The following is a 57,671-nucleotide window of genomic DNA, read 5'->3' as shown; positions in this document are numbered from 1 at the left end:
TGTACCATGGCCTGCTGCCGAAACTGTCCGAACTGGGCCTGCAAATCGCGCCGTCGAAACTCGACGTGCCGCCGCAAAAGCATTCGAGCGGCAAGAACGTGATCGTGCCGCCAGCCCGTGCGCGCTATCTCGCCGAGATCGCGGACACCGTGCGCGGCTACCACAAGAACACGGCGAAACAAGTCAAACTCGCGCGCGAGCGCCAGCAGCTGGTTGAGACCAAGCGCATGCTGGCTGCCGCCAACCGTGAAGTGGTGCTCGACGACCTGATCACCGAGCGTGACAACGCGATGGACCTGGGGGCCAAAAAGCTGCTGGCCATGTGGCCCGACATGCAGGCGGCCTACGCCGGCGACGATTACGTGGTCAAAATCCGCGACAAGGAAATTCGCACCAGATTGGTGCAAAAAACCCTGTCCGGCACCACCATTCGCAAGGTGGCGCTGCCGCGCTTCGAGGACCACGGCGAAGTGCTGCGCTTCCTGATGCTGGAAAACGTGCCGGGCTCCTTCCCGTTCACGGCCGGCGTGTTCGCCTTTAAACGCGAGGGCGAAGACCCGACCCGCATGTTCGCCGGCGAAGGCGATGCCTTCCGTACGAATAAACGTTTTAAATTGGTCTCGACCGGCATGGATGCCAAACGGCTGTCGACCGCATTCGATTCGGTCACGCTGTACGGCGCCGACCCGGCCCTGCGTCCCGACATCTACGGTAAAGTCGGCAACTCGGGCGTCTCCATCGCCACGCTCGACGACATGAAGGTGCTGTACGACGGCTTCGATTTGTGCAGCCCGAGCACCTCGGTCTCGATGACGATCAATGGCCCGGCGCCGACGATCCTGGCGATGTTCATGAACACCGCCATCGACCAGCAGATCGACAAGTTCGTGCAAGACAACGGTCGCCAACCGACCGCCGACGAAGCGCAGAAAATCAAGGAATGGGTGCTCGCCAACGTGCGCGGCACCGTGCAGGCCGACATCCTGAAAGAAGACCAGGGTCAGAACACCTGCATCTTCTCGACCGAGTTCTCGCTGAAAGTCATGGGGGACATCCAGGAGTATTTCGTCCACCACCAGGTGCGCAATTTTTACTCCGTGTCGATCTCGGGCTACCACATCGCCGAAGCCGGCGCGAACCCGATCTCGCAGCTGGCCTTCACGCTCTCGAACGGTTTTACGTTTGTCGAAGCCTACCTCGCGCGCGGCATGCACATCGACGACTTCGCGCCAAATCTCTCCTTCTTCTTCTCGAACGGCATGGACCCGGAATACACGGTGCTGGGCCGCGTCGCGCGCCGCATCTGGGCGGTGGCGATGCGCGACAAGTACGGCGCCAACGACCGCTCGCAGAAACTGAAATACCACGTCCAGACCTCGGGCCGTTCGCTGCACGCGCAGGAAATCGATTTCAACGACATCCGCACCACGCTGCAGGCGCTGATCGCGATCTACGACAACTGCAACTCGCTGCACACCAACGCGTATGACGAAGCGATCACCACGCCGACCGACGAATCCGTGCGGCGCGCGCTGGCGATCCAGCTGATCATCAACCGCGAATGGGGTCTCGCCAAGAACGAAAACCCGAACCAGGGCTCGTTCATCATGGACGAACTGACGGACATGGTCGAAGAAGCCGTGCTGCAGGAATTCGAGCGCATCGCCGAGCGCGGCGGGGTGCTGGGCGCGATGGAAACCGGCTACCAGCGCGGCAAGATCCAGGAAGAGTCGATGCTGTACGAGCACAAGAAGCACGACGGCTCGCTGCCGATCATCGGCGTCAACACTTTCCGCAACCCGAAAGGCGCGGAAGCACCGGCGACGATCGAACTGGCCCGTTCCACCGACGACGAAAAGCAGTCGCAACTGACGCGCCTGGAAGCCTTCCACCGGCAGCACGCAAACGAGGCACCAGCCGCGCTGGCAGCACTGCAGCAAGCCGCGATCGACAACCAGAACGTGTTCGAAAAACTGATGGATGCGGTGCGCGTCTGCTCGCTCGGGCAGATCACCACGGCCTTGTTCGAAGTGGGTGGGCAGTACCGCCGGAATATGTAAACAGGACGACCACAAACAAAAACGGCACCGGTGGCGCAAGCCCCGATGCCGTTTTTTTACGCGCCTGTACGTGGATCAGGCCGGCTGCGCCACCGCTTCCCCGGTCCGCTCCACATGGCGCCGGAAGAAGAACAGGGTAATCAACACCAGCGTAATCGGCACCAGCGTCAAATAAAACGCGAAGTGGCCGCTGAAGTTGCCGAACACGTAACCGGTGATGAAGGAACCGGTGGTGCCGCCCAGCGCCGAGAAGATCACCAATAAACCGGTCATGCAGGAATGCTGGTTCTTCGGCAGGGAGCTGAGCATGACCGAGTTGATGCCCGGGTAGATCGGCGCCATGAACAGGCCGATCAGCGGAAACAGGAAGGTCGCCAGCGGCGCGTTGGCCCAGGTGACGTTGGCGTCGAGCGCCAGGTCGCGCGTTAGCGGCAGGGCCAGCAGCACCATCGCCGCCATGCCGATCACGCAGCCGTTCATCACCGTGTACCAGTGCACCTTGCGCATCACGACACCGGCCGACAGGCGCCCGATCGCGAGGCAGGCCGCAAAAATGCTGGCTACCTGCACGCTCATCGCCGCCGGCAGCCTTAATATTTCGTTGTTAAAGGTCGGCAGCCAGGTGCCGACGCTTTGCTCGATCAGCACGTACAGGAAAGCCGTCAGCACGAACACGCACACCAGCGGCTTCGCGAACAGCTTGAACATCGCCGTAAAATCTTCCCAGCGGCTGCGCCCCGCCGGCAGCTGGGCATCGCTCTCATCAAAACGCGTCGTCGCCAGCAGCACGAAGGTGAAGACGCACAGGCCGCCCAGCACCCAGTACACCTGCAGCCAGCTCTGCGACTTCGGATTGCTTGAGTCGATGAAGTGCGCGAACACCCAGTAGGCGCTCAGCACGCCCACCATGAACACGCCCTCCAATGTATTCATGATGCTCGCGTGGTGGCGCCGGTCGGTGGCGATCAGGCCCAGCGTCGAATACACCGACACTTTGACTAGTGCAAACGACACGCCCACGCACAGGAACAGCAGCTTGGCGGTGGCAAAACCCGGCAGCAGCGGCATCGCGGCGCAGGCGGCGGTGACAATCGCGAGGGCGACCAGCATCGCATTCTTGTAGCCCAGGCGCGGCAAAAACGAAGCGACCAGGAAGGACACGACCGCAATCGGCAGGTCTTTAAAAGCCTCGAGGATGCTCGCGCCCGATTTACTCACGTCGTAGTTGTTGATGACTTGCAGGATCACCGTACCCACGCTGTTGAGCAGGATCGCGAAGACGAAGTAGATCAGGAACAAGGCCAATAAAATACGCTGGTTTTTCACGCTGTCTCCCGGTTTTTATAGTGTGCGCGTGTGTCAGTAGTCGCCGAGGCGGAACGCGAGCAGGCTCGGAATCACCCGGTCGGCCTGGGTCAGCACGTCCGGGCTGCCCACGCCTAGCGCGAACATGCCCGCCGACTTGATCGAGGCCACGCCCGCCACCGCGTCTTCCACGCCCAGGCAATCTGCCGGCGCCACGCCCAGCGCCGCCGCCGCATTCAGGAAAATCTCCGGATGCGGCTTGCTGTTGGCGATCAGCGCCGCATCGACCACGTAATCGAAACGGTCGCGGATGCCGAGGCGATCGAGCACCGTAAAGGCGTTCTTGCTGACCGAGGCGAGGCCGATCTTCAGGCCGGCGGCGCGCACCGAGGCCAGCGCGTCGATTGCGCCCGGCAGCAGGTCCGCCTCGCTCATGGTCGCGATCAGTTCGACGTACTGCCTGTTCTTGCGGTCGGCCAGCGCCAGCTTCTGTTCCATCGAGTAGGACTTCGAGGAACCGGCCAGGATCAGGTTGAGGGACCCCATGCGGTCCACGCCTTTCAGATTTTCGTTGAAGGCGTGATCGAAATGCACGCCTTCCGATTCGGCCAGCGCCTTCCAGGCCAGGTAGTGGTAATGGGCGGTGTCGGTGATGACGCCGTCGAGATCGAAAATGACTGCCTTGAACTGGTGCGAGTGGCTCATGCCTGCGTCTCCATCGAAATGCGCGCCGAAGGTGCCGCGCCGGTCAGGGCCACTGGCTGGCCCAGGTGGGTGAAATCGAGCGCGTCGCCGGCGAGCAGCGTGTACTCGGCCGAGTCACCGGTGACGCGTACCTGCAGCTGGGCGCCGCGCAGCTGGATCTTGAACTGGTAGTGCTGCCACTGTTTCGGCAGCGTCGGTGCGAAGCGCAGCGCGCCGTCGGACACGCGCATGCCGGCAAAGCCGTAGGCCACGCCCATCCAGGTGCCGGCCATCGCCGCCGTATGCACGCCGTAGTGGGTATTGCCGTGGGTGTCGTCCAGGTCCAGGCGCGCCGTCTCCATGAAGTAGTCGTAGGCCTTGTCGTGGTAGCCGACCTCGGACGCGATGATGCTGAAGATGCAGGACGAGAGCGAGGAGTCGTGCGTCGTGACGGCTTCGTAGTAATCGAAGTCGCGGCGCTTGTCCTCGAGCGTGAACTCGTTCGACAGGAGCATCAGCGCCAGCACCACGTCGGCCTGCTTGCAGACCTGGTGGCGGTAGATCACCATCGGGTGGTAGTTCAGCAGCAGCGGATAGTTTTCCTTCGGCGTGTTCGCGAAGTCCCAGGCCTTTTTCGACAGGAAGCTGTCGTCCTGCTCGTGGATGCCGAGCTTGCCGTCGTACGGCAGGTGCATGCGCGCGGCGGCGTCGCGCCAGACGGCGACTTCCTCGAGGGTGACACCGGTCGCCGCAGCCACGCGCGCGAATTCGCCGGCGCGTTCGCGGCGCAGCAGGTCGGCCATGTCGGCGGCGAAGCGCAGGTGCATGCGCGCCATCGCGTTCGTATAGTAATTGTTGTTCACCAGCGCCGTGTATTCGTCGGGGCCGGTGACTTCGTTGATGCAGAAGCGCCCTTCGCGGTCATCGCTGCCGATGCCGATCCAGATGCGCGCCGTCTCCAGCACGATCTCGAGGCCCGCCTGCGCCATGTAATCGAGGTCGCCCGTCGCTTCGAAATACGCCTTGATCGAATAGGCGATGTCGGCGTTGATGTGGTACTGCGCGGTCCCGGCCGGGAAGTATGCCGAGCACTCGCCGCCGGCGATCGTGCGCCACGGGTACAGAGCTCCTTTGTCATGCGCCATCTGGCGCGCGCGCTCGCGTGCCTGCGGCAAGCCCGCGTAGCGATACTCCAGCAGCTTGCGCGCGATTTCCGGCTTCGAATACAGGAAGAACGGGAAAATGTAGATTTCGGTATCCCAGAAGTAGTGGCCTTCGTAGCCCTCTCCGGTCACGCCCTTGGCCGCGATGTTGGTGCGGCCGTCGCGTCCGACCGATTGCAGCAGGTGGTATTCGTTGAAGCGAATACCCTGCTGGAGGGCGTCGTCGCCCGCAATCTCGACGTCGGCGCTGGCCCAGAAATCGGCGAGGAAGGCCGCCTGCGAAGTGCACAGCGCCTCGAAGCCGGCCGCCTGCGCAGTGGCGAGCGTCTCGCGGGCACGGGCCAGCAATTCGCCTTCCGGATAATCGCGCGAAGAGTGATAGCTGCCGTATTTGGTCAGGCGCAGCGGCTTGCCCTCAAGCGCTCCACAAACAAAGCGCTGGCCTGCACGCTGGCCCTCTTCCCAGGCGCTCGCCTCAACGCCTTCGACGACGGTCCGGATCGCGCTCACCAGGCTGAAACCGCTGTTGTGGGTGCGCTGCACGAGCGCCGAGAAAGCGCCATCCTGTTCGGTCGAGACGGTTTTCAGGGCAGGCCCCGACACTGCGGAACCGACGCGCGGATCGTCGCCCGCTTCCTGGTTCTTCACGGCGCCGTCGACGAACGATGTCACGGTCACCGTGCCCGAGAAATTCAGCGGCGTGAGTTCGACCTCGATCGCAAACAGGTGTTTATTTGCGAACGACACCACGCGGCGGCTGCGCAAGGCGATGCGTTTGCCGCCGGGCGCGGTCCACTCGAGGGAGCGCACCAGCACGCCGCTGCGCAGGTCGAGCGCGCGCTCGTAGCTGCCGAGGGTGCCGGTCAGGGGATCGAAGCGTTCGCCGTCGATCTCGATCTCGACGCCCTTCGCGTTCGGGACGTTGAGCATGAACTGGTTCGTTTTCGCCAGCGCGAAGGCGGCTTCCGGATACACGATCGGCTCGGACTCATAAAAACCGTTCAGGTAGGTGCCGTCGAGCGAAGTGCCGGCGGGGCCGGTATAGCCCTCTTCCCCGGTGCCGCGCAGGCCGATGTAGCCGTTACCGAGTGCGAACAGGGTCTCGCGCAGGAAGTGGGATGCGGTGTCGAAACCGGTCTCGCGGATGCACCACGGATCGAGCGGAAGGGAATAGGTTGGGCTGTCGGATGGCTGCACGGCGAGTCCTCAAAAACGGTAACGGTGGATCGAAGTCGAAACAAGTCAGGCGTCCGCGCGGGCGGATACCGATGAAACGGGATGAATCGGAGTAAAAATCAGGTTTGGCGCACGATTAATCTCGTGGGAAGCACTTCCGAGGCGACCGGCTCGTCGTTCAACAGCGCCAGCATCTTGCGGCCCAGCAGGACGCCGCCGTCACGCAGATCCTGGTGCACGCTGCTCAGGGGCGGCACGAAACTGGCCGCGCCCGGCGTATCGTCGTAGCCGATGACCGACACCTCGTCCGGCACGCGCAGGCCGTGTTCGGCCAGGGCCCGGATCGCGCCCATGGCCAGTAGATCGCTGGCGGCGAACACGCCGTCGACCGCGCCGGCGCCCTTTTTCTTCAGCAGCGTCGTCATGCTGTCGAAACCGGCTTCGAAGGTGAACGCTTTCGGGCGCACGATGTGGACGACGCCCTGGCCGCGCATGGCTTCGATGAAACCGGCGCAGCGGCCCTGCACTTCGGCGTGGTCGACGTCGCCCAGGAACACCAGTTTGCGCCGGCGCTGCTCGATGAAGCGCGCCGCGGCGCTGGCGCCGCCGGCGTGGTTGTCGCTGCCGACGACCACGTACGATTCAGACGCTTCGGGCGCGCCCCAGACGATCAGGGGCAGGCCAACTTTTTGCAACACCTTGACGGCTTCGCCGTGCGAGCCCTGGCCGAGCAGGATCATGCCGTCGGCGCCGCGCACGGGCGCGCTGTCGAGAAGCTGGCGTGACGTTAATACAACAGTGTAGCCGGCACTTGTTAATTCTTCGGTAATCCCGCCCAGCAGGGCCAGCGGATACGGGTCCGACATCGGCCGGCCTTTAACGGGCGTCATTTCCACGACGACCGCCACCGAATTGCTGCGTCCCATGCGCAGGTTGCGCGCGCTGATGTTCAGGCGATAGCCCTGCTCTTCGGCGATGCGGCGCACCTTGTCCCGCGTCTTCTCGGTCACGAGCGGGCTGTTGCGCAGCGCGCGCGACACCGTGATCGTGGAGACGCCGGCGAGACGCGCCAGGTCTTCCATCGTCATGCCGGCTTCGCTGTTGCGCTTTACGTTTTTGTTGATCGCCATGGGATTCGGGTGAAGGAAACGACTCTACGGCAAATTATGACAGATTTAAATGACAGCGGAATCACAAATGACATCGATAACAATCTTATTGACATCGATATCATTCCTTGTTTCAATGACACGCATTGACAGGCGTTTGCACCAATCGGGCCCGCCAATGCACCAAACATGATCACTGTGCGTTCGACGGCCGCCAAGGCCTCGCATGTCCTGGAGACGGATTTTGAACCATAAAAAAGAGAGCAATCAGATGAACCAATCCAAGCAGTTCGTGCTGTCCACGGTCGCACTGGCCGTGCTGACCCTGGTCAGCCAGGCCCAGGCCGCAGGCCAGACCGCCCCACAAGAGGGCACCAGTGCGGCAGTCACCCGGGAAATCCAGCAGGTCGTCGTTACCGGTACCGCATCGGCTTCCGGCACCCGCAAGATCGACACCTCGTTTTCGATCACCACCGCCAATGAAGAACAGCTGAAGGCCGCGTCGCCCAGCAGCACGGCCGACGTCCTGAAACTGGTACCGGGCGTCTACGCCGAAGCGACCGGCGGCCAGTCGGGCGCCAACGTCGAAGTGCGCGGCTTCCCGTCGGGTTCCGACTCGCCTTTCGTCTCGGTTCAGCTGAACGGTAACCCGGTCTATCCGGTGCCGGTGCTGTCCTTCTTCGAAGGCACCTCGGCTTTCCGCCTGGATGACACGATCGAGCGCGTCGAAGTGCTGCGCGGCGGCCCGAGCACGATTTATTCCGTCGGCCAGCCGGGCGCGACGATGAACTTCATCCTGAAAAAGGGCGACGACGTGCCTGAGCGCACGGTTCGCCTGACCACCGGCACCGGCAACCTGCGCCGTGGCGACGTTTTTGTGGGCGGCAAGATCGCGGACGGCTGGTACGGCACGGTCGGCGGCTTCTACCGCGAAGGCCACGGCGTGCGCGATCCGCAGTTCAAGGCGGACAAGGGCGGGCAGCTGACCGGCACCCTGACCCGCAAGCTCGACGGCGGCGAACTGACGATGTACGTACGCGCCACCAACGAGAAGAACGCGTTCTACACCGGCGTGCCGCTCATTTCGAGCAACAACGGCCGCACCATTTCCGAATTCCCAGGCTTCGATCCGCTCACCGGCACCCTGATGAGCAACGAAATGCGCCACTTCACGATCGACGCGGCGCCTGGTAAAACACTCGAGCGCGACCTGGCCGACGGGCGCGGCATGAAGGCCGCCGTCTGGGGCGCCGATTACGAGCAGAAGCTCGCCGGCTGGGACGTGTCGAACAAGGCGAATTATTTCAACGGCGACCTGAACACGATCTCGATGTTCACTGGCGACAATCCACAGACAGCGGCCGCCTACCTGGCCGCCGCCAACGCCAGCTACAACCCGACCGCTGCCAGCACCACGGGCAGCATGACCTATGTGAACGGCGGTGGCACCGTCGCTCCGAACCAGCAAGTGGTGCAGGCCGGCCTCTGGTCGGTCGAAAAGCAGCTGACCTCGTTCACCGACGAACTGCGCGTCAGCCGCGAAGTCTTCCCTGGCCACACGCTCACCGTCGGCGGCTATTACGCCAATTACAAGTCGGATGACGAGTGGTACCTGGGCAATGCGCACCTGATGACGGCCACCCCGAACGCGCGCCTGATCAACGCCAGCCTGACGAACGGCACCATCGTGTCGCAGGGCGGCAAGTCAGGCAATGTCTTCTACGCACCGGTCGCCAATTACAAGGGCAACAACGTCGCCCTGTTCCTGGCCGACGAGTGGAAGATCAGCGACAAGCTGCGCGTCGACGCCGGCCTGCGCCGCGAGCGCCAGAGCCTGGAAGGATCGGTCTCGAACCTGGCCGCGGGCGACACCGACAACAACCCGCTGACCGTGTACAACAACGGCACCTCGATCCCGACCGGCAGCTTCACCCGCCTGGAACGCGACGACAGCGCCACCTCCTTTACCGTCGGCGGCCTGTACAAGCTGACCAGGGATGCCAGCGTGTTCGTGCGCGCCAACACCGGCCACACCTTCATCGCCTTCGACGACATGCGCAACGCCGGCAGCCAGGCCGCGCTGAACGACCGCAACGGCGTGCCGAACCCGAAAGTGACGCAGTACGAAGTCGGCTTCAAGACCGCCAATTCCCTGTACAGCGCCTACGTCAACGCGTTCTACACCGACTTCACCGGCATTTCGTTCCAGCAGATCACGACCACCGCGGTCCTGAACTCGGTGAGCGGCTCGCGCGGCCATGGCGTCGAATTCGAACTGGCGCTGCGTCCAATCAAGAACCTGCAGCTGAGCCTGACCGGCGACTACCAGAAGTCGAAGTACCGCGACAATCCTGCGATCGTCGGCAACGAAGTCCAGCGCCAGCCGAACCTGCAGTTCCGCTTCTCGCCAAGCTACCGCATCCCGGTCGGCGACAACGCAGTCAAGCTGTACGGCACCTACACCTATGTCGGCGACCGCTTTGCCGACCAGGCGAACCTGTCCTACCTGCCGTCGTACAAGACGCTGGACATCGGCGCGCTGGCATCGATCGGCGCGAACTGGGAAGTGCGCGTGGCGGCAACCAACCTGACCAATGAACTGGGCCTCACCGAAGGCAATTCGCGCCTGACCGGCGCCCAGGCCAGCGGTCCGATCAACGCCCGTCCGATCTTCGGCCGCGCGGTGGAAGCCTCGCTGCTGTATCGCTTTTAATTAAGCCAGCGTTTTCCCGTCAGACTTTGGGAGCGGTTCGCCGCTCCCTTTTTTATGGGCGCGGGGCCTACAATGGACGCACGACCCATCCCCGGAGCCATGCATGCCGATCAAACCGGAAGAACTCGCCGCCCTGATGCGCGAAGTCGAACTCGAAGACCCGATCGATTTCGCCGACCTGCCCTTTCCGGAAGACGAGCTGCGCGCGCTGGTGGCGAACCACCTGTGCGAGATGGCTGCGGCGATGGAAAATTTCAGTACCGAGGACCGCCTGCTGACCCTGCTTGCGGTATCGGCCAAACTCGTCCTCGAAAACCTGGTCCTGCACGTCCAGCTGCTGCGCCGCCACGGCTTGCCCGTCAGCGAAGACGTCGCCGCCCTCCTCGGCCGCCTGCGCAAGAGCGGAAATGAATAGTCGGCCGGACAGCGCGACGCGCCCCGAACGGCTGCAAAACGGCCGCCGCCAGGCCGCATCTACGCCCGGCGCGCCGCCACTTTCCCGCTTAGTTCCGACCGGAAATCGTTTGTCTACAACGCCGGCCCGATTGTGCGGTAATTAATCTGTTCCTTGAGGTATTATTGTTGACTAGGAAACTTGCCGTCCGGTGTTTTCCCGGTCGGCATCAGCAAGTCACACTGAGGAAGCCATGTCCCGTAACAAGATGAAATTCACCACCGCAGTCGTCTCCGGCGCGCTCCTGCTTGGCGGCCTGACTGCCTGCAACCGTGACCAGTCGACGGCGAGCCTGCTGGCCGAAGCCAAGCAATACCAACAGAAGGGCGACCAGAAGGCGGCCCTGATCCAGCTGAAAAATGCGGTGGCGAAGAGCCCCGAGGATGGCGAGGCGCGCCTGCAGCTCGGCAGCCTGTACCTGGACTCGGGCGACGCCGTGTCGGCCGAGAAGGAATTGCGCAAGGCAGCCAGCCTCGGACTGGCACCTGCGCGCACGCTGCCGTTGCTGGCCCAGGCCCTGCTCGCCGAAGGCAAGTTCAAGGAACTGCTGGCCGACATCAAGCCGGAGCTGGCCGCGAAGTCGGCGCCCCTGATGACTGCACGCGGCGACGCCCTGCTCGCCAGCGGCGACGCCGCCGGCGCCAAGGCAGCCTACGATGCCGCGCTGGCGCTGGACCCGGCCGCCGGTACCGCCCTGGTCGGCCTGGCGCGCCATGCGCTCACCACGAACGATACGGCGACGGCCCAGCGTTACGGAGCCGAGGCGATCGCCAAGGACGGCAAGAATCCGGAGGTCTGGATGTTCCAGGGCGGCATGCTGCGCGGCCTGGGCAAGACCGACGAGGCACTCGCCGCCTTCGACAAGGTCATCGCACTGCGTCCGCACGACCGCAACGCCAACCTGGAAAAGGCCTATATCCGCATCGGCCAGAAAAAATATGCCGAAGCCCGCACCGAGGTCGAGGCTGCGAAAAAGGCCGCGCCGGGCAGCCTGCTCGTCACCTACGGCGAGGCCCTGCTCGACTACAGCGAAGGCAAGAACAAGGAAGCGCGCGATGCGCTGCAGCGCATCCTCAAAAGCGCCCCGAACCACATGCCGAGCGTCCTGCTGGCCGGCGCGGTCGACCTGAACCTCGACTCGCCCCAGACGGCGCAAATGCACCTGCGCAAATACCTGGAAATCGATCCGACCAACGTCTACGCACGCAAGCTGATGGCGCAGGCCCTGCTGAAGGATGCGCAGCCGGCCGATGCCGCCGCCACGCTGGCGCCGGCCGTGAAAGAATCGCGCGACCCGCAGCTGCTGGCGCTGGCCGGCGAGGCGGCCATGCAGGCACGCGATTTCGGCAAGGCCACGTCCTACCTCGAACAGGCGGTCGCGCTGGCCCCGGACGTCGCGGTGCTGCACACCTCGCTCGGCATGTCGCGCCTGCAGCAAGGCGATACCGCCAAGGGCATCGCCGAACTGGAACGCGCAACCGAGCTCGATCCGAAGTCCGACCGTGCGCTGACGGCGCTGGCCCAGGCCGAAATCGGCCTGAAGCATTACGACAAGGCGCTGGCCACCGTGTCGAAAATCGAGACGCTCAAGCCGGACGATCCGCAAACCTACAACCTGAAGGCCACCGTGCTGCTGACCAAGGGCGACCTGCCCGCGGCCCGCGCCGCCTTCGAGAAGGCGCTGCAAGTAAAACCGACCTTCTTCCCGGCCGCCGCCAACCTGGCCAAGCTCGACGTGATGGAGAAGAAGCCGGAGGCCGCGCGCAAGCGTTTCGAGGCGATCCTGGAGAAGGACAAGAAGAATTTCGGCGCAATGGGTGCGCTGGCCGAACTGGCGATGCTCGAGAAACATCCCGAGGAAGCGACGACCTGGCTGGAGAAGGCGCAGGCCGAAAATCCGGATACGATCGCGCCGGTGCTCAGGCTGGGCAGCCACTACCTGGCGACCAAGCAGGAAAAGAAGGCGCTGACGCTGGCGCGCAAGTTCCAGCCCTCGTATCCGTCGAACCCCGAAATGATGGACTTGCTGGGGCAGGCGCAACTGGCCAACGATGATGCCCAGGGCGCGCTCGACAGCTACAGCAAGCTGGTCAACATGGTGCCGAAATCGGCGCTGGCGCAAATGCGCCTGGCAACGGTGCAGGGCAAGCTGAAAAACGATGCCGGCGCCGCCGAGTCCCTCAAGCGCGCCATCGCCCTGCAGCCGAACCTGCTGCAGGCACGGGTTGCCCAGGTCGAGGTGGCGATGCGCCGCGGGCGCACCGACGAGGCGCTGGCCATGGTGCGCCAGCTGCAGCAGGACCTGCCGGGCTCCCCGGTCGGCTTCCTGATGGAGGGCGACCTCCAGCAGGCGCAGAAGAAACCGGCACTGGCGGTGGCGGCCTACGACAAGGCCTTCGCCATCACCAAGTCGAGCGCGGTCCTGCTGCGCAGCGCCCAGGCGATGGCGCAGATGGGCAAGGAAAGCGAAGCGCGGCAGCGCGTGGCCCAGTGGGCGAAGACGCATCCTGACGACATGCAGCTGGCCATGTACCAGGCCGAATCGCACCTGGCGGCGAAGGAATACAAGCCGGCCGCGGCCCTGCTCGAAGAGATCGTCAAGCGCGCGCCCGGCAATGGCGTGGCACTGAACAACCTGGCCTATGCCTACCAGCAGCAAAAGGATCCGCGCGCGCTGGCCACGGCCGAACAGGCGTATAAAGTCGCCGGCGACAACGCCTCGGTGATGGATACGCTGGGCTGGATGCTGGTCGAGCAAGGCAATACCCAACGCGGCCTGCCGCTGCTGCAAAAGGCGGCGGCCGGCGCGGCGGCTCTGCCGGAAGTGCGTTATCACCTGGCGGTCGCCCTGAACAAGTCGGGCGATAAGGCGGGCGCGCGCAAGGAACTCGAAGCCCTGATCGCGCAAAACAAATCGTTCGCCCAACTGGAGGAAGCCCGTTCGTTGCTAAAAACCTTATAACGGTCTACTATTTCAGCTAAATAAAAACCAACTGAACCGCACTTTTCCTGCTTGTCCGGCAAACTGCGGTATCGCATAAAAAGGCGCCGTCCGCAGCGGACGGCGCACCAAAAACCGAGGTGTCCCGCGATGACGAATCCCGACGAGGTGCACGAACTTGACGAGCGTACTGTCGAATTTCTATCGAACGCTCATGTGTCAGAGGATCGCGATAATATAGCGAACTCAGAATTAGAGGATGTTATCGTGAACCAAGATTCATATGGAATCCGGCTTACCGATACGGCAAAAGGACGAAATTCGGCCAGCATGCTGGTCAACAAGATGTATGCTTGGCGCGGCTATGCTGGCACGCACCAGTTCAGCGACGATCCCAATCGCATCACGCTCACCGCCACCGATAAAGGTGAAGTGGTGGGCACCCTGACGCTCGGTATCGATTCGCCTATCGGCCTGATGGCCGACCAGATCTTCAAGGAGGAACTCGACGCGCACCGTGCCCGCGGCGCCAAGCTCTGTGAATTCACCAAGCTGGCCTTCGACCCGACGGTACGTTCGAAAACCTCGCTCGCCAACCTGTTCCACCTGGCTGTCATTTACGCCCGCGATATCCACGATTGCACCGATATCGTTATCGAAGTCAATCCGCGCCATCGCCGCTTTTACGAGCATATGCTGGGATTCAAACGCGAAGGCGATTTGAAGGACAATCCGCGCGTGAACGCGCCGGCCTACCTGCTGCGCATCGAGCTGGCGTATGTCACCGAGCAGATTCAAAAACACGGCGGCACCTTCAGCGAAGCGGGTACCGAAACGGCCACCGAACGTTCGTTCTATCCTTATTTCTTCTCCCCGCGCGAAGAGCAGGGTATCATCAACCGCCTGCGCCGCATCGACGAACACCAGGTAGCATAAACCCACTGTCTTGTTCCGGCCTGCCTGGACAAGGCAGCGCCGCCGGACGCGCCGCCATGGCGCTTCCTGTCATCGGCCATTCGACATCCATTCGTTCACCGTTTTACCCTCCCACACATGACCAATCCTTTCCGCTATGAGCAGGCTTTTTCCCGAAACATTGGCTGGGTAACGCGTGAGGAGCAGGCACTGCTGCGCAAGAAGCGGGTCGCGATCGCCGGCGGCGGCGGCGTCGGCGGCGTCCATGCCCTGACCCTGGCGCGCCTGGGCGTGACCAAATTCCGCATTGCCGATTTCGATACCTTCGACGTCCCGAACTTCAATCGCCAGGTCGGCGCGATGGTCTCGACGCTGGACCAGCCGAAGGTCGATGTGATCCGCCGCATGCTGCTCGACATCAATCCCGAATGCGAGGTCGATGTCTTTGCGGAGGGCATCAACGATACCAACCTGAATGCTTTCCTCGAAGGTGCCGACATGTATGTCGACGCACTCGACTTCTTTGCCTTCGATATCCGCCAGAAAACCTTTGCCTTGTGCGCCCGCCTCGGCATTCCCGCCAGCACCGTGGCGCCGCTGGGCATGGGCGCGGCCCTGCTCAACTTCCTGCCGGGACAGATGACCTTCGAGGAATATTTCCAGTGGGGCGATCTGCCGGAAACGGACAAGGCTGTCCACTTCGTCGTCGGCCTGGCGCCGGCCGGCCTGCACCGCCCATATCTGGTGGTACCGGAGGCGGTCAATTTCGTCGAGCGCCGCGGTCCCTCGACCATCATGGCCTGCCAGCTGTGCGCCGGCGTGATGGGCACCGAAGCCCTGAAAATCCTGCTGGGACGCGGCCGCGTGCTGGCGGCGCCCTGGGGCATCCAGTTCGACGCCTACCGCAACAAGCTGGTGCGTACCTGGCGTCCGGGCGGCAATAAAAATCCGCTGCACCGCCTGATGATCAAGATCGGCAAGAAACAGCTGGCCAAGGACCTGGCGGCCGCGGCAGCGGGAACGAAAGCGGAGACAAAAGAGGGGGCGACAGCATGAACACCCCCGTCAAGCCGGGCACGATCGAACAGATCCTCGACCTGGCGCGCTGGGCGCCCAGCGGCGACAACATGCAGACCTGGCGCTTCGAGATTGCGGCGCCCGATCACCTGGTCGTGCACGCCTACGATACGCGCGACCACTGCGTCTACGACCTCGACGGCCACCCGAGCCAGATCGCCTTCGGCACACTGCTGGAAACGATTGCCATCGCCGCCAGCGGCCACAGCTTGCGCGCCGATATCAACCGCCGCCCCGAAGGACGCGAAACCCACCCGCTGTTCGACGTGCGCCTTGTTGCGGACCCGGCCGTCGTGCGCGACCCGCTGATCGACGTGATCAGCGCGCGTACCGTGCAGCGCCGGCCGATGAAGACCACCCCGCTCACCGACGAACACAAGCGCATCCTGGCCGCCACCGTGGCGCCCGGATACGAACTGACCTGGCTCGAGGGCCGGTCGCAGAAATGGCAGGCCGCCAAGCTGATGTACAACAACGCCCGGCTGCGCCTGACGATGCCGGAAGCGTTCGAGACCCACCGCAGCATCATCGACTGGGACAACCGCACCCACAGCCCGGACAAGGTGCCGGCAGGCGCGCTCGGCGTCGACGCCATGACCCTGCACCTGATGAAGTGGGCGATGGTCAGCTGGCGCCGCATGGCCACCGTCAACACGCTGATGGGCACCTGGGCGCCACGCCTGCAGATGGACCTGGCGCCCGGCATGGCCTGCGCCGCCCACTTCGTGCTCAAGGCCAAAAGCGCACCGCAGTCGATCGACGACTACGTGGCCGCCGGACGCGCGCTGCAGCGCTTCTGGCTGACCATGACCACGCTCGGCCTGTACATGCAGCCGGAAATGACGCCGCTGATCTTTTCGAAATACGCGCGCGAAGGCACGCGTTTCACGGCTAAGGCGAAACTGGCCGGCGCCGCGCAAGCCCTGCAGCGCGAGACCGAAGCGCTGATCTTCAACGACAGCCTGTTCCCGGTCTACATGGGACGCCTCGGCTACGGCCCGGCGCCCACCGCGCGCTCGGTACGCCGTCCGCTGGCCGAGCTCATGAAACACTGAGGGCCGGCACCGCCCCGGTGCAAAAAAAAGCGGCGTCGACTTGAAGGTCGACGCCGCTTTTTGCTTTCATTTCCCTGCCTGGTAGAGCTTGTTTTTGTTATCGCCAGCGCTTGCCCAGCAACTCGCGTCTTGCTATCTGGAACGGGAAAAGAGCGGGCGCGCCCGCTCTCTCCTTTTACTACCTGACGCTCAGAGGCTGATTAAGCCTTCTTTGCGCGCTTGCGGCTCACGACGCCAGCGCCCAGCATGGCGATGCCGAACAGGGCCAGCGAACCTGGCTCTGGAACTTCAGCCAGCTTGAACTGACCGTTGTTGCCGACGAAGAAGTAGCCTGGGGTGTTGGCGTACGCGGTGCCATCGCAGCCGGCGCCGGTGAAGCCAGCGTAGTCGCAAGCGACTTCGCTGACCAGGGTGCTGGTTGGCGAGCCAATGGTGTTCGCGTTGGTGAAGGCGAAGGCCATGATCGACTCGGTCGACAGGTCCGTGCCGTTTTCGCGGAAGAAGTAGCCCGAATCCAGCGAACCGGCTTCAGCTTTGGCGAACACGGTGACCTGACCATTGTTGACTGGGGAGCCGCTTGCATCGACGTTGCCGCCGCCGCCTGCCATCACGGTGAACTGGGCGATCTGGTTGCCCAGGTCAGCACCGTAGGTACCAGCCGTCGTGCCGTACTGGCCTGCGGTTGGGTTCTGGTACATGGTGATGGTGCCGCCGGCGAAGGTGAAGGCGCCGCTGAAGTTACCGGTGCCGTTCGCCTGGAAGGTCGCGGTGATGTTGCCACCTGGGAAGGTCACTGGGAACAGCTGGCCGTTGCTGTCAGCCTGCGAGATGTTGAACACCGCGTGCTCGGCGAACGAGAAGCTGGAACCACCGGTCGGGTTGATCTGGATGAAGGCATTGCCGTTCACGTCCAGGTATTCGTTGACGTTCTGGGCGCCAGCGAAGCCACCGCCGGTTGGGTTGAAGCGCCAGTCGTTCAGCACGGTCGCTGCGTTAGCGGCACCGGCGAAGGACATTGCAACAGCTGCGGCGCAGGCCAGTTTCTTCATGAATTTCATAATTTCAATCCTCGCTTAAGTTGATGGTGTGGGCAAACACACTCCACTATAAGCAATCACCGTGCCAGCTTATTAAATCCTCGCATAATCAATCACTTAGCATAACGGCCTGAAGCACTATCACCCCATGTGTAAAAAATGCCGACAGCATTAATTCACAAAAAATTCTTGTAGGAATTATAATACTTTTCAGCACTTAAACTTGATCAGATTTAACATTTCTAGAGGTCAAAAAAGCTTTCCTGAAGAGATGCCTCGACAGCATCAGCGGCGGCATGCGCAACCAGTTGCCGCGGATATACAACATGAGATCCGAAAAAGGCGTCAGGACGCCGGCGCAACTCGGGTGGGCCGGGCGCAGGGCGCGCGTGAACAGCGCATCCATCAACCGCAGCAAGGCGGCATTCGGGCACCCCGCCCCGGCGTCGGCCACGGTCGCGGCCACCGGCGTGCCGAGCAACTTCATACAGTAGCGCAGCGCATAGAGCAGGGGCCTTTCCAGCGCGAGTTCGCGTGCGCGCGCCGGCAGCGCCTCCCAGAAACCGGGTTCGGCCGCGCCGAAGTGGCAGAGCAGCCGGTGCAGGTCGAACAGGTCGCGCAGGCCGTGGTGGTACTCGCCCTCATAAAACAGGTGCGTGGCGCTGTGCAGCACCATGTCGCAGGGCGCGAGCACGGACAGGCCGGCGGCGCCGGGAATGGCGCGGGCGGCGGCGCGCAGGCGCGCCGGGTCAGGCCGCACCGCCGCCGTCTGCGGCAGGATCGCATGGCGCACGTCGATCACGGTCGAGCGGCGCAGGTGCTGCATCGGCGGCAGTTCATGCATCCACTCGCGGTAATAGCGCTGGTCGTAGGCATCGTGGTGGTTCGACGCCCAGCCATGCACCATCAGCAGGTGCTCGACATCGCCCAGCGCCGCCTTCGGCACCAGGATGTCGATATCGGAAAACAGCCGGCCCGCCGCCGCCGGCAGCCCGGCCGCGACATACGCGGTTCCCTTGAGCAGGATCAGCGGCAAGCCCGTATGCGCAGCGCGCGCTCCACCTGCCCGAGCTCGAAGCGCACGGCCTGCGTGTGGCGCTCCCAGACCGTGCGCGCCCAGCCCAGGCGGCGCCGCACCCGCGGCGGCAGGCTGTCCGCCAGACCGTGTTCGTCGGCCAGCAAGTCCAGCGTGGCGCCGAGGTCGGCGGCGCCGGCCTGGCGCAGCAGCATCTCCCATCCGGGCGCATCGAGCGCGGCCATGGAGGAGGGAGTCCGCAGCACCCGGGTCAGCAGGGGCAAAGCCTTCATGGCCGCCCCGTCGGCAAGCGCTCGAACACGGCCATGGCGTCTTCCAGCGCGCCGTAGCTGAAATCGAAGGTACGGGTGCGGTCGACGAGGTCGGCGGCGGCCGTAAATCCGGCAGCGCCCAGCAGGCTGTAATTAAACGCGTTCTCCGCGAGGCGCAAGTGGGCACGCGCCTGCGGCACCGGCACCAGTTCGGCAGGCGCGCCGGCGCGCCATGTCGGAAACACGATCCAGGCCGCCACCGCCGGCTCGTGCGCGCGCGCGATGCTCTCTTGCGGCGCGCGCATGTGGGCCACGGTTCCCTTTATCGTGTCGGCCACCGGCGGCGACAGCTGCGCCCCCGGAGCCCAGGCGCGGATCACGTCGATCGAGCCGTTCTTCAGGCTGACCGGGCGCGGTACCGGGTCGATCCGGCCATCATCGAGGCGCACCAGGGTCAGTTCGTCCGACAGCAGGCGCCAGCCGCGCGCCACCAGCGCCGCGCACAGGGTGCTCTTGCCCGAGCCCGGCGGCGCCGGCAGGATCACGGCCCTGCCCTCCTTCTCAACGACCGCCGCGTGGATCACCAGCCAGGAATGGGCGTGACCGGCGACGCACCAGTTCATCGCCCACTCGAACATCGGATAAGCCTGGGCCAGCGGCAGCGGCTGGAAAGGCGGCCGACCGTCGTAATGGAAATACACTTGTGGCTTGAACAGGCGCCGCAGCCCGCGCGGCGCACGCAGCAGCACGTCGAAATCGGCAGGCGTGTCCTCGGCGAGCACCGGATAGTCGGCATACATGCGTCCCAGCGCCACGGCCATCGCCGGCAAGGGGCTGCGTACGCGGGCAACGAACGGACCGGTGCGCAGGCGCAGCCCGGGGCCGCGCAGGCGCGCCGCCAGCGCTTGCGGACCGAGTGCGGCAACGGTCAGCATGCAGGGGCGTCGACCAGGTGGAGCGCAGCCAGGTCGGCCAGCACGGTGTCCACCAGTTCGCGGCTGGACAGCGCGTCGTCACAGGACGGCAGGGGCGTAGCGGCCGCTTCATCGGGATGGGGCGGCAAGTCGAGGAGGGCCGCCAGCTGCGCGGCCGACTGGCCAGCCGCCTGCAGCTGCTCGAGCAATGCGATCGCGAATTCGTCGAGCAAATGGGTATCGCCCGACAAATCATTGTAGAGCAGGCATTCGCCGTCCCAGCAGCGGTAGTCCAGGCGCTGGCCGGGCGCCACGCGCCAGATCGGCAAAATTGTCATTCGGTCAAGGGCGAGCGGCCTCCTAGCGGAAGGTGCTTTCCAAATAACTGGCGATCTGGGCACCGGTCCACGGTGGGGTGCTGCTCCCGCCCGGCCGGTAACCCGTGGTCACGAAATCGTTCCACATATCGATCACCTGGCGTTCGGTCAGGACGCTTGCATTACCGGCAAACTGCGACATCCGCGCATTGAGCAGGGCCGTCACGCACTGCATGGCGACGTTGTTACGGTCGATCCTCTTGACGTCCTTGTTCGGGTTAATCACCTGCATCAGCGTGACCGTGCTCAGGTTCGCGTAACTGCCGCCACACGTAAAGATGCTGCCGAAGAGGGCAGTCGTCTTGATATTGGCCGAGCTCTCCCAGGCATTCGCGTGGTTTTTCCAGTAGCCGTGCGAACGGTTGGCTTCGCATGAAAACTGCGGCTTGGCGCTGGCACCCGTCGTCACCGACGTGAAGCCGGACGGCGAGTTGCACCGCGCCGCGGCGGTCCCCGCCATGCCGCTCTGGCTGTACAAGGTCAAAATCACACCGGTGGCGCCAGCGCCGGCGCGCGTAAAGCGGCGCCGCGCAATGCCTTTCGCATCGAGCAGCGGTGGCGGCACGGCCAGCGTGTCGGGCGACAATAGGTGGTTTTTTTCTTGATCGTCCATAAACACGGTTCCTGAGGTGTCGAAAGTATGCCACACAGGTGTTGGCCCGGAAACGACAACGGCGCCCCAAGGGCGCCGTTGTAAGAAAACCCGACAATGAATTCAGGTCAGAAGAAGCTTTCCGGAATGACCAGAATGTCGCCCGGACGCATCGGCATGTTCGCGGAAATGTCGCCGTCCTTGATCAGGTCGTCGAGGCGGACGTTCAGTTTTTCCTGTTTGCCATCGACGTTGCGGATGATGCTGGCACGGTTGCCGGACGCGAATTCGGTGACGCCACCGACAGCGATCAGGACATCCATCAGCGACATGTCGCGGCGGTATGGCAGGGCTTGCGGCTTGGCGGCCTGGCCGATCACGCGGATCTGTTCGCCGTAATTGCCGATGAAGCCGGTGACGACGACGGTGACGACCGGCTGCTGGATGAACTTGGCCAGGGCCTTTTCGATATCGCGCGCCAGTTCAGTCGAGGTTTTGCCCGCGGCCGGCAAGTCTTCGACCAGCGGGGTCGTGATCTTGCCGTCCGGACGGACCGGCACCGACATCGACACTTCCGGATTGCGCCAGACGATGATGTTGACGGCGTCGCCCGGCCCGATCAGGTAATCGGCCGGCGCGGCGCCCGCCATCGCGGCCGCCGAAGGGGCCGCCGGCTTCTTCCACAGCGCGCAGCCGGTTACCGCCAGGGCGCAGGTGGCCGCCAGGGCCAGTTTCATCAAATTCGTCACGATCTTGCTCACGTCATTCCCCTTCACGACAGCAGCGACCGGCAAAGCCAGGCTGTTGTTATTAGCAACACAAAATTGTTATTTAGCCATCAAACTGGGCATATTGTATCGTAATCGTGCTCCCGCGAAAGGGTGCACGATTGAAATACTTGTGTTTCATTTTTGCTGCAACAGTTCCTGCACGTACTGGACCGGCACCGCATAGGTAATGCCGCTCGGGCTGGTGATCGCCGTCTCCTTCAGCCCCTTGACGAACACCATATTAATAACACCGAGCACGGCGCCATTGTCGGGATCGTAGACCGGGCTGCCGCTGTTGCCCGGATAGGCCGTGCCGTCGAGCTGGAAGATTTTCAGGGGGTCGTGCTGCAGCTGGGTGATCGCACGGGCGTCGAGACGGCGGGAACTCAGGGACGGCATGACGATCGGAGTAATAGCGGACAGCGTGGCGCGGTGGGTCACGTGGTTCAGCCCCAGCACCATCCCGAGCGGGAAGCCCGTGAAGGCCAGCCCCTGCCCTTCGGCCGCGGCGCGCGAGTCGCCCAGCGTCAGCGCCGCCAGCGGTGGGCCCTCGGTCAGGCGCAGGTGGGCCAGGTCGTGTGCGCGGTCGAGCGCCACCAGGCGCACCGGGCGGAAACGGAAATCCAGGCCCGCGCCGACCACGACGCCGAGCTGCTCCATTTTGGCGGCATCCAGGTTGTTCGGCACCACATGGGCGTTCGTGATGATGCTCAGGCCATCGCCGACGGCGAAGCCGGTGCCCGAAAACACGACCGCCGGGCTGCGCGTCCTGAGGAAGCTGCCGACCCCGACGATGGAGGGCTTGACGCTGGCAATCGTGCGCACCAGGCTGTCTGCGCGGGCCGGCATGGGCGCGGCGACGGCCGCCAGGGCGGCGCAGAGGGCCAACATATGGCGTCTTGACAAGCTCTTGACGACCTTGCATTCATTATTTCGGATGGGAATCAATCGTGCAGGCCCTTTTGCAAATTAAACACTACAATACAACGGCTTGATGTTACGCAAAGGCGTTATCCGGACTCGACGATGACGATTTGCTCCTCACCTCATTCTTGACGGTGTGCAACATTTTCCACTGTGGTTGTTTGTCGGTTGGCAATAATAACGCTGATGGCGGCATGTGGCAGGGAAATTCGGCATTGCAGTGTGGAATTTGTGTTGTAACGGGTGCCACGGCGGACCTTTTATTAGCACGATTTTCCGACACGCAATTGCAATTGCACAAACTACAAGCGATGATGCGTGTTCTTTTGTGTTTATTTTGTAGCCCGGCTGCGCGCCGGGCGTTCATGGCGAGACTGAGATGGCAGAAATAACAGCCCTAATCCTGAATTTCCTCAAGGCCCTCGGTAAATACCGTTGGCATGCAGTGTCCATCGCCTGGCTGGTGGCACTGATCGGCTGGGCAATCGTGCTCAGGCTGCCGAACCAGTACGAGACCTCGGCCCGCGTCTACGTCGATACCCAGAGCATCCTCAAACCCCTGCTGTCGGGCATGACCACGCTGCCGAATCTCGACCAGCAGGTGATGTTCATGCGCCAGACCCTGATCAGCCGTCCGAACATCGAAAAAGTGATGCGCGATACGGACCTCGACGTCAAGGCGACCAGCAGCCGCGAGAAGGAAAAGATGGTCGACGACCTGATGTCCAAGATCAAGATCGCCGGCACCGAGCGCGACGACATCTATACCATCAGCTATACCTCGACCGATGCCAAGCTGGGTAAGGATGTGGTCCAGTCGCTGCTGTCCATCTTCGTCGAGGGCAGCTTCGGCAACAAGAAGCAGGACTCCGACAAGGCGGTCCAGTTCATCGACGACCAGATCAAGGGCTATGAAGCGAAGCTGGCCGCGGCCGAGAACGCGCTGAAGGAATTCAAGCTCAAGAACATGGGCCTGCTGCCGCGCGAAGGCGGCGACTGGAGCGCCCGCGTCGCAGCCGCCAACGACGCGCTGAGCCAGGCGCGCCTCGAACTGGCCGAAGCCGAACAGTCGCGCAACGCCATTCGCCGCCGCATGAGCGGTGGCGGCGTCGCGGAAGGCGGCAGCGGCGGCGGCATGGTCGATCCGGAAACCGAAAGCCGCCTCGCCGCGGCCCAGAAGAACCTGGACACCCTGCGCCTGCAATACACCGAGCAGCATCCCGACATCATCGCCACCAAGCGCCTGGTCGAGCAGCTGCAGGCGCGCAAGAAGGAAGAGGCGAAGAAGGGCCGTCCCGATCCGGGTATCGCCGCCAGCCCGATGATGCAGCAGCTGAGCGTCTCGCTGTCCGATGCCGAATCGCGCGTCGCCGCCCTGCGTGCCCGCGTCAGCGAATACAGCACCCGCGTGACGACCTTGCGCAGCCAGAGCCAGACGGCGCCTGAAGTCGAAGCCCAGCTGGTGCAGCTGAACCGCGATTACGAAGTCAACCGCGAGAATTACCAGAAACTGGCCGAACGCCGCGAGCAGGCGAAATTGTCCGGCGACCTGTCCTCGGCCACCGACATGCTGACCTTCCGCGTGGTCGAGCCGCCGCTGGAAGCGACCAAGCCGAGCGGCCCGAACCGCCTGGCGCTGTTCTCGGGCGTGTTCATCTTCGCCCTCGCCGCAGGCCTGGGCGGTGCATTCATGATGAGCCAGGTGCGCCCGACCTTCCTCAGCCACGCCACGCTGCGTGAAGTGACCGGCGTGCCGGTGCTGGGAACGATCAACATGCACTGGACCGACAGCCAGAAAGTGCTGCGCAAGCGCCGCCTGCTCGGCGTCGGCGCCGCGGTGCTGATCCTGTTTGGCGCCTACATCATCGGCGTCGCCGTCATGCTGGCGCGCGCCAGCGTGTAAGCCGCGCAACGGACCCTATTAGGAGCGAATGTGAGCATTATCGAAAAAGCGGCCAGCCGCATTGACCACACCCGCGCAGCGGCACCGGCCCCTGCGGTCGTGGAACACGACGGACAGACCATCGTCCTCGAACCGCACGCCCAAGCGCCCGTCGCCGAAGCCCCTGCGCCCGTTATCCAGCCTGTAACTGCTGCGGCACCTGCCACTGCAGCTGCTGCCGCGCCGGCGGCGCGCGCCGAAGCACCCACCGTTGCGGCGCCGCGGGTAGAAACGCCGGGCGTCGCTACGCCGGGCGTCGCCGCGCCGCGCAAGGTGGCACCGAAGCCGGGCGTGCGCAAGGTCGACCTCGACCTGGTGCGCATGCGCGAGGCCGGCATGGTCACCGCCGCCAGCGGCCGTACCAGCCTGCTGGAAGACTTCCGCGTCATCAAGCGCCCGCTGCTCAAGCAGGCCTTCAGCCAAAGCACGACCGGCCGCCCGAACAACCTGATCATGATCACCAGTTCGCTGCCGGGGGAAGGCAAGACCTATTGCGCGATCAACCTGGCGATGAGCATCGCGATGGAACTCGACCACACGGTGCTGCTGGTCGATGCCGACGTCGCCCGTCCGTCGGTGCTGCGCACGCTCGGCCTGCCGGCCCAGCGCGGCCTGATGGACATCCTGGTCGACGACAAGCTCGACCTGTCGGACGTGATGCTGCGTACCAATGTCGACACCCTGAGCATCCTGCCGGCCGGCACCAGCACGCCGCGCGCCACCGAACTGCTGGCCAGTTCGACGATGAGCAACCTGGTCAACGAAATCGCGCACCGCTATCCGGACCGCATCATCATTTTCGATTCGCCGCCGCTGCTGCTGACGAGCGAAGCAAAGGAACTGGCCGGCCACATGGGCCAGATCGTGATGGTGGTCGAAGCCCAGGGCACGACCCAGCACGCGGTCCAGGAATCGCTGCGCCAGCTGGAAGGCTGCAGCAACGTCAATCTCATCTATAACAAGGCGCGGGACATCCCGGGGATCGAAGAGACGTATGACTATCACTACGGCTAAACGCACCCCGGTACGCTTCACGGCACGCCTGCCGCGCCTGGCGCCCCTGGCCGCCGCGCTGATGGTGGCGCTGCCGGCGCAGGCCCAGTGGAACGTCACGCCCTCGCTGTCGCTGAGCGAGACCTGGAGCGACAACCCCACCCTGGCCAGCGATGCGGGCAAGCACGCCCAGTGGATCACCGAGGCCTTGCCGGCCATCAGCATCCATGGCCAGAATTCGCGCGTGCAGCTGATTGCCAACGCACGCTCTTCGTTCTTCGCCTACAGCGACGGCAGGCCGGCCAACGCGCGCCGCAACAACACCCAATACGACGCCGCCGGCACCCTCAAGGTCATCGACGAATTCATGTATGTGGACGCACGGGCGAACGGCGGTACGCGCGCCGTGTCGGCCTTCGGCGTGGACGATGCCGGCGCCAGCCGCTACACCAGCGAGAACCGCACCGACCTGACCAACTGGAGCATCAGTCCCTACCTGGTCCAGCGCTTCGGCAACTTCGCCGCGGCGACGCTGCGCTATACCCACGACAGCGTGAATGCCGACGAAACCCGTTTCGGCAGCAGCGAGTCCGACAGCCTCGCCTTCAACCTGACCAGCGGTCGCGCCTGGCGCGACATCGGCTGGAACCTGCGCGCCTCGCGCCAGGATGTGAAGGCCGACCGCTTCGGCGATTCCTCGTCGGAAAATGCACTGGCCGGCCTCAGCTACCGCGTGCACCGCACGCTGAAGCTGACCGCCACGGGCGGCTACGACAGGTACGACTACGGCGCATATGGCGGACGCACGGGCGGAGCCAGCTGGTCGGCCGGCTTTGCCTGGACCCCGTCCGTGCGCAGCGCCATCGAGATGTCGGTGGGCCGCCACTTCCTGGGCAACACCGGCTCCCTGCTGGCCACGCACCGCAGCCGCCACACGGTCTGGAGGGCCAGCTATTCCGACGCCGTGACGAGCTCGCGCCAGGAGTTCACGCAGGGCCAGCAGATCGATACCGCGGCACTGCTCGACGGGCTGTTTGCCGCAACGATTCCCGACCCGATCGCGCGCCGCCAGGCGGTCGAGGACTACATCCGGCTGGCCGGCCTGCCGCCGGTCCAGGGCGAAGAAATCAATTACCTGACGAATCGCTACTTCCGCCAGAAGCTGGCGCAGGCGTCGCTCGCCTACAACATGCGCAAGCATGGCGCAGTGATGACGCTGTTCGCCAACGAGCGCCTGGCGCTGTCCTCGGGCGCGGCCGACAGCGAGCTGCTCGGCAGCCAGCTGTTCGCGCTCAACGACAACGTGCGCCAGTTCGGCGCCAGCGCCGCCTACAGCTACCGCCTGAACGGGCGCACCAGCGCGACGGCGACACTGACGAAGACGCGTACCCAGTCCCTGACCACCGGCATCGACGCGGACCAGCAGTCCTTGCGCCTCGGCCTGACACGCCGCTTCAGTTCCAAGCTGCTCGGCGCCGTCGAACTGCGCCGCCTGAGCGGCAACCGTGGTTTCGGCGGTGCCGGCTACACGGAAAATGCAATCAGCGCCACCCTTTCGGCCCAGCTCTAAAGCGGAGAGACACGATGTACGAACCGTATTATGGATTTACCGCGAAGCCCTTCCAGCTGCGCCCCGACCCGCACTTTTTCTTCGGCAGCAAGGGCCACAAGCGCGCCATGGCGTATCTCGAATACGGCCTGTCGCAAGGTGAAGGCTTTATCGTCGTGACCGGCGAAGTCGGCGCGGGCAAGACCACGCTGGTGCGCAACCTGTTCAACAAGCTGCCATCGGACCAGATCGTCGCCGCCCACATCGTCAACACCCACCTCGACCCGGACGACACGCTGCGCATGGTGGTATCGGGCTTCGGCCTGCCCTACGAGGGCGCCAGCAAGACCGACCTGCTGACCCGCCTGGAGCAGTTCCTGCACAGCGTCGACCGCCAGGGCAAGCGCGCCCTGCTCGTCATCGACGAAGCGCAGAACCTGAACCCGAAGACGGTCGAAGAGCTGCGCATGCTGTCGAACTTCCAGACCGACGACAAGTCGCTGCTGCAGACCTTCCTGCTGGGCCAGCCCGAGTTCCGCGGCACCCTGCACAGCCCGAGCATGCAGCAGCTGCGCCAGCGCGTCATCGCCAGCTACCACCTGGGCCCGATGGATGCGCCGGAAACGCGCGCCTACATCGAACACCGCCTGCACACGGTCGGCTGGAACGGCGACCCGGCCTTCGACGACGCCGCGCACGCGGCCATCTTCGCCTATACCGGCGGCATCCCGCGCAAGACCAATACCCTGCTCGACCGCGTACTCCTGATGGGCTACCTGGAAGAGCTGCACGCGTTCAACGAGGCGCATATCCAGACCGTCATCGCCGACGTCAGCGAAGAATTCCAGCTGCCCGACGTGATGGGCACCCCTAGCGCCAACATCGGTGGCGAGCTGCTCGCCGACGGCATGGGCAACATGCCCGAGCGCCGCGCCAGCGCCGAAGTGCTCGACGAGCGCATGATGCGCCTCGAAAAATCGATCGTCTCGGTGCTCTCGATCCTGAAGAAAATCGTCGCCACGCCCCAAAACGGCGTGCCGGCAACCCACCACGTGGATACCCCCGAATGAAGATGCAGACTCCCGCAGCCCGGCCGCAACGCCAGCCGGGCGAGCGTATCCGCAATGCGATGACCTGCGACGTCGAGGATTATTTCCAGGTCTCGGCATTCGCTCCTTACATCAGCCGCGACAGCTGGCCGACGCGCGAATGCCGCGTCGAAGCCAATGTCGAGCGCATCCTGGCGCTGTTCGAACGGCACGACGTGAAGGGCACCTTCTTCACGCTCGGCTGGATCGCCGAACGCTATCCGCAGATGGTGCGCCGCATCGTCGACGCCGGCCATGAACTGGCCAGCCACGGCTACGGCCACCTGCGCGCCTCCGACCAGAGCCGCGCCGAATTCGACAACGACATCCGCAGCGCGAAAGCCCTGCTGGAAGACATCGGCGGCCAGCAGGTGATCGGCTACCGCGCCCCGAGCTTTTCGATTGGCGAAGGCAACCTGTGGGCATTGGAGGCGCTGACGGAAGCGGGCTACCGCTACAGCTCGAGCATCTACCCGATCGCCCACGACCACTACGGCATGCCGGACGCGCCGCGCTTCGCCTTCTATCCGAACGGCCCGGACGGCCTGCTCGAAGTGCCGATCACCACCGCCATGCTGGGCGGCCGCAAGCTGCCGGCCGGCGGCGGCGGCTATTTCCGCCTGCTGCCGTACGCGCTGTCGCGCTGGATGGTGAAACGCGTCAACGAGATGGACAACGAGCCGGCGCTGTTCTACTTCCACCCGTGGGAAGTCGATCCGGGCCAGCCGCGTCCCGAGGGCCTCGGCGCCAAGGCGCGCTTTCGCCACTACATCAACATCGAGCGCATGGAAGGGCGCATTGCCGCCCTCGCCCGCGATTTCGCGTGGGACCGGATGGACCGCATTTTCCTGAGCAAGCCATGAATTCCATCATCGAGGGAGCGCTGCAGCGGCAATCGGCCGCGGCAGCCGAGGCGGCCAAGCCGGATCTGCTGCTGCTGGTGCACCGCATCCCCTACCCGCCGAACAAGGGCGACAAGATCCGCTCGTACAACCTGCTCAAGCACCTGGCGACGAAGTACCGGGTGCACCTGGCTACTTTTGTGGACGACGCCGACGACTGGCAGCACGTGCCGGCGGTCGAGGCGATGTGCGCCAGCAGCCATTTCGTGAAACTCGATCCGAAGCGCGGCAAGCTGCGCAGCGCGAAGGGACTGGCGACCGGCAAGTCGCTGTCGCTCGAGTACTACCGCGACGCCGACATGAAGCAGTGGATCGCGCGCACCATGCGCGAGCGCGGCATCGCGCGCGTGATGACCTTCTGCTCGGTGATGGCGCAATATGCCGAAGACTACCCGGCCGCGCGCCGCGTGATCGACTTCTGCGACGTCGACTCCGACAAGTGGCGCCAGTACGCCGAAAAGAAGAAGTGGCCGATGAGCTGGGTGTATCGCCACGAGGCGCGCAGCCTGCTCGACTACGAGCGCAAGGTCGCGCAAGCTTTTGATGCCTCGCTGTTCGTGTCCGCGCCGGAAGCCGAGCTGTTTCGCACGCTGGCGCCGGAAAGCAGCAGCAAGATCGGTCATTTCAACAACGGCGTCGACACCGAGTATTTCAGCCCGGCGCGCGCCTACGACAACCCGTACGCCGAGGGCGAGCGGGCATTGGTGTTTACCGGTGCGATGGACTACTGGCCGAACATCGACGCGGTGAAATGGTTTGCCGAGCACGTGCTGCCGCGCGTGCGCGCCGCCGTGCCGGATGCGCGCTTCTACATCGTCGGCTCGCGTCCGGCGCCGGAAGTGCTGGCACTGGCTAACGATGCCATCGTCGTCACCGGCACCGTGCCCGACGTGCGCCCGTACCTTGCCCATTGCGTGGCCGCGGTGGCGCCGCTGCGCATCGCGCGCGGCATCCAGAACAAGGTGCTCGAGGCGATGGCGATGGGCCGCCCGGTGGTGGCGTCACAGCAGGCCTTCGAGGGCATCGACGCCACCCCTGGCCGCGAACTGATCGTGGCCGACGCGCCCGGCGACTACGCCGACAGCGTCATCAAGCTCCTGCGCGAGCCGCACCCGGCCATGGGACTGGCCGCGCGCGTCCAGGTCGAGCGCCGCTACAGCTGGTCGGCCCACCTGTCCCCGATCGAGACGAGGTTCGAATGCTGATGAACGAAAACCCGGCCCTGGCCGGCGCTGCCGCGCGCCGCATGCCGGTGCCGCGGATCGCCGCCGTCGTCGCCGCCCTGGTGGCCGTGCTGCTGCTGTACTGGGGCACCGCGGCGTCGATGGTCGCGGTCTGGAACAGCTCGGAGACCTTCGCCCACGGCTACATCATCCTGCCGATCAGTGTCTGGTTGATCTGGCGCCGGCGCGAGGTGTTCAGCCGCATCCCCGCCGAACCCTGGTGGCCGGCGCTCGGCCTGCTCGCCCTGTGCGGCGCCGGCTGGCTGCTGGCGCGCGCGGGCGAAGTGCAGGTCGTGATGCAGTACGCCTTCGTCGCCATGCTGCCGGCCGTGGCGCTGGCCGTGCTGGGCCGGCGCCTGGCCGGCGCCCTCGCCTTCCCGCTGCTGTTCCTGCTGTTCGCGGTGCCCTTCGGCGAAGTCTTCGTCCACCCCCTGATTAATTTTACGGCCGACTTCACGGTCGCCATGGTGCGCGCCACCGGCATCCCGGTCCTGCGCAACGGCACCACCTTCGAACTCCCGACCGGCAACTGGTCGGTGGTGGAAGCCTGCAGCGGCGTGCGCTACCTGATCTCGTCGATCACGCTGGGCTGCCTGTACGCTTACCTGAGCTACCGCTCGACCACCCGGCGCGCCCTGTTCATCGGCCTGTCGGTCGTCGTGCCGATCATCGCCAACGGCCTGCGCGCTTATATGATCGTCATGATCGGCCACACCAGCGACATGGCGCTGGCGACCGGCGTCGACCACCTGATCTACGGCTGGCTGTTCTTCGGCCTGGTCATGTTCATCATGTTCTGGATCGGCAGCTACTGGCGCGAGGACGAAGCGGCGCCGGTGTCCTCCGCGCCCGCCGCGGCCGCCGCCGGCACGACAGGCGCGCTGCCGGGGCGTCCGCTGGCCGGTGCGGCGCTTGCCGCCGTGCTGGTCTGCGCGCTGTGGCCGGCCCTCGGCATGGTGAGCGACAAGGCGGCCCACAATCCGGCCCCGGTGCAGCTGGACGGTTCGCGCCTGGCCACGCCGGTGACCGGCATGGCGGCCTGGAACCCGGAATTCATGACGCCCGACGCCACCCTGAGCGGCCAGTACACGGCGGCCGGCGCGCCGGTCAGCCTGAACCTGCTGTACTACCGCAACCAGGGACCGGACAAGCGCCTGATCACCTCCGTCAACCGGGTCGACAACCGCAAGCAGAACTTCCGCCAGATCGGCTCGGCCGCACGCACCGACACCGTCAAGGGCCAGCCGTTCGACGTGCAGGAAACGCGCGTCAAGGGTCCGGACGGGATCAACCACCTGGTCTGGCACTGGAACTGGGTCGACGGCCGCTTCACCGCCAACGACTACGTCGGCAAGCTGCGCCAGGCAGGCGCCAAGCTGATGATGCACGGCGACGACGGCGCCGCCGTGATGGTTTCGACGCCGGTCGGCGAGAATCCGGACACCGCGCGCGCCGCATTGCGCGCCTTCCTGGAAGCGAACCTGGCGCCGCTGCAGGCAAGCCTCGAGGCCGCACGGGAACACTGATCATGGCTGTCATGAAGAACCAACCAGCACAGGCCCCGCTGGTCGTGCACCTGATCTACCGGCTCGACTTCGGCGGGCTGGAAACCCTGCTGGTCGACTGCATCAACCACATGCCGCCCGAGCGCTACCGCCACGCGATCGTCTGCCTCACCGATTACACGGCGTTTGCCGACAAGATCACGCGCCCGGGTGTCGAACTGCATGCGCTGCACAAACAGCCGGGCCTGGGCCTGGGCATCCACGTAAAACTGTTCAAGCTGCTGCGCGAACTGCGTCCCGCGGTGCTGCACACGTATAATTTCGCCTGCGCCGAGTATGCGGTCCCGGCCTGGGCCGCCGGCGTGCCGGTGCGCATCCACGCCGAGCACGGACGCGACGCCAGCGACCCGCAGGGCCTGAACCGCAAGCACAATTTCCTGCGCCGTGCGCTGGTGCCCTTCATCGACCGCTATGTGCCGGTCTCGCACGACCTGGCGCGCTGGCTGCATAAAGTCGTCGATATCCCGGCGGCGAAGTCGGAACTGATCATGAACGGCGTCGATACGGTGCGCTATGCGCCCCGGCTGCCGGCGGCCAGCCTGCCCTGGGCCGCCGGACCGTTCGTGATCGGCACCGTCGGCCGCCTGCAGGACGTGAAAGACCAGGCCACGCTGATCGATGCCTTTGCGCTGCTGTGCGCGCAGCATCCGCAAGCAAGGAATGACCTGCGCCTGGCGATCGTCGGCGACGGCCCGCTGCGCGAGCGCCTGGCGCAGAAAGCGCAGGACGCCGGCGTGTCGGACCTCGTCTGGTTCGCCGGCGCGCGCAACGATATCCCGGAACTGATGCGCAGCTTCGACGTATTTGCACTCTCCTCGATCGCCGAGGGCACGCCGGTGACCCTGCTGGAAGCCATGGCCTGCGGCGTGCCCGTGGTCGCGACGAACGTCGGCGGCATCCCGGAAGTGGTGCAGGACGGCGTCAACGGCGCGCTGGTCCCGGCGTCCAACCCGCAAGCGCTGGCCGAGGCGCTCGGCCGCTATGTCGACGACCGGGCACGCGTCACCGCCCACGGCGCGGCGGCACGCGAAAAAATCGAACACCATTACAGCGTTGCAGCCATGGTCGGCGCTTATACCGCCCTGTACGACCAGCTCTGCAACTCCAAGACAACCTTCAAAGAAATCACCCAACCATGTGCGGAATCGTAGGCATTTTTGACCCGCGCGGCGCGACCCGGATCGACCGCGCCGCCCTCGAGCGGATGAACCAGACGCAGTTCCACCGTGGCCCCGTCGAGGGCGACGTCTACACGGAACCGGGCGTCGGCTTCGGCCACCGCCGCCTGTCGATCATCGACATCGCAGCCGGCCAGCAGCCGCTGTTCAACGAGGACCGCAGCGTGGTCATCGTGTTCAACGGCGAGATCTACAACTTCCGCGAACTGATGGCGGAGCTGAAAGGCCTCGGCCATACCTTCCGTACCTATTCGGACACGGAAGCCATCGTCCACGCCTGGGAAGAATGGGGCGAAGCCTGCGTGCAGCGCCTGCGCGGCATGTTCGCGTTCGCGATCTGGGACCGCAACAAGCAGACCTTTTTTGTCGCCCGCGACCGCCTTGGCATCAAGCCGCTGCACTACGCCTTCCTGCCGGACGGCACCTTCATCTTCGGTTCGGAACTCAAATCCCTGCTGTCGTTCCCGGAACTGCCGCGCGTGATCGAACCGCGCGCCGTCGAGGAATATTTCGCCTACGGCTACGTGCCGGAGCCGCGCACCATCTTCAAGGACGCCTTCAAGCTCGAGCCGGGCTTCTCGCTGACCATGCATGTGGGCGCCAACGCGGCCCAGGCCAAACCGGTTCGCTGGTGGGACGTGCCGTTCACGCCGCACGGGCCGATGTCCGAGCAGCAGATGGAAGAAGAGCTGGTCGTGCGCCTGCGCGAAGCGGTCGAGAGCCACCTGGAAGCGGAGGTGCCGCTCGGCGCCTTCCTCTCGGGCGGCGTCGATTCCAGCGCAATCGTGGCGATGATGGCCGGCCTGTCGAAAGAGCCGGTCAACACCTGCTCGATCGCCTTCAACGATTCCGCGTTCGATGAATCGACCTACGCGCGCCAGGTGGCCGAGCAGTACAAGACCAACCACCAGTGCGAGACCGTCGACAAGGACGACTACGGCCTGGTCGATTTACTCGCCGGCCTGTACGACGAGCCGTATGCCGACAGCTCGGCCATTCCCACCTACCGCGTGTGCGAACTGGCCCGCAAACGCGTCACGGTCGCCCTGTCGGGCGACGGCGGCGACGAGAATTTCGCCGGCTACCGCCGCCACCGCATGGCGATGGGCGAGCAGCAGGTGCGTTCGATGCTGCCGCTGGCCTTGCGCAAGCCCGTGTTCGGCTTCCTGGGTAAAGCCTATCCGAAGGCCGACTGGGCGCCGCGCATCTTCCGCGCCAAGACCACCTTCGAAGCGCTGGCGCGCGACCTGACCGATGGCTACTTCCACGGCGTGTCGATCCTGGTCGACCGCGTGCGCGACCAATTATTTTCACCGGGCTTCCGCAGCCAGCTGCAAGGGTATCGCGCGGTCGAGGTCATGCGCGGCCACGCGGCCAACGCGCCGACCGACGATCCGCTGTCGATCATCCAGTATGTCGACATGAAGACCTACCTGCCGGGCGACATTTTGACCAAGGTCGACCGTGCCAGCATGGCGCATGCGCTGGAAGTGCGCGTGCCGCTGCTGGACCACAAGTTCGTCGAATGGGTTTCCGGTTTGCCGTCGTCCAGCAAGCTGCGCAACGGCGAGGGCAAGCATATCTTCAAGAAGGCATTGCAACCTTACCTGTCGGACGACATCCTCTACCGCAAGAAGATGGGCTTCTCGATTCCGCTCGCCTCCTGGCTGCGCGGCCCGCTGCGCGAGTCGATGAAGGCGGCGGTGCTGAACCCGATGCTGCTCGACACCGGCATCTTCAACGCGAGCTTCCTGAAGCAGATGGTCGACGAACACCTGGCCGCCACCAAGGACCACAGCACCGCGCTGTGGGCAGTGTTGATGTTCGAAGCCTTCCTGCGTAAAAACGGCGCCGACAGCGCCACCCGTTTTACACCAGCTGCGGCCAGCCCCCTGATCGCCACCGCCGCCTAACGAGTTTTGAAAAATAACATGCGCGTTCTCCACGTCCTCGACCATTCGATCCCGCTGCACAGCGGCTATACCTTCCGTACCGCCTCGATCCTGCGCGAGCAGCGCGCACTCGGCTGGGAAACGTTTCACGTCACCGGGTCCAAGCACCAGGGCGGCAACGACCTGCTTGAGGAAACCGCCGACGGCCTGCATTTTTACCGCACCGCCAAGTCCACTGGGGCGATGGCCAGGCTGCCGATCGTGAACCAGCTGGAAGTGATCCAGGGCCTGGAAAAGCGCCTGGGCGAGATCATCCCGCACATCAAACCCGACGTGCTGCACGCCCATTCTCCCTGCCTGAACGCGATCGCCGCCATCCGCGCCGGCCGCAAGTTTGGTATCCCGGTCGTGTACGAGGTGCGCGCCTTCTGGGAAGACGCCGCGGTCGACCATGGCACCAGTACCGAAAACGGACTGCGCTACAAGATGACGCGCGCCCTGGAAACCCATGCGCTCAAACGCGCCGACGCCGTGACCACGATCTGCGAAGGCCTGCGCCGCGACATCGTCGAGCGCGGCATCCCGGAAAATAAAGTCACCGTGATCCCGAACGCGGTCGACATCGACAAGTTCGCCGTCGGCGGCGAAGCCGACCAGGATTTGAAGCGCCAGCTCGGCCTGCAGGGCCACCGCCTGATCGGTTTCATCGGCTCCTTCTATGCGTATGAGGGCCTGGACGTGCTGCTGCGCGCGGTGCCGGCGCTGGTCGCACGTGCGCCCGACCTGCGCGTGCTGCTGGTCGGCGGCGGTCCCCAGGACGCCAACCTGCGCCAGCTGGCGAAAGACCTGGGCATCGCCGACAAGGTCGTGTTTACCGGCCGCGTGCCGCACGACCAGGTGCAAAAGTATTACGACCTGCTCGACGTGCTGGTCTACCCGCGCCAGTCGATGCGCCTGACCGACCTGGTGACCCCATTGAAACCGCTGGAAGCGATGGCGCAGGGCCGCATCCTGGCCGCGTCGAGCGTGGGCGGCCACCGCGAGCTGATCACCGACGGCAAGACCGGCATCCTGTTCGCGCCGGACGACCCGGCCGCGCTGGCCGCCAAGGTCGGCGATCTGCTCGACGCCAAGTCGACCTGGCCGGCGCTGCGCCTGGCCGGGCGCGAATACGTCGAGACCGAGCGCAACTGGCCGGTCAGCGTGGCGCGCTACAAGAACATCTACGGCAGGCTGACGGCTTCCAAATTAAAAGCTGCATGAAGATCCTGACTTTCAGTACCCTGTTCCCGAACAGCGAAAAGCCGGGCCACGGCATTTTCGTCGAGACCCGCCTGCGCCACCTGGTCGCCAGCGGCCAGGTCGAGTCGCGCGTGGTGGCGCCGATTCCCTGGTTCCCGTCGACCAATCCGCGCTTCGGCACTTACGCCAAGTTCGCGAAAGCGCCGCGCCAGGAAGTGCGCCACGGGATCGCCGTGTCGCACCCGCGTTATCCCGTCATTCCGAAGGTCGGCATGAACCTGGCGCCGGCCCTGCTTGCGCAGGCCGCCAAGCCGACGATTGCGCGCCTGATCGACGAAGGCTTCGATTTCGACCTGATCGACGCCCATTATTTTTATCCGGACGGCGTGGCCGCCGCCATGCTGGGGCGCTACTTCAACAAGCCGCTGGTGATTACCGCGCGCGGCTCGGACATCACCCTGTTCCCGCAATACGCGCTGCCGCGCCGCATGATCACCTGGGCCGCGAAGCGCGCCGACGCCGTCATCACCGTGTGCAATGCGCTGCGCGACGAAGTGGTGGCGCTCGGCGTCGATGCCGAACGCGTGGTGTCGCTGCGTAATGGCGTCGACCTCGACCTGTTCCAGCCGACCGAACGCAGCCCGAACCCGATGTTCACGCTGCTCGCGGTCGGCCACCTGGTGCCGGTCAAGGCGCAGGATTTGATCATCGGCGCGCTGACCCTGCTGCCGGGCGTGCGCCTGGTGCTGGCCGGCGACGGCCCGGACCGTCTGAAACTCGAGACCCTGGCGCGCGAGCTGGGCGTGACCGAGCGCGTGACTTTCCTCGGCGCGGTGCCGCAGGCGCAGCTGCGCGCCCATTACGGCGCCGCCGATGCGCTGGTGCTGTCGTCGAGCCGCGAAGGCTGGGCCAACGTGCTGCTCGAAGCCATGGCCTGCGGCACCCCGGTCGTGGCCAGCCGCGTCTACGGCACCCCGGAAGTCGTGGCACCGCCCGACGCCGGCGTGCTGATGGCCGAGCGCAGCTACCAGGGCGTGGCCGACGCCGTCAACGCGCTGCGCGCCAATTACCCCGACCGCGCCGCCACCCGCCGCTACGCCGAGCGCTTCAGCTGGGACGACACGACGCACGGCCAGCTGCGCCTGTTCGACCAGGTCCTGCTGCGCCGCGCCGGGAAGCTGGCGCTGGCATCACCCCTTTCTGTGGACTGAAGAAAATGGAATCATTATTGTGGGGGCTGGACCTGCTGGCGGTCGCCTATCTGTGCTTGTGGGCGCTGAAGACGGAAAAGCGCAAGGAAAAGGCAGCGCGCGACGGGAAGCAGAGCGATGCGTGACCTCCTCCTGCTCGCTCTGCTGCCGCTCATGCTGTATGCAATGGTCCAGCGGCCCTTCATCGGGGTCGGGATGTGGCTGTGGACCGCGCTGTTCTACCCGAATGCCTGGGTCTACGGGATTGCCAGCGTTCCCCGTTACAACCTCCTGTTCACGGGCGTTGCCACCGTCGGCTACCTGGCGTGGAAGGCCAAGCCGCGGGTCGAGTTGACGGGTCTCGGCGTGCTCGTGCTCGCCTTCTTCTTCTGGACCCTGGGCAGCACCATGATGACGATCGGCTTCGCTCCGGTTTCCTGGGACTACTGGATCCGCTTTGCCAAAGTCGTGGCCTTGTTCGTTGCAGTCATCCTGGTGATCAAGGACAAGCTGCACTTCGATTTCGTCCTGTGGTGTGTCGTGCTCTCGGTCGGTTTTTATGCCGACCTGGAAACGCTGAAATTCATCGTCAGCGGCGGTGGCCACAAAATTGTCGGCCTCTCGGGCCACGTGCTGGGCGACCGCAACGAACTGTCGCTGGCCTTCGTCATGACGCTGCCGCTCTGCTACTACCTGTGGATCGAGTATGGCAAGCAGTCGCGCATCCTGAACCTGGGCTTGCTGGCCACGATGGCCTTGCTGGCGCTCGGGGTCATCGGTACCCAGTCGCGCGGCGGCTTCGTCGCATTGCTCGTGCTCGGCGCTTACATGTACGTCAAAAGCGACCGCAAGATCCTGCTCACGGTGCTGATTGTGGCCTTCTGCATCGGTGCTTCGTTCTATATCTCGTCGGACTATATGGCGCGTATGGACACGATCGCCTCCGCCCAGCAGGACGATTCGTTCATGACTCGGGTGGTCTCCTGGAAGCTGAGCTTTATCATGGCAATGCGCCACCCGTTCTTCGGCGGCGGTATCAAGGCGCTCGAATATTTCCCGGTATGGTCGGATCTGTCGAAAGACTTCTTTGCCTATCCTTGGTTCTATACCGGGACCGCGCTGCCGAATACGACGGTCGCACGCGCCGCGCACAGCATTTACTTCCAGGTGCTGGGCGACCAGGGCTTCGTCGGCCTTGCCCTGTACCTGGCTTGCCTGGTCAGCAGCTTCATGAAGGCCAGCAGCGTCGCGCGCAAGGCGCGCAAAATCGGTGCGCCGGCGTGGCTATCGACAGCGGCAGTCATGGTGCAGCTCAGTATTTTTGCCTTCGCCGTTGGAGGAGCCGCGCTCAGCCTGGCGTATTTCGACCTGCTCTTCGCGCTGTTCGGGCTGGTGGTCGTACTGGAAAAAAGGATGCTTGCCGCGGTAGCGCCTGTGGCGAGCGTGCCAATCGGAACGGGGTATTCCCCCAGGTTTGCGTATGATGCGCGTGGTTAAGTTATCAAATGAGTTGTCAAATGGAATGCTATAGTTGGTCCGGCACGTTGTCGTATTGTCAGCAATGACCGACCTCGCCGCCTTACCGGGACTGCTTTCAGGCCAGAGAAGCACTTGATAGGGCTGAGCTGGCGGAGAACGGCGACGGTTCCGCCGCTGCCGGCAGCCCGGACGGTGCTAGCTCGCCGTCCGCTCGCCCGGTATCGATATTGGCATTAACATTGGCTGGCCCACGAATTTGATGATCCCCTACATCGCATGCTTGCACCACCTGACGCTTACCTGGCTTCCGGCCGTATCGAATGCGCGCATCATCGCAGCGGCGGCAGCGGCGCAGCCGCCGTGCCTGCCCTGGTTCCGATGAGCAGGTCGATCCGACACAGCCGGGTCGGCGCCGCATTGCTGCGCGCGGCCGGCAGCGCCATCGGGCGCTTCGCCGGCCAGCGCAGCCTGGCCGTGGTGAACTACCACCGGGTGTTGGCGCGGCCCGATCCGCTGCTCGACACCGAACCGGATGTCGCGACCTTCCACTGGCAGATGGCGCTGCTGGCCGACTGCTTCAATGTCATGCCGCTGTACGAGGCGCTGCGTGCGCTCGACGAGGGCCGCCTGCCGCCGCGTACCGTCTGCATCACCTTTGATGACGGCTACCGCTCGGTGCACGACCTGGCGCTGCCGATCCTGCGCAAGTTCGGGCTGCCGGCCACGGTCTTCGTGACCAGCGGTTTTATCGGCAGCGGCGCCGGCAACATGTGGAACGACCGCATCATCCATGCCGTGCAATCGCTGCCCGAGGGGACGCTGGACCTCTCCGACATCGGCCTCGAATGCTATTCGCTCACCTCGCTCGAGGCGCGCAAGCAGACCGCCCTGCGCCTGACCGAGGCCGGCAAATACCTGCCGCCGCACGAGCGCGAGAACCTGGTCGCGCGCCTCGACCGCATGAGCGGCATGCACCACGACGCCCTGATGCTCACGCCCGAGATGCTGGTGGCGCTCGAGCGCAACGGCATGGAAATCGGCGCCCACACGATTTCGCACCCCATCCTCACGAGCCTGGACGACGACAGCGCACGCGTCGAGATCGCCACCGGCAAGGGGCAGCTGGAAGCGCTGATCGGCAAGCCGGTGCGCCTGTTCGCCTACCCCAACGGGAAGGTCGGCCAGGATTTCGATGCGCGCCACGTCGAGATGGTGCGCCAGGCCGGCTTTTTCGCCGCCTTCACTACCGCGGTCGGGGGGATCACCGCCGACCAGGACCGCTTCCAGTTGCCGCGCAGCCGGCCCTGGGACCGCACCCCATTTCGTTTTGGCCTGCGCCTCCTGAGCTGGATGGCGCTCGGCAACCGGCAACCACGATGAGCAACAAAGACATTCCTATCATGCACAAACGCGCGTTACTGATCGCATTTCATTTTCCGCCCCAAGCGGCCAGCAGCGGCATACAACGCACACTGAGCTTTTCCCGCAACCTCGGCCAGCATGGCTGGGAACCGATGGTGCTGTCGGCCCACCCGCGTGCCTACAATGACCAGAATCCTTCGCAGCTGGCCAGCGTACCGGCGAGCCTCGTCGTCAAGCGCGCGTTTGCGCTCGACGCCAAGACCCACCTCGGCTACAAGGGCCGTTATCCGGGCGCACTGGCCTTGCCGGACCGCTGGGTATCCTGGTGGTTCGCTGCGGTGCCCGCCGGCCTGGCCATGATCCGCCGTCACAAGCCGCGCGTGATCTGGTCGACCTTCCCCATCGGCACCGCGCACCTGATCGGCCTGAGCCTGCACCGCCTGACCGGCCTGCCATGGGTCGCAGATTTTCGCGACCCGATGCTGCAACCGTCTTACCCAACCGGCAAGCTACAGCGGCGCGTGTTCGCGTGGATCGAGCGCCAGACCGTGCATCGCTGCAGCCGCGCAGTGTTTACGACCCACAGCGCCATGCAGGTGTACCGTGACCGCTATCCCCAACTGCCCCAGGGAAAATTCGTTGTTGTCGAAAACGGCTACGACGAGGATGGCTTCGAGGCCGACAGCGCAGCCGCGCCGCTGCCACCGGTGCGCCGCCTGACGCTGCTGCACAGCGGGGTGCTGTACGAAGGTGGACGCGATCCATCGGCGTTTTTCCAAGCTGTCGCGCAACTGCGCGACGCAGGCAAGCTTGATGCCGGCACCGTTCGCGTGGTACTGCGTGCGCCCGGCGACGTCGATGCCATCCGGGCGCTCGCAGTCCGTCATGGCGTTGCCGACCTGGTCGAAGTGGCGCCTCCCGTCCCCTACAGGGATGCACTCAAGGAGATGATGGCGTCCGATGGCCTGATGATTTTTCAGGGTACGCCGTTCAACATGCAGATTCCGGCCAAGATCTACGAGTACTTCAGGGCGCGCAAGCCAATCCTAGGGTTGGTCGATACGCGCGGTGAGACCGCACGTGCCTTGCGCTCCGGCGGCTTCGATGACCTGGCGAAGATGGACGACAGTGCTGACGTGGCGCGGGTACTCGACAGGTTCATCGCCCGCATCCGCGGCGGCGAGGCGCATATCGCCAGCGAGGCACTTGTGGCGGCCTCCTCCCGGGCGCACCGCGCCAGCGAACTGGCGGCAGTGTTCGACAGCGTGGTGGGCAGCTAATCGGCATCAGAGTGCAGGCCGAATAAAAGCGGCGTGCAATCTTCATTGCACGCCGCTTTTTATGCGATGAACCGGGCTCGTGCGTGCCGGGCGGGCCGCGCGTATCTGTGTCAGCGTTTCTGGAAATCGATAATACGCTGGTCGACGATATTGCCATTGCGGATGCAGATTGCAGGGCGAAGCACGGGGTCTTCCTCGATCCGGTCTTCGATAATCGTGTCGAGGTAGTTCACCATTTCCTCGCCCAGGCAAGCGGTGACGGAGTAGCCAATCAGCGCCGGCGTGTGGTCGACCGCATAGTGCAGCACGCCGTCAACCATGTACACAGGATCTTCGATCGTCGTAGGGCGGCTGGTCTCGATCGCGCCGGCGCGGTCGCAGCTGATGTCGACGATCATCGCCGGATTCTTCAGCTTCGGCAGGTCTTCGTGGTAGATGATGTGGTCCTTGCGGTAGACGTCCCACAGCAGGCCATTCACGACCACGTCGTATTTCGACAGTTCCTGGCGCAGCAGGGCCTCCGTCTTGCGCTCGTAGACATTGATGTGCGCGCCCATGCAGGAGAGCACGCGGTGCGCGCCGCGCGCGACGTTGCCGCGGCCGATGAGCGCCACATTGCATTCGTAGACCAGCTTGCCGTACAGCGTGAAGGCATGCATGATCGCCGCCTCGCCGGCTAGCTCGTTACTGCGCCAGAACACGTGGCGGCCGCCTTCGTACATGTCTTCCCAGGCGATCGCGGTGACTTCCTTGGCCATGATCGCGTCGGTGATCGAGCGGTTCTGCACCGCATGTACCCAGCCGAAGATGATCTGGCCGCTACGCAGCTCGGACAGATAGGTGGCGTCGCCGATCTTCGGGTCGACGATGACGTCTTTCGAGAGCGCCTCTTCACGCGGTACTACGTGCGCGCCGGCAGCACGATATTCGTCGTCCTTGTGGCCGAAGGTTTCGCCATAGCCGGCCTCGAAGTACAGCTGTCCGCGGTTGCGGATGCGTTCAATGTGCTTCGGCAGCATGGCGCGCCGTTTTTCGTTTTCCTTCGTACTGATCATCAGTCCAACGGTTTTCATGTCATCCCCTGGTTGCGGTGTTTGGTTCGGTCAATCCTGCCTGGCCGCCACGGTGCACTACCTGCGCGCGCGTATCGACATCGATAAAGGCCGGCGCCTCGCGGCGCGTGCGTACCAGTAGCAGCAGCGGGCGGAACAGCCAGTCGCGGCGGCGGCGCAGCTGCGGCATCAGGCACGAGGCCAGCAGCACGAGCTTGTTCGGAAAATTCAGGTACCTGAGCGCTTCCAGGGTGACCCCGGCATTGCCATAGGCGTAGCGCTCTTCGGCCGCGTCGCGTGCGCGGCTGACGTCCCCGTCGAGCGGCGGATGGTCGGCCGGCAGGTTGCGCGAGCCATGGAAATCGTAGAATTCGGGGTAGAAGCGCAGCAGGCATTCCTTCTGGAAGAAATACTTGTATTTTTCCGCCGGGTGATATTTCAGCGTCGCGATCGCAAATTCGAGGTCGCAGTAGGGGAACACGACCACGTGTCCCGGCGGGTGCATCATCGTGATCCACGGGCTGATGCAGCGGCGCGTACGCGACTGCAAGAAGGCCAGTTCCGCCTGATTCAGGTTCGGCGCGAACTGCGCCAGGAACGCACGGTAATGCCGGCGGAAGCTTTCTTCGGAAGGAAAGCGCGAGGACAGCTGCTGCAGCACAAAAGGCCCGGTCGACTGCTTCAATACCAGTTCGGCGTCTTTTTCCGGCGTCTCGTGCAGCCCGTCGATCTCGAAACCGGAGTTGCCGAAGGTGTCGCCGGCCAGGCCGTCCAGCACCAGCGAAGGCGGCCGTTTCGCCAGCCACCGCATGAAGGGCAAGGCCCAGCCGTGCATGAAGGTGTCGGTGCCGATCAAGGCCTGGCGCCGCACGGCATCGGCCTCGATCTCGGCCGGCGGCACGGCAGGCACAAGTTCGCAGTCGACGCCGAAGGCGGCCGCGATCTTAGGCGCAAAGAAGGAGTCGATATCGTAGTCATGCCCCTTCTTGCGGTGGAAGGTCTGGCAGGTGACCGCCTTGAACGACACTGCCTTGCGCAGCAGGGTGGCGAAGAAGCGGCGCGAGTCGAAGCCGCTCGAGAACGGCAACGTGACATCGCCCACGTCCAGCTTCAGGCAGCGCTCCATGGCGGCCAGGTAGGCGTCTTCGACGATACGGAAGGCGTCGTCGTCGATCATTTGCTCGCCCGGCGGGAGCTGGGCAAAATCGAACCATTGGCGCGTCTCGGCACAGTCGCGCCTGATCGTCATCTGCGCACCCGCCTCGAAACGCTTGATCTTGTCGAAGAAGCTGCGGCCGGCCATGGCGCTGCCGTTGTGCATCAGGCTGACCCAGGAACCCAGGTCCGGCGCGTCGCCGGCCAGGTGCAGCAGCACCGGGTGCGAGGCGAAGAGCCAGGCGCCGCCGTGCTGGCGGTAATACATCGGACCGAAGCCGAAGGCGTCGTTCCTGGCAGTCGCCTGCTGCAGTTGGGGGTCAAATTTTACATAAGCAAAAGCACCGTTCGTCAGATCATCCGGTGAGGCAATTCGCTTGAGGGCGGTCTGGTCAGAGTAAGAGTGCACGCCGAGCGCGGCCTCGTATCCACGAAATGCCAGTTGCGAGCCTGCTACCTCATGCAACAGGCCACGCCCACTGGAAGGTGCACGTGAACTCACCGCCCAAAATTCCGGCGTGTGAGAGACGGCCAGCGAAGACGGCACGGGGCCGAATTGCGACGCTGTATCGGGGAATACGCACGCGAGGAAAAATTCGACGTCTGCGAACTGACGCGCTATCAAATCCAGATTGATTTTCATTTGGCCTCGCCACGTAAGCCAACGGGCAATGGCTTCGTTCGTTTGATTTTAGACAGAAAATAGGTTTCCGCACCCTCCGGACGGCCTGCCACGCGCCATAACAACACCACGACAACGCTGTAAACGATCACACCGGTCACGACCTTCAAGGTGAGCATGACCCAGTTCGAGGCATGCACTTCCGCCTGCAGAAGCAGCAGTGCCGCGGTCATGGCCACGCAGGCCAATATCGGCCGCCCGGTACCCTGAGCCAGCATCCGTACAGTCAAGCCGGGAACATTGCGCATTAGCAATGCGTAAGAAATGCCAAACGTCAGCACAATCGACGCCATGCGTAGCTGGGCGATGCGTTCCGGCGTCAGATTCCTGCTCAGAAGGAAAGCGCCCGCGCCGAATAGGAGGATCTGGATCCAGCTCGTCACGGCCAGCAACCGGATTTTTCCGATCACGGTCAATACATAGTTCGCGCTGCTGTTGATCGACTGAATGATGTTCGACAGCGCAAGGATCTGGATGAAGGGCACGATGAATACCCACTTTTCGCCCAGCGCGACCGGCACGAACTCCTGTGCGGTCAGCATAAACCCGACACATGCGGGGAAGGTCACCATTACCTGCACCGCCTGCGCACGCAGCAGCAGTTTGGTCAGCTCGCGTAAATTGTCTTTTGCTTGCGCAAAGGCGGGAAACAGTACACGGTTGATGGGGGCCAGCAAATCGGTACCGGGCACATCGGCGATTTCGCTCGCGAGCGTGTAGCCGCCGGTAACGCTAGTGGTAGCCAGGCCGCCGACCATGAAAATATGCAGTTTGCGGTCCAAGAAGGAGCTGATGTTCTTTACCAATACCCATTGCGAGACCGCGAAGATTTCCGTGAACTCAGACAGCGCGAAACGCGGACGCATCGGATGAACCATATAGCTCCGCACAATCGCCGCGAGGCGCCCGCCGAGGGTCCCCAAGATCATGCCCCAATAACTCTGCATGACGAGCGTGAGCGCAACGGTGATGAAAAAACCTACCAGGCGCTTGAACATCACGTATTTAGCATCGTCGGCAAAACGCAACTCTTTCTGAAAATCAATCACACCGACGTTTTCGAACGAACCCACAAACAGGGACAGCGCCATAATCTGCACCGCCGCTGTGACGCGAGGATCCTTGTAGTACTCCGCAGCGAACGGCGCGAGAAAAACTAGTACCGTGGCCACGCAGGCAGTCTGAATAATGCGCAGGGTCCATGCAGTGTTGTAATAGGCTTGGCTAGGACTCTTCCGCTGAATAAGAGCGACGTTCACGCCTAGATCGAAGATAATATCCGCAAAAGAGACTACCACCGACGCCATAGCGACGATGCCGAAATCATCAGGAACGAGGAGGCGCGCAAGGATGAAGGTACTGACGATGCCGATGAAACGATCGGTCCATCGCATAGCGATCATGATCATTGCACCGCCGGTGATGCTGCTGCTTTTTTTCTGGGACATCTGTACAAACTACCTTTGCTGCGACTTTGACCGATGGCCGGCGAAACTGGGCGATGCACGGCACACCTGCAGAAATGCGCTGTGCTGCGTTATTCCGCATGCGCTTGAAACCTGATCAGGTCTGGCGCATTGTGCTTTGATCGTGGGAAATATTATCCAATGCAGAGTAGACCAAGGCGCAGAGTGTGTCAACAATCGCAACAATCGTGCGCGCCCCCTATCGCGGCCGTGAGGCGGTAATGCGACGCGTCTTCAAACCAGCACTTCGGGCACTTCTGGGTGGCTCAGGAAACCTTGCGGACTGGCCGAGCGGCCGTAGGCGCCCGACTGGAACACGACCACCAGGTCGCCCACCCCGGCTGGCGGCAGCTCCATGCGCTCGGCCAGCAGGTCGAGCGGCGTGCACAGCGGGCCGACGATGGACGCCGTTTCGCGCTCGCCTGAGGCGCTCATCCGGTTGCCGATCGCGACCGGGTAATTCTTGCGGATCACCTGGCCGAAATTGCCGGAGGCAGCCAGGTGGTGGTGCAGGCCGCCGTCGGTGACCAGGAACACCTGGCCGCGCGAGACCTTGCGGTCGACCACGCGCGCCACATACACGCCCGCTTCGCCCACCAGGTAGCGCCCCAGCTCGATCGACACCTGCGCCTCGGGCAAGGCCGCGCGCACGTCCGGCAGCGCGGCGGCGAGCGCCGCCCCGATCGGCGCCAGGTCGAGCGCGGCTTCGCCCGGAAAATACGGGATGCCGAAGCCGCCGCCGATATTCAGGATGCGCACCGGATCGCGCGTCTGCGCGCTCAGCTGCCGCGCCAGCGCGAAGGTCTGGGCCTGCGCCTCGATAATGGCCTCGGCCTTCAGGCTTTGCGAACCGCTGAAGATGTGGAAACCGAGTACCGTCAAGCCAAGGTCGGCGCACAGGGCCAGCAGGCGCGGCGCGTCCTCGGCGTCGATGCCGAACTGCTTGGCGCCGCCGCCCATGCGCATGCCCGAGCCTTTCAGCTCATAGTCCGGGTTGATGCGCAGGACCAGCAGCGGCGTGATCCCGAGCTGTTCGCCGATGCGCGCCAGCGCGCGCAATTCGCGCTCGGATTCCGCATGCACCACGGCGCCGGCGGCCACCGCGCGCGCCAGCTCGGCCTCGGACTTGCCGGGACCGGCAAAGCTGATGCGGCCCGGTGCGATGCCGGTGTCGAGCGCGACTTTCAGTTCGCCGCTGGATGCCACGTCGATGCCGTCGACCAATGTGGCCATGTGCTGCACCAGCGCCGGCATCGGATTGGCTTTCATCGAGTAATGGAGCTCGACTTGCGGCGGCAGGTGCGCGCGCACCTGCGCCACCCGCTCGCTCAGCAGGCGCCGGTCGTAGGCATAGAAGGGGGTGCTGCCGACGCGCTGCGCCAGGCGCGTGAGCGGGATGCCCCCCACCTGCAGGCAGTCGTCGGCGACCGGGAACAGGGTCTGGGCGGCGTGGACAGGTTTCATTTTCACGTTCGCGTTCATGACTTGCTTTCGATATTTTCAAACATGGTCATAAAAGAGTGCTGCAGCAGCTTGCGGTCGATCTTGCCGTTCGGGTTGCGCGGGAAGGCTTCATCGCGCAGCGCGACGTGGGCCGGCACCATCCAGGCCGGCAGCCGGCGCTGGCACTCTTTCAGCAATGCCGCACCGGTCACGGTTTCCCCGTTCGGCAGCGCCAGCAGCACGATCGCCTGGCCCAGCTGCGGGTGCGGCACGCCGAAGGCGACCGTTTCGACGACCTGGCCGGTGGCGTAGACCACTTCCTCGACCTCCAGCGGGCTGACCCGGTAGCCGGAGACCTTGATCATGTCGTCGCTGCGCCCGATGAAATACAGGTAGCCGTCTGTGTCCATGCGCACCGTATCGCCCGACCAGACGGCCATCTCGACCAGCGGCAGCGCCGGATCGTGACCGGGCGCCGGCTTGAAGCGCTCGGCGGTTTTGATGGGATCGTTCCAGTAGCCGAGCGAGACCAGCGCGCCGCGGTGCACCAGTTCTCCCGGTTCATCCGGCGCGCACGGGGTGCCGTCGGGACGCACCACCATCACCTGCGCGTTCGGGATCGCGCGGCCCATGGAATCCGGGCGGCGATCCAGTTCGGAGGGCGGCAGGTAGGTGGAACGGAACGCTTCGGTCAGACCGTACATCAGGAACAGTTCGGCGTTCGGCAAAGCCGCGCGCAAGGACGCCACCGTGGCGGTCGGCAGCGCGCCGCCGGAATTGGTCAGATAGCGCAGCGAGCAGTCCGCAGGCCAGGCCAGGTGCGCCAGCTGGAACCACAGCGGCGGCACCGCGGCCAGACCCGTGATGCGCTCTTCGACGACCGCTTTCAGGATGTCTTTCGCGAACAGGTGGTTGAGCAGCACCGCGGTGGCGCCAGTCAAAAAGGCGCAGGTCAGCTGGCTCAGGCCGTAATCGAAACTGAGCGGCAGCACCGACAGGATGCGGTCTTGCGGCGTCAGGTGCAGATAGCTGCTCACGCTGCGCGCACCGGCCACCATGTTCCGGTGCGACAGCACCACGCCCTTTGGTTTGCCCGTACTGCCCGAGGTGTACAGGATCGCGGCCATGTCGGCGTCGATCGGGCGGCGCGCGGCCAGCACGCCGGCTTGCGGCGCGGCCTGCGCCGCTTCCCAGGCGCGCACGTCCAGCCTGCCGTGCGCTTGCGCCGCGCCGGTGACGAACACCGTGCGCAGGTCCGGGCAGCCGGCCAGCACGGCATGCAATTGCGCCAGCCGATCCGGCGAGGTCACCAGCACCCGCACATTGCAGTCGGCCAGGATGTGGGCGACCTGTTCCGGTTTCAGTTGGGGATTGACCGGCACGAACACGGCCCCCGAGAGAGAAGCGCCGAACATCGCGGCCACGTTCTCGATGCGTTTTTCCAGGAACACGGCGACCCGCTCGCGCTGTTGGATACCGGCCCCGATCAGCGCGCCGGCCGCGCCCTCGACGGCGCCGGCCAGCGCCGCATAGTCGAGACGCACGGCGCCATGCACCAGCGCCTCGGCAGCGGGCGTGCGGCGCGCGGAATCGAACAGGAAATCGTGGATCAAATCGGTCATGGTCGGCTCAAAGCGGGATCAATGCAGGGGTCAATGCAGGCGCATGCGGCCTGGTGCCGCGCAGCCTGCAATCTTAACAGCTTGCAGCTTTTCGGCCCGGCCTATCGCGCCGCTTTGGTGGCGAGCGGGCATGTTCCGTGGCAAATTTTTCAACACCCGGTTTATACTGGCCGGATGCTCGCGAACCCGTTACCAGTACGGCCCCTGATTCCGCTGGCGCCGATCCTGTCGGCGTCCTCGTTCCGTCGCGCGGCGGGCGCCCGCGTGCCTACCGTACTCGACGCCGGCAACTACCGCCTGGTGACCAGTGGGCGCGTCGCGATCGCGCTGGCGCTGCGCGAAATCGGCGTGCAGCCGGGACAGCAGGTACTGGTGCCGGCCTATCACAGCGCGTCGATGATCCCGCCCGTGCTCTGGCGCGGCGCCGAACCCGTGTTTTATCGGGTGAATGCGGACGCGTCGGTCGACCTCGACGACCTGGCGGCGAAGATCAATCCCGGCGTTCGCGCCGTGATGGTCACCCATTATTTCGGCTTCCCGCAAGAGATGGCGCCGATCCGCGCCCTGTGCGATGCGCGCGGCATTGCCCTGATCGAAGACTGCGCCCACTGTTTTATTGGCGAACACGGCGGCCGCCCGGTCGGCGCCTGGGGAGATTACGCCATCGCCAGCAGCATGAAGTTTTTACCAATCTATGAAGGCGGCGCGCTGGTATCGGCGCGCCACGCGCTGGATAAGGTTGTGCTGCAATCGGCCGGCGCCGGCTTCGAAGCCAAGGTCGCCCTGAATTCGCTCGAGCGCGGCTTTGCCTACGGCCGCCTGGCCGCCGTGCGCGCCGCCCTCTGGCTGCCGCTGCGCGCCAAGGGAATACTGTGGGGACTGGTCAAGCGCCAGCGCAGTGGTGCCACACAGGCGCTCGCGCCCGACTCCTCCGACAGCAGTTTTAATTTCGATCCGGCTTGGGTGAATAAACGCTCGTCGCTGTTTGCGCGCGCCATGCTGAAACTGGCTGCACCGGGGCGGATCGCGGCCCTGCGCCGCAGCCATTACGCGCGCCTGGAAGCGGCCGTGCAGGGCCTGCCCGGCGTGCGTCCATTGCACGCGCGCCTGCCGGACGGCGCCTGCCCCTGGGTTTTCCCCTTGCTGGCGGACGATCCGGAAGCCTTGTTCGCGCGTTTGAAAACGCTGGGCGTGCCGCTGACGCGCTTCGGCATGCCGCAATGGCAGGGCGTCGACGCTGGCACCTGCGCCAACAGCGCCATGCTGGCCCGGCAGGTGCTGGCCCTGCCCTGCCACCAGGAACTTACCGAAAGCGAGATCGCCTGGCTGGCGGCGCGCCTGCGCGAGGCGGTGACGGCATGAGCTGGGTTGTGTATCCCGCACGCGCGTTCGCGCACCATCGCCAGGATTGGGCGCAATTGCACGGCGCGCTAGACCCGACTCACGCCTCGGCCCTGCTGGCGCCAGAGTTCGTGGCCCCCCTGCTCGACCAGTTCGCGCGCGGCGACGAATTGCTCGCCTGCCTGCGCGAGGAAGGCACACTGCGCGCGATGGCGATCGTGCAGCCGAGCCGGCGCGGCGCCTGGAGCACCTTTCAGCCGGCGCAGGCGCCGGTCGGGCTGTGGCTGCAGCAGCCGGACCTCGACACCGCGGCGGCGGCGCGCAGCCTGCTCGGCGCCCTGCCCGGCTTCCCCCTGCTGCTGGCCTTGATGCAGATGGATCCGATGCTGACGCCGCGCCCCGCCGAGGGCCCCTGCACGCGCAGCCTCGACTACATCGACACGGCGCGCGTGACGCTCAGCGGCAGCTTCGACGACTACTGGAACGCGCGCGGCAAAAACCTGCGCGGCAATCTCAAAAAGCAGCGCGCCCGCCTCGAACGCGACGGGATTGCAACACGCATGGTGGTCGAGCGCGAAGCCGCCCGGATGGCGCAGGCGGTGGCCGACTACGCAGGCCTGGAAACCTCGGGCTGGAAGGGCAGCGAGGGCACGGCGGTCAGCAGCGACAACGCCCAGGGCCGCTACTACCAAGCGATGTTGGAAGGGATGGCCGCGCGCGGTGCCGCCAGAGTCTACCGGTATTATTTCGGCGAGCAGCTGGTCGCCATGGACCTGTGCGTCGAAGATGGCGAGAGCCTGGTCGTGCTGAAAACGGCCTACGACGAAAGCGTGCCCTCGAATTTGTCGCCCACGCTCCTGATGCGCGAGGAAGCCTGCCGCAGCCTGTTCGATGAGGGCCGTTTCGCGCGGCTGGAGTTCTACGGCCGCGTGATGGAATGGCATACGCGCTGGACGGAAGAGGTACGCACTATGTACCATGTTAACTATTACCGCTGGCCGGGAGTCGGCCGCCTGCATGCGCTGCTGGATGCGCGCAGCAAGGCGGCGTCCCGCCCAGCCCACACTACGACGACAAACCCATGAAGTATCTTGAAGAAGTCAAAGCGCTCCTGATCGACGTGCTCAACCTCGGCCCGGCCGGGCAGGCACTCGACGCCGATTCGCCGCTGCTGGGCAGCCTGCCCGAACTCGATTCGATGGCGGTGGTCACCCTGATCGGCGCGCTGGAAGAACATTTCGGCATCATGGTCGACGACGACGACATCAGCGCCAGCACCTTCGCCACCCTCGGCAGCCTGGCTGCCTTCGTGGCCGCGCGCGCCGAGTAAGTGGCCGAGCCGATGAGCGACCCCGGCCACGCGCGCGCCGACGCGTTCTTCCTCGACACGCCCGACGGACCGCGCTTTTGCATGTACCACGCCCCGCAAGGGGAATGCCGCGGCGCGCTGGTCTACGTCCACCCCTTTGCCGAAGAAATGAACCGCTCGCGCCGCATGGCCGCGCTGGGTGCACGCGCCCTGGCCGCGCGCGGCATCGGCGTGCTGCTGCTCGACCTGCACGGCTGCGGCGACAGCGCGGACGACTTCGGCGACGCCACCTGGGACGGCTGGCTGCGCGACATCGCGCAAGCGCGTGCCTGGATCGAGGACCGCCTCGGCCGCACGGCGGGCCTGTGGGGCCTGCGCGTCGGCGCGCTGCTCGCGGTCGTGCATGCGCAAACAGCGGCCGTGCCGCCGGAACGCCTGTTGCTGTGGCAGCCGGTCACCAACGGCTCGGGTTATTTGAATGGCTTTTTGCGCCTGCGCCTGGCCGGGGAATTGCTGGCGGGCGGCAGCGACAGCGGCGGCACCGAAGCCCTGCGCGAAGCGCTCGCGGCCGGCGAAGCGCTCGAGATCGCGGGTTACACGCTGAACCCGCCACTGGCCGCCGGCCTCGACGCGGCCGACGCGCGCGCGCTCGGCCCGCGCTGCCCGATCGCCTGGTTCGAAGTCACGGCCAGCGCCGGCCGGCCGCTGCCGCCGGCCGCGGTGCGCGTGGCCGACACCTGGCGCCTGCAGGGCAGCCGGGTCGACGTGCACCAGGTCGAGGGACCGCAATTCTGGACGGCGCCCGACACCATCGATTGCCCCGCCCTGATCGAGGCCACGCTGGCCTGCCTGGAGAAGCACGATGCCTGAAGAACGCGCCCTTGCCTTTGCCTGCCGCGGCGCCTGGCTGTACGGCATCCTGAGCCTGCCGCAGGCGGCTGCCGCACCGCAAGCGCGCGGTGTGCTGATCGTCGTCGGCGGCCCGCAATACCGCGCCGGCAGCCACCGCCAGTTCACCCTGCTCGCGCGCGACCTGGCAGCGGCCGGCATCCCTGCCATGCGCTTCGATTACCGCGGAATGGGCGACAGCGAGGGCGAGTTGCAAACCTTCGAGAACGTCGACGACGACCTGCGCGCCGCGATCGACCGTTTTTTTGCCGACGTGCCGGCTCTGCGCGAAGTTGTGCTGTGGGGCCTGTGCGACGGTGCTTCGGCTGCGGCGATGTACGCGCCGCGGGATGCGCGCGTGGCCGGGCTGGTATTGCTGAACCCTTGGGTGCGGACCGACGAAGGCGCGGCGCGCGCAACCCTCAAGCATTATTACAAGGACCGCCTGTTCGACGCCCGCCTGTGGAAGAAGATCGGCAGCGGCCAGTTCGACTTGAAGGGCTCGGTACGCTCGCTGTGGGGCAACGTCGGCAAGGCGTTTGCTCCGAACCCTGATACCGGCACGCCCGATGCGAGCGGCGGCGTAACGTTGCCCGAACGCATGCAAGGCGCCTTGGCCCGTTTTGGCGGGCGCGTGCTAGTCGTGCTGAGCGGCGCTGACCTCACAGCCCAGGAATTCGCCGACCTGTCGAAGGGATCTACCCCTTGGCAACGTCTGCTGGCCGCACCACGTTTTGCCCGTCGGCAGATCGACAAGGCGGACCACACCTTCTCGCGCCGTCCCTGGCAGGACCAGGTATCGCACTGGACGCGCGACTGGCTACGCTCTTGGTAATCTCGTTACCGGCCTACTGACATTATCGAAAGTATTCTTTCGCAGGGAGGTCGGGGCAGCGCACTCCTCTTACCAGTTGGACTGACCAAGATATGGCGATGAGGACATCCAGTCCTGTGTCACGAGACGTGAGCCGTACTTGACCCGTTAACACGCATCAAGACGGCGGTCATTATCAGCAAAAAAACAACCGCAAACAGGTAGCGGGAATAAATGATCTTGTAAACCAGTTCGGGTAAATATGGTTCTGTGGGAAAAATTCTATACGCAGGAATCAGAAGCACAGCATATATGCCTACCAATAAAAGAGACGTCAGCTTGGACTGAATTTTCTTTCCAATCAGCCAAACGAAATACACCAGTGGACAAATATACACGTAGGTATGTCCCCAGCCCAATGGGGCGAACACCGCAAAGATGGCCAAGATCATCGCGAAAAGTGGCAGCTTGAGGGTATCGGTCCACTTGGCCACAGCACAAATGGTACCGATGACTGCTATGGCCGCTATGCTGATAGAAAGCCGAAGCGGAGCCGGTACCATGTAGGCCTGAAACGATTTCACGCTTTCGCCGAGGGGCAGGTTCAAGCGGATAAAGAACGCGGCCAAGGATTGATTGTAAATATTGACAATGGTCGCACTGGACAGTTTCGGCAAATATTCAAGAAAGTACAGCTCATAAAGCTCGAAAGGAATAAGCGGAGTTAGAAGCAGAGGCACAATCAGGACTCCGCACAGGAATCCGAGGAGAATTCGAGCTGCGTCCGGACGAGAAAGGGCATAGGCTAGTAAGGCCAGCGGATAAATTTTGATCCAAAAGCCGGCAGCCAGAACAAACCCTCCGAGAGCGGGACGGTTCCTCGTGATCAAGGCAATATGCGCAGTACACAGGAGCAGCACGATAATGTCCACCTGTCCAGCAACAACAGCAGCGAAAAATGGCCCGGAAACAGCCGATAGCAACATCACGTTTACACTGTCTAACCGGGAGGCGAGAAAACTCTTGTCTTCAGAAACACTCAGCCTCAACCAGATGGCCATCGCTGCAAACGCGGAGGAATACAGAAACACTACGAACAGCTTGAAGCTTGCGCCCACGGACAAAGTTGAAAATGGCAAGAATAACGTGATTGCGGGCGGAGGATACAAGAAACCTTGGAGCGTTCGTACGGAACTGACTGTATAAAGCTGCAACGCGCTTGCATTAAACCGCACGGCCGCACTGTAAAAAATTCGATAGTCCGAGCCAATATGCGCAGAAAGACTTCTCATTTCAAAGAGAAATAAAATAATCCCGACTGCAAGGAGCATGAAGGACCAATAATGACGGCCTATCGATATCTTATTAAAATTCATGATCGTACTTCCCCTTTCCCGGAGCGGCAATCAAGTCGCATTCGATCCCGATCCATCGCGGGCCAAGCGCAGGATCAACTACCAATTTAACGCAGGGCAATCTTCCGCTTGACGGAAAAGGAATTTCGCAACATCGTGCCAAGATCGACGTCCATAATTTTCCGAAATGGTAGTCACTTTGGAATCCGAATACCGAATCATACTTGCGCGCATCCGCCAAATGGCCGGGGCGGAAAATTCCAACTGAAGGAGCTTTACGGTTGTATCAGCTGACCGCTCTCTTTGAGATCGTCCTTCTTGCGAAAGAGGGTCTCTGCATGCTGGGGACGCTTGCCGAACCACAGCACAAAGTCCTCTATACCAATCGCCGCAAGGATGGCAACCACTGGCATGATCGGTTCGCGATAGCGAAATATTACATAAAATATCATGTGGACACCGGTGTATAGAATGATTGCTGCACCTGTTCCAATCACAATACGATTTCGCCTCCAAGCGGTAATCAGAACATATGCGGCTGGTACACATAATACAACATACTGGAATAACCAGATTGCACGGGTAGCGTTTTCTATCTTGGACGGTTTTCCTTTTCCCTCATGAACCGGAGGCATCCAAAATAAGCCTGCCTTTTTCAATGCCAATCCAGCGAATTTTCTTGGATTGTCGAAGATCCATTGAATCGCTTCATTTTTTAGCTGGGCGGAAGCATATACTTCACCTTTTTTCCGTAACTCCTTCCACTTCCCTCCCAACGGCGTATCTGCAATCGACACAAAAAAACCGTCGGCGTTCGGGTTGTTCCCAAGATATAAATTAAAACCGCCGTTGGTAGTAATGACCGGGCTTCCCACGAGCTGGGCGTTCCGATACTGCCAAGGTGCCATCAGAAGCATGGCAGCCAGCAAGAAGGCAACGCCCGCACGCAATTTCGTCTGAATGGACGAATTGGCGCAAGCCACGGCGATGATCGAAACAGGCAACAATGCCAGCCCAGCAGTGCCTGTTATCGCAAGCAATGCGACGATTGCCCCAGCCGCAAGCGCCGAGCCCACCGTCAGGTTCTGGTGCATCCGCGCGGACACGTACATCAGAACGAGCAACAGCGCGGTCATCAGGTTTTCCTTGGCCAAGTATTCGCAATAAAGCCAAGATGGCACATATAGCGCGAACATCAACGGGCCGATCATTCTTGCGAATACACCCGCTTTTGCTTCACGCAGCAACAGGTATATCAGGTAGGTGCTGAGCGCACCCAGCATTGCATTGCCGAGTTGTGCCGCCAGAAGATTGTGACCAAATAACGTATAAATCGGCGCAAGAAAAAACAGCGGATATCCAGCGCTGTAGAACGCGACGTTTCCGAAATTGTCGGCCATGACACGGCCAGCAAGCAGATTACTGGCCATTTGATCGTATGCCAGGTAATCACTGACGGGATCGATCTTCAGTACGAGAACGGTGATGCAACGCATGATCAGGGAGAGCGCGATCACTAAAGATATTAGCTGCGCCTCAGTGAAGTGGCGGTATATTTTGTTCATAGATTTCCGTGGTCAGGTCCGCGCGACTACCCACACGCCGGAGCAAATGAGGAAAATTCCAATGGTGCGGTGAAGCGAAATATGTTCACCCAGCATATATCCCGCCATTGCGCTCAGCGCAAAGCCGGCACCCACCAGCGGATACGCCTTGCTGACATCCCATTCAGATAATACGGCCAGCCAGACAACGGCTCCCAGACCATACAGGGCGAAACCGAGGATGACATAGGGCTCAGTTATAACTGCCAGCATCAGGGAAAGATCTAGGCGCCTTTCCGCCATAGATTTGATGGCAGGCGCACTCATTCCAAGTTTCAGAGTAAATTGCGCCAAGACAGAAATGACAACGCTGCCTAACGCTAACAAGTAAGTCTTCATGATTTCTAGCTGATCAGTTGCGCGGACAAGGTCACGACCACCATGGCTGCGATGGCAACCCGGCTGCCGAAATCCTTGAGGGTAAAGATGATCGGGTCATCGTCCATCTCACCCCTTGCTGTTTTCAGCCAGACACGCGCAATCCAATAGATCAAGCCAATACCGGCGAGCCACAGTCCGTTGGTAGTATCCCCATATAAATCGATTGCGGTCGGGCTGCCGACGTACAGGCCGAAAACGACCACCGAGCAGAGCCCGGCACCGATTCCAAGCGGCCATAGGACGGCTAGGTCGCTCACTCGGTAATCGCGTCCGCTTATTGCTGTGCGATTCGAACTTTGCAGCGATACCAGTTCCGCGCATCGCTTGACGAGAGCGAGGCTGAGAAAAATAAAAACACTGAAAGCCAGCAGCCATGGCGTTACGGCTACGCCGACGGCCACTGCCCCGGCCAAGACGCGAAAAGTGTACAGCAGTGCAAGTACGACCACATCGATCAGGACATAACGCTTCAAAACCAGACTGTATGCTGTCGTCAAAACGATGTAAACGATCACCATTCCCAAGAATGCTGCGGATATGGCAAAAGCCAGCAGCGCCGCCGTGCCAATCAGCAAGGCCGACATGGCAATGCCGCGTTCGACCGGAATGAGTCCCGCTGCAAATGGGCGCACGCGTTTGCGAGAGTGACTGCGGTCGCTGTCCAGGTCCCAGATGTCGTTAAGAATATAAGTGCCTGAGGCTGCCAGAGAAAAGGCAACGAATCCGATTGCGGCGCTTAAGAGATGAAGGTAGGACGTAAATGCAAATGCCGTTAGCAATGGTACGAACATCAATACGTTCTTCACCCACTGGTGTATTCGCATGGCGCGCAGCCACGTGGAAAACGATGCCTCGGGATAGCGGAAGCGTTTTTCGATGTTGCCATAGCGTTCGACTTCTGCGCTTACACGGCGGTTCACCCCAACCAGCACGGATGCTCCGGCTGCTTTGAAGATCGGCAGATCGGCTGAACTGTCGCCAGCATAGGTGAAATTGTCACCGAATCGATCCCGTATCGCCGCCAGTTTCGCCGCGCCCTTCAAGTTGACGCGCGGCGTACTCGATAACACGGCGTCAAAAAGACCGACTTTTGCGGCCACCGATTGAGCAATACTTTCATG

47 protein-coding genes (2 of these 47 cut by a window edge) are annotated in these 57,671 nt (G+C 63.6%); 26 read left to right on the top strand and 21 right to left on the bottom strand.

What is annotated here, in order from left to right:
* Nucleotides 1-2,060: the 3' portion of a fused isobutyryl-CoA mutase/GTPase IcmF gene (gene icmF, locus AC1MEM_RS04570; protein WP_499475622.1), read on the top strand. The gene continues 1,228 nt to the left of window position 1, outside the view; only the last 2,060 of its 3,288 coding nucleotides appear in the window; its start codon lies off the left edge, out of view; the stop codon is at nucleotides 2,058-2,060.
* A gap of 75 nt (nucleotides 2,061-2,135) precedes the next feature.
* Here the strand turns inward: icmF and AC1MEM_RS04565 are convergent, their stop codons facing one another.
* From AC1MEM_RS04565 to AC1MEM_RS04550, 4 genes are all read right to left on the bottom strand, one after another.
* Nucleotides 2,136-3,386, bottom strand: coding sequence for an MFS transporter (locus AC1MEM_RS04565; protein ID WP_499475620.1), 1,251 nt, complete (start codon nucleotides 3,384-3,386; stop codon nucleotides 2,136-2,138).
* Nucleotides 3,387-3,419: 33 nt separating this feature from the next.
* Nucleotides 3,420-4,070, bottom strand: coding sequence for a beta-phosphoglucomutase (gene pgmB / locus AC1MEM_RS04560; protein WP_499475619.1), 651 nt, complete (start codon nucleotides 4,068-4,070; stop codon nucleotides 3,420-3,422).
* Nucleotides 4,067-6,409, bottom strand: coding sequence for a glycoside hydrolase family 65 protein (locus tag AC1MEM_RS04555; protein WP_499475617.1), 2,343 nt, complete (start codon nucleotides 6,407-6,409; stop codon nucleotides 4,067-4,069). The genes pgmB and AC1MEM_RS04555 overlap by 4 nt, the downstream gene beginning before the upstream one ends.
* 98 nt (nucleotides 6,410-6,507) lie before the next feature.
* Complete coding sequence (locus tag AC1MEM_RS04550) at nucleotides 6,508-7,518, bottom strand: LacI family DNA-binding transcriptional regulator (protein WP_499475615.1); 1,011 nt, start codon at nucleotides 7,516-7,518, stop codon at nucleotides 6,508-6,510.
* Between the two features lie 250 nt (nucleotides 7,519-7,768).
* Here AC1MEM_RS04550 and AC1MEM_RS04545 point away from each other — a divergent pair, with 250 nt between their 5' ends.
* The 6 genes from AC1MEM_RS04545 (at nucleotide 7,769) to AC1MEM_RS04520 (ending at nucleotide 16,652) form a co-directional block, all read left to right on the top strand.
* Nucleotides 7,769-10,210, top strand: a complete 2,442-nt coding sequence (locus tag AC1MEM_RS04545) for a TonB-dependent receptor (protein WP_499475614.1) — start codon at nucleotides 7,769-7,771, stop codon at nucleotides 10,208-10,210.
* Nucleotides 10,211-10,313: 103 nt separating this feature from the next.
* Nucleotides 10,314-10,625, top strand: coding sequence for a hypothetical protein (locus AC1MEM_RS04540; protein ID WP_499475613.1), 312 nt, complete (start codon nucleotides 10,314-10,316; stop codon nucleotides 10,623-10,625).
* 232 nt (nucleotides 10,626-10,857) lie between these two features.
* Nucleotides 10,858-13,626 carry an XrtA/PEP-CTERM system TPR-repeat protein PrsT gene (prsT, locus tag AC1MEM_RS04535; RefSeq protein WP_499475612.1) on the top strand — a complete coding sequence of 923 codons (2,769 nt, stop codon included), beginning with the start codon at nucleotides 10,858-10,860 and terminating at the stop codon, nucleotides 13,624-13,626.
* Nucleotides 13,627-13,755: 129 nt separating this feature from the next.
* A complete protein-coding gene (locus AC1MEM_RS04530; protein WP_499475611.1) occupies nucleotides 13,756-14,541 on the top strand; it encodes an N-acyl amino acid synthase FeeM domain-containing protein in 786 nt (261 codons plus the stop codon).
* Between the two features lie 117 nt (nucleotides 14,542-14,658).
* Nucleotides 14,659-15,576 (top strand): ThiF family adenylyltransferase, encoded by a 918-nt coding sequence (locus AC1MEM_RS04525; RefSeq protein ID WP_499475610.1) that lies wholly within the window; start codon nucleotides 14,659-14,661, stop codon nucleotides 15,574-15,576.
* Nucleotides 15,573-16,652, top strand: coding sequence for a nitroreductase family protein (locus AC1MEM_RS04520; protein WP_499475608.1), 1,080 nt, complete (start codon nucleotides 15,573-15,575; stop codon nucleotides 16,650-16,652). The genes AC1MEM_RS04525 and AC1MEM_RS04520 overlap by 4 nt, the downstream gene beginning before the upstream one ends.
* Nucleotides 16,653-16,852: 200 nt before the next feature.
* On the opposite strand, the gene pepA is transcribed toward AC1MEM_RS04520, so the two are convergent.
* From pepA to AC1MEM_RS04480, 8 genes are all read right to left on the bottom strand, one after another.
* Complete coding sequence (gene pepA, locus AC1MEM_RS04515; protein ID WP_499475607.1) at nucleotides 16,853-17,710, bottom strand: flocculation-associated PEP-CTERM protein PepA; 858 nt, start codon at nucleotides 17,708-17,710, stop codon at nucleotides 16,853-16,855.
* A gap of 196 nt (nucleotides 17,711-17,906) precedes the next feature.
* Nucleotides 17,907-18,725, bottom strand: a complete 819-nt coding sequence (locus AC1MEM_RS04510; RefSeq protein ID WP_499475606.1) for a nucleotidyltransferase domain-containing protein — start codon at nucleotides 18,723-18,725, stop codon at nucleotides 17,907-17,909.
* Entirely contained in the window at nucleotides 18,716-18,997 is a 282-nt protein-coding gene (locus AC1MEM_RS04505) for a hypothetical protein (protein ID WP_499475605.1), read from the bottom strand. The genes AC1MEM_RS04510 and AC1MEM_RS04505 overlap by 10 nt, the downstream gene beginning before the upstream one ends.
* Nucleotides 18,994-19,911 carry an HprK-related kinase A gene (locus AC1MEM_RS04500; RefSeq protein ID WP_499475604.1) on the bottom strand — a complete coding sequence of 306 codons (918 nt, stop codon included), beginning with the start codon at nucleotides 19,909-19,911 and terminating at the stop codon, nucleotides 18,994-18,996. Before AC1MEM_RS04500 ends, AC1MEM_RS04505 begins: the two co-directional genes overlap by 4 nt.
* Nucleotides 19,905-20,228 (bottom strand): HPr-rel-A system PqqD family peptide chaperone, encoded by a 324-nt coding sequence (locus AC1MEM_RS04495; RefSeq protein ID WP_499475603.1) that lies wholly within the window; start codon nucleotides 20,226-20,228, stop codon nucleotides 19,905-19,907. Before AC1MEM_RS04495 ends, AC1MEM_RS04500 begins: the two co-directional genes overlap by 7 nt.
* 22 nt (nucleotides 20,229-20,250) lie before the next feature.
* Nucleotides 20,251-20,880 (bottom strand): hypothetical protein, encoded by a 630-nt coding sequence (locus AC1MEM_RS04490; RefSeq protein ID WP_499475602.1) that lies wholly within the window; start codon nucleotides 20,878-20,880, stop codon nucleotides 20,251-20,253.
* A 107-nt stretch (nucleotides 20,881-20,987) separates the two neighbouring features.
* On the bottom strand, nucleotides 20,988-21,596 hold the full coding sequence (locus AC1MEM_RS04485; protein ID WP_499477564.1) for an XrtA/PEP-CTERM system exopolysaccharide export protein: 609 nt from the start codon (nucleotides 21,594-21,596) through the stop codon (nucleotides 20,988-20,990).
* Nucleotides 21,597-21,764: 168 nt separating this feature from the next.
* Nucleotides 21,765-22,520 (bottom strand): S1 family peptidase, encoded by a 756-nt coding sequence (locus AC1MEM_RS04480; RefSeq protein WP_499475601.1) that lies wholly within the window; start codon nucleotides 22,518-22,520, stop codon nucleotides 21,765-21,767.
* 412 nt (nucleotides 22,521-22,932) lie between these two features.
* Here AC1MEM_RS04480 and AC1MEM_RS04475 point away from each other — a divergent pair, with 412 nt between their 5' ends.
* The 14 genes from AC1MEM_RS04475 to AC1MEM_RS04410 all read left to right on the top strand — a co-directional run bounded on the left by AC1MEM_RS04475 (nucleotide 22,933) and on the right by AC1MEM_RS04410 (nucleotide 41,438).
* On the top strand, nucleotides 22,933-24,456 hold the full coding sequence (locus AC1MEM_RS04475) for an XrtA system polysaccharide chain length determinant (protein ID WP_499475600.1): 1,524 nt from the start codon (nucleotides 22,933-22,935) through the stop codon (nucleotides 24,454-24,456).
* 30 nt (nucleotides 24,457-24,486) lie between these two features.
* Complete coding sequence (locus AC1MEM_RS04470; protein ID WP_499475599.1) at nucleotides 24,487-25,509, top strand: XrtA-associated tyrosine autokinase; 1,023 nt, start codon at nucleotides 24,487-24,489, stop codon at nucleotides 25,507-25,509.
* Nucleotides 25,490-27,058 (top strand): TIGR03016 family PEP-CTERM system-associated outer membrane protein, encoded by a 1,569-nt coding sequence (locus AC1MEM_RS04465; RefSeq protein WP_499475598.1) that lies wholly within the window; start codon nucleotides 25,490-25,492, stop codon nucleotides 27,056-27,058. The genes AC1MEM_RS04470 and AC1MEM_RS04465 overlap by 20 nt, the downstream gene beginning before the upstream one ends.
* Nucleotides 27,059-27,072: 14 nt before the next feature.
* On the top strand, nucleotides 27,073-28,107 hold the full coding sequence (locus AC1MEM_RS04460) for an XrtA/PEP-CTERM system-associated ATPase (protein ID WP_499475596.1): 1,035 nt from the start codon (nucleotides 27,073-27,075) through the stop codon (nucleotides 28,105-28,107).
* Entirely contained in the window at nucleotides 28,104-28,988 is an 885-nt protein-coding gene (locus AC1MEM_RS04455; RefSeq protein ID WP_499475595.1) for an XrtA system polysaccharide deacetylase, read from the top strand. The genes AC1MEM_RS04460 and AC1MEM_RS04455 overlap by 4 nt, the downstream gene beginning before the upstream one ends.
* On the top strand, nucleotides 28,985-30,232 hold the full coding sequence (locus AC1MEM_RS04450; protein ID WP_499475594.1) for a TIGR03087 family PEP-CTERM/XrtA system glycosyltransferase: 1,248 nt from the start codon (nucleotides 28,985-28,987) through the stop codon (nucleotides 30,230-30,232). The genes AC1MEM_RS04455 and AC1MEM_RS04450 overlap by 4 nt, the downstream gene beginning before the upstream one ends.
* On the top strand, nucleotides 30,226-31,776 hold the full coding sequence (gene xrtA / locus AC1MEM_RS04445; protein WP_499475593.1) for an exosortase A: 1,551 nt from the start codon (nucleotides 30,226-30,228) through the stop codon (nucleotides 31,774-31,776). The genes AC1MEM_RS04450 and xrtA overlap by 7 nt, the downstream gene beginning before the upstream one ends.
* 11 nt (nucleotides 31,777-31,787) lie before the next feature.
* A complete protein-coding gene (locus tag AC1MEM_RS04440) occupies nucleotides 31,788-32,966 on the top strand; it encodes a TIGR03088 family PEP-CTERM/XrtA system glycosyltransferase (protein ID WP_499475592.1) in 1,179 nt (392 codons plus the stop codon).
* Nucleotides 32,951-34,906 carry an XrtA/PEP-CTERM system amidotransferase gene (locus AC1MEM_RS04435; RefSeq protein ID WP_499475591.1) on the top strand — a complete coding sequence of 652 codons (1,956 nt, stop codon included), beginning with the start codon at nucleotides 32,951-32,953 and terminating at the stop codon, nucleotides 34,904-34,906. The genes AC1MEM_RS04440 and AC1MEM_RS04435 overlap by 16 nt, the downstream gene beginning before the upstream one ends.
* 18 nt (nucleotides 34,907-34,924) lie before the next feature.
* On the top strand, nucleotides 34,925-36,148 hold the full coding sequence (locus AC1MEM_RS04430) for a TIGR04063 family PEP-CTERM/XrtA system glycosyltransferase (protein WP_499475589.1): 1,224 nt from the start codon (nucleotides 34,925-34,927) through the stop codon (nucleotides 36,146-36,148).
* A complete protein-coding gene (locus AC1MEM_RS04425; protein ID WP_499475588.1) occupies nucleotides 36,145-37,338 on the top strand; it encodes a glycosyltransferase family 4 protein in 1,194 nt (397 codons plus the stop codon). Before AC1MEM_RS04430 ends, AC1MEM_RS04425 begins: the two co-directional genes overlap by 4 nt.
* A 117-nt stretch (nucleotides 37,339-37,455) precedes the next feature.
* Nucleotides 37,456-38,814: a putative O-glycosylation ligase, exosortase A system-associated gene (locus AC1MEM_RS04420; protein WP_499475586.1), complete on the top strand. Its 1,359-nt coding sequence runs from the start codon at nucleotides 37,456-37,458 to the stop codon at nucleotides 38,812-38,814.
* Nucleotides 38,815-39,072: 258 nt separating this feature from the next.
* The gene (locus AC1MEM_RS04415; protein ID WP_499475585.1) at nucleotides 39,073-40,176 is read left to right on the top strand and encodes a polysaccharide deacetylase family protein; all 1,104 of its coding nucleotides are present in this window, start codon (nucleotides 39,073-39,075) and stop codon (nucleotides 40,174-40,176) included.
* 20 nt (nucleotides 40,177-40,196) lie between these two features.
* Nucleotides 40,197-41,438 carry a glycosyltransferase gene (locus AC1MEM_RS04410; RefSeq protein ID WP_499475584.1) on the top strand — a complete coding sequence of 414 codons (1,242 nt, stop codon included), beginning with the start codon at nucleotides 40,197-40,199 and terminating at the stop codon, nucleotides 41,436-41,438.
* A 110-nt stretch (nucleotides 41,439-41,548) separates the two neighbouring features.
* Here the strand turns inward: AC1MEM_RS04410 and AC1MEM_RS04405 are convergent, their stop codons facing one another.
* The 5 genes from AC1MEM_RS04405 to AC1MEM_RS04385 form a co-directional block, all read right to left on the bottom strand.
* Nucleotides 41,549-42,511, bottom strand: coding sequence for a N(5)-(carboxyethyl)ornithine synthase (locus AC1MEM_RS04405; protein ID WP_499475583.1), 963 nt, complete (start codon nucleotides 42,509-42,511; stop codon nucleotides 41,549-41,551).
* A gap of 1 nt (nucleotide 42,512) precedes the next feature.
* The gene (locus AC1MEM_RS04400) at nucleotides 42,513-44,288 is read right to left on the bottom strand and encodes an asparagine synthetase B family protein (protein WP_499475582.1); all 1,776 of its coding nucleotides are present in this window, start codon (nucleotides 44,286-44,288) and stop codon (nucleotides 42,513-42,515) included.
* Entirely contained in the window at nucleotides 44,285-45,775 is a 1,491-nt protein-coding gene (locus AC1MEM_RS04395; RefSeq protein WP_499475581.1) for a lipopolysaccharide biosynthesis protein, read from the bottom strand. The genes AC1MEM_RS04400 and AC1MEM_RS04395 overlap by 4 nt, the downstream gene beginning before the upstream one ends.
* Before the next feature lie 252 nt (nucleotides 45,776-46,027).
* Entirely contained in the window at nucleotides 46,028-47,257 is a 1,230-nt protein-coding gene (locus AC1MEM_RS04390) for a pyridoxal-dependent decarboxylase, exosortase A system-associated (protein ID WP_499477563.1), read from the bottom strand.
* 14 nt (nucleotides 47,258-47,271) lie between these two features.
* Nucleotides 47,272-48,858 carry an acyl-CoA ligase (AMP-forming), exosortase A system-associated gene (locus AC1MEM_RS04385; protein ID WP_499475580.1) on the bottom strand — a complete coding sequence of 529 codons (1,587 nt, stop codon included), beginning with the start codon at nucleotides 48,856-48,858 and terminating at the stop codon, nucleotides 47,272-47,274.
* 264 nt (nucleotides 48,859-49,122) lie between these two features.
* Here AC1MEM_RS04385 and AC1MEM_RS04380 point away from each other — a divergent pair, with 264 nt between their 5' ends.
* Genes AC1MEM_RS04380 through AC1MEM_RS04360 form a run of 5 tightly spaced genes read left to right on the top strand, consistent with a single transcriptional unit; the run spans nucleotide 49,123 to nucleotide 53,231 of the window.
* Nucleotides 49,123-50,220 carry an aminotransferase class I/II-fold pyridoxal phosphate-dependent enzyme gene (locus tag AC1MEM_RS04380; protein WP_499475579.1) on the top strand — a complete coding sequence of 366 codons (1,098 nt, stop codon included), beginning with the start codon at nucleotides 49,123-49,125 and terminating at the stop codon, nucleotides 50,218-50,220.
* Nucleotides 50,217-51,284 (top strand): GNAT family N-acetyltransferase, encoded by a 1,068-nt coding sequence (locus AC1MEM_RS04375; RefSeq protein WP_499475578.1) that lies wholly within the window; start codon nucleotides 50,217-50,219, stop codon nucleotides 51,282-51,284. Before AC1MEM_RS04380 ends, AC1MEM_RS04375 begins: the two co-directional genes overlap by 4 nt.
* Nucleotides 51,281-51,529, top strand: coding sequence for an acyl carrier protein (locus AC1MEM_RS04370; RefSeq protein WP_499475577.1), 249 nt, complete (start codon nucleotides 51,281-51,283; stop codon nucleotides 51,527-51,529). The genes AC1MEM_RS04375 and AC1MEM_RS04370 overlap by 4 nt, the downstream gene beginning before the upstream one ends.
* 12 nt (nucleotides 51,530-51,541) lie before the next feature.
* Nucleotides 51,542-52,378, top strand: a complete 837-nt coding sequence (locus AC1MEM_RS04365; protein ID WP_499475575.1) for a hydrolase 2, exosortase A system-associated — start codon at nucleotides 51,542-51,544, stop codon at nucleotides 52,376-52,378.
* The gene (locus AC1MEM_RS04360) at nucleotides 52,371-53,231 is read left to right on the top strand and encodes a hydrolase 1, exosortase A system-associated (protein WP_499475574.1); all 861 of its coding nucleotides are present in this window, start codon (nucleotides 52,371-52,373) and stop codon (nucleotides 53,229-53,231) included. The genes AC1MEM_RS04365 and AC1MEM_RS04360 overlap by 8 nt, the downstream gene beginning before the upstream one ends.
* A gap of 119 nt (nucleotides 53,232-53,350) precedes the next feature.
* Here the strand turns inward: AC1MEM_RS04360 and AC1MEM_RS04355 are convergent, their stop codons facing one another.
* The 4 genes from AC1MEM_RS04355 to AC1MEM_RS04340 form a co-directional block, all read right to left on the bottom strand.
* On the bottom strand, nucleotides 53,351-54,586 hold the full coding sequence (locus AC1MEM_RS04355; protein ID WP_499475573.1) for a glycosyltransferase family 87 protein: 1,236 nt from the start codon (nucleotides 54,584-54,586) through the stop codon (nucleotides 53,351-53,353).
* A gap of 254 nt (nucleotides 54,587-54,840) precedes the next feature.
* Nucleotides 54,841-56,130: an ArnT family glycosyltransferase gene (locus tag AC1MEM_RS04350; RefSeq protein WP_499475571.1), complete on the bottom strand. Its 1,290-nt coding sequence runs from the start codon at nucleotides 56,128-56,130 to the stop codon at nucleotides 54,841-54,843.
* A 12-nt stretch (nucleotides 56,131-56,142) separates the two neighbouring features.
* Nucleotides 56,143-56,508: a DMT family transporter gene (locus AC1MEM_RS04345; protein ID WP_499475569.1), complete on the bottom strand. Its 366-nt coding sequence runs from the start codon at nucleotides 56,506-56,508 to the stop codon at nucleotides 56,143-56,145.
* Between the two features lie 5 nt (nucleotides 56,509-56,513).
* On the bottom strand, nucleotides 56,514-57,671 hold the 3' portion of the coding sequence (locus tag AC1MEM_RS04340) for a UbiA family prenyltransferase (RefSeq protein WP_499475567.1). 306 nt of this gene lie beyond the right edge of the window; the window shows 1,158 of its 1,464 coding nt (coding positions 307-1,464); its start codon lies off the right edge, out of view; it ends in the stop codon at nucleotides 56,514-56,516.

The organism is Telluria sp. AIW5 (assembly GCF_056680575.1).
Note: the sequence above shows the minus strand (reverse complement) of the source record. Positions and strands in the feature narration are given on the sequence as shown.

Coding starts and splice junctions, on each gene's coding strand:
- pgmB (WP_499475619.1), bottom strand. CDS start 4,070: ATGAGCCACTCGCACCAGTTCAAGGCAGTCATTTTCGATCTCGACGGC.
- AC1MEM_RS04550 (WP_499475615.1), bottom strand. CDS start 7,518: ATGGCGATCAACAAAAACGTAAAGCGCAACAGCGAAGCCGGCATGACG.
- AC1MEM_RS04545 (WP_499475614.1), top strand. CDS start 7,769: ATGAACCAATCCAAGCAGTTCGTGCTGTCCACGGTCGCACTGGCCGTG.
- AC1MEM_RS04540 (WP_499475613.1), top strand. CDS start 10,314: ATGCCGATCAAACCGGAAGAACTCGCCGCCCTGATGCGCGAAGTCGAA.
- prsT (WP_499475612.1), top strand. CDS start 10,858: ATGTCCCGTAACAAGATGAAATTCACCACCGCAGTCGTCTCCGGCGCG.
- AC1MEM_RS04530 (WP_499475611.1), top strand. CDS start 13,756: ATGACGAATCCCGACGAGGTGCACGAACTTGACGAGCGTACTGTCGAA.
- AC1MEM_RS04525 (WP_499475610.1), top strand. CDS start 14,659: ATGACCAATCCTTTCCGCTATGAGCAGGCTTTTTCCCGAAACATTGGC.
- AC1MEM_RS04520 (WP_499475608.1), top strand. CDS start 15,573: ATGAACACCCCCGTCAAGCCGGGCACGATCGAACAGATCCTCGACCTG.
- pepA (WP_499475607.1), bottom strand. CDS start 17,710: ATGAAATTCATGAAGAAACTGGCCTGCGCCGCAGCTGTTGCAATGTCC.
- AC1MEM_RS04505 (WP_499475605.1), bottom strand. CDS start 18,997: ATGAAGGCTTTGCCCCTGCTGACCCGGGTGCTGCGGACTCCCTCCTCC.
- AC1MEM_RS04500 (WP_499475604.1), bottom strand. CDS start 19,911: ATGCTGACCGTTGCCGCACTCGGTCCGCAAGCGCTGGCGGCGCGCCTG.
- AC1MEM_RS04495 (WP_499475603.1), bottom strand. CDS start 20,228: ATGACAATTTTGCCGATCTGGCGCGTGGCGCCCGGCCAGCGCCTGGAC.
- AC1MEM_RS04490 (WP_499475602.1), bottom strand. CDS start 20,880: ATGGACGATCAAGAAAAAAACCACCTATTGTCGCCCGACACGCTGGCC.
- AC1MEM_RS04485 (WP_499477564.1), bottom strand. CDS start 21,596: ATGAAACTGGCCCTGGCGGCCACCTGCGCCCTGGCGGTAACCGGCTGC.
- AC1MEM_RS04480 (WP_499475601.1), bottom strand. CDS start 22,520: ATGTTGGCCCTCTGCGCCGCCCTGGCGGCCGTCGCCGCGCCCATGCCG.
- AC1MEM_RS04475 (WP_499475600.1), top strand. CDS start 22,933: ATGGCAGAAATAACAGCCCTAATCCTGAATTTCCTCAAGGCCCTCGGT.
- AC1MEM_RS04465 (WP_499475598.1), top strand. CDS start 25,490: ATGACTATCACTACGGCTAAACGCACCCCGGTACGCTTCACGGCACGC.
- AC1MEM_RS04460 (WP_499475596.1), top strand. CDS start 27,073: ATGTACGAACCGTATTATGGATTTACCGCGAAGCCCTTCCAGCTGCGC.
- AC1MEM_RS04455 (WP_499475595.1), top strand. CDS start 28,104: ATGAAGATGCAGACTCCCGCAGCCCGGCCGCAACGCCAGCCGGGCGAG.
- AC1MEM_RS04450 (WP_499475594.1), top strand. CDS start 28,985: ATGAATTCCATCATCGAGGGAGCGCTGCAGCGGCAATCGGCCGCGGCA.
- xrtA (WP_499475593.1), top strand. CDS start 30,226: ATGCTGATGAACGAAAACCCGGCCCTGGCCGGCGCTGCCGCGCGCCGC.
- AC1MEM_RS04440 (WP_499475592.1), top strand. CDS start 31,788: ATGAAGAACCAACCAGCACAGGCCCCGCTGGTCGTGCACCTGATCTAC.
- AC1MEM_RS04435 (WP_499475591.1), top strand. CDS start 32,951: ATGTGCGGAATCGTAGGCATTTTTGACCCGCGCGGCGCGACCCGGATC.
- AC1MEM_RS04430 (WP_499475589.1), top strand. CDS start 34,925: ATGCGCGTTCTCCACGTCCTCGACCATTCGATCCCGCTGCACAGCGGC.
- AC1MEM_RS04425 (WP_499475588.1), top strand. CDS start 36,145: ATGAAGATCCTGACTTTCAGTACCCTGTTCCCGAACAGCGAAAAGCCG.
- AC1MEM_RS04420 (WP_499475586.1), top strand. CDS start 37,456: ATGCGTGACCTCCTCCTGCTCGCTCTGCTGCCGCTCATGCTGTATGCA.
- AC1MEM_RS04415 (WP_499475585.1), top strand. CDS start 39,073: ATGCTTGCACCACCTGACGCTTACCTGGCTTCCGGCCGTATCGAATGC.
- AC1MEM_RS04410 (WP_499475584.1), top strand. CDS start 40,197: ATGCACAAACGCGCGTTACTGATCGCATTTCATTTTCCGCCCCAAGCG.
- AC1MEM_RS04405 (WP_499475583.1), bottom strand. CDS start 42,511: ATGAAAACCGTTGGACTGATGATCAGTACGAAGGAAAACGAAAAACGG.
- AC1MEM_RS04400 (WP_499475582.1), bottom strand. CDS start 44,288: ATGAAAATCAATCTGGATTTGATAGCGCGTCAGTTCGCAGACGTCGAA.
- AC1MEM_RS04395 (WP_499475581.1), bottom strand. CDS start 45,775: ATGTCCCAGAAAAAAAGCAGCAGCATCACCGGCGGTGCAATGATCATG.
- AC1MEM_RS04390 (WP_499477563.1), bottom strand. CDS start 47,257: ATGAAACCTGTCCACGCCGCCCAGACCCTGTTCCCGGTCGCCGACGAC.
- AC1MEM_RS04385 (WP_499475580.1), bottom strand. CDS start 48,858: ATGACCGATTTGATCCACGATTTCCTGTTCGATTCCGCGCGCCGCACG.
- AC1MEM_RS04375 (WP_499475578.1), top strand. CDS start 50,217: ATGAGCTGGGTTGTGTATCCCGCACGCGCGTTCGCGCACCATCGCCAG.
- AC1MEM_RS04370 (WP_499475577.1), top strand. CDS start 51,281: ATGAAGTATCTTGAAGAAGTCAAAGCGCTCCTGATCGACGTGCTCAAC.
- AC1MEM_RS04365 (WP_499475575.1), top strand. CDS start 51,542: ATGAGCGACCCCGGCCACGCGCGCGCCGACGCGTTCTTCCTCGACACG.
- AC1MEM_RS04360 (WP_499475574.1), top strand. CDS start 52,371: ATGCCTGAAGAACGCGCCCTTGCCTTTGCCTGCCGCGGCGCCTGGCTG.
- AC1MEM_RS04355 (WP_499475573.1), bottom strand. CDS start 54,586: ATGAATTTTAATAAGATATCGATAGGCCGTCATTATTGGTCCTTCATG.
- AC1MEM_RS04350 (WP_499475571.1), bottom strand. CDS start 56,130: ATGAACAAAATATACCGCCACTTCACTGAGGCGCAGCTAATATCTTTA.
- AC1MEM_RS04345 (WP_499475569.1), bottom strand. CDS start 56,508: ATGAAGACTTACTTGTTAGCGTTAGGCAGCGTTGTCATTTCTGTCTTG.